The sequence below is a fragment of the Caballeronia sp. LZ001 genome (assembly GCF_031450875.1).
GTDB lineage: Bacteria > Pseudomonadota > Gammaproteobacteria > Burkholderiales > Burkholderiaceae > Caballeronia.
Genome location: NZ_JARTVX010000004.1, coordinates 2,271,531 through 2,328,459, shown reverse-complemented (window position 1 = coordinate 2,328,459; position 56,929 = coordinate 2,271,531). Strand labels below are relative to the sequence as shown.

Sequence of the window (56,929 nt, the reverse complement as noted above, 5' to 3'; positions counted from 1 at the left end):
CCGCAATCGACAGCTTGATGTATTGTGAAGCAGCATTGTAATTGTGCAGCGGTCGCGACCCTCGGCCCAAGCATCGGAAGCGAACGTATGCCGTCGGTGGAATCGCGGATACATGAGTTCAGCAATGACTGAATTGTGTGGGTATCTCATCCGGCAGGTTTCGAAGTAATTCCGCCGTTCCAATGGCGCGGAACCTGTCCGCATTTTTGTGTGCGAGGCGGTTAGCGGAGTCACCCGCGTGCGTTGGTAAAACGCTCTCCAAACAGGATGGCAAACTGGTTCATCGCGGACGACCAGTCGAACGCCGCGCGTACTGACTTTGCCAGCACGTTGCGCAATGCCAGCCACAGCAGCTTGATGGCGGCCTCGTCATTGGGGAAGTGGCCGCGTGTCTTGATGATCTTGCGTAGTTGCATGTTCAGACTCTCAATGGCGTTTGTGGTGTAGACGACACGGCGTATGTCCGGCGGAAACACGAAGAACGGTGTGACGTTCTCCCACGCCCGTCGCCACGACTGCACGATAGTCGGATACTTCGCACCCCACGGGCCTTCGGCAAAGGCCTCCAGGGCCTGCTGAGCGGCCTGTTCACTCGCGGCGGCATAGACCGGCCGCAGCGCTGCGGCCACGCTCTTGCGGTCCTTGTAGCTGGCGTACTCCAGACTGTTGCGGATCAGATGCACGATGCAGGTCTGCACGGCCGTACGCGGGTACGCCGTGCCAATCGCCTCAGCCAGTCCCTTCAGGCCGTCGACCACCGCGATCAGGATGTCCTGGCAGCCCCGGGTCTTCAGTTCGTTGAACACTTTCAGCCAGAACTTCGCACCTTCGGTCTGTTCGATCCACAGGCCGAGCACATCGCGCTGGCCGTCGGCCTGAATGCCCAGCGCCAGATACACCGCCTTGTTGCTCACCACGCCGTCGCCACGATCTTCACACGCAGCGCGTCGAAGAACACCACCGGGTACATCGGCTCAAGCGGACGGCTTTGCCAGGCGAGCGCTTCAGCCATGACTTCGTCGGTGACCGAGCTGATGAAATCGGGCGAAACCTCGGTGCCATAGGCTTCGGCCAGAAACGCCTGGATCTCGCGCACACTCATGCCGCGCGCGTACATGGCGATGATGCGCTCGTCGAAACCGGTAAAACGGCGCTCGTGTTTCGGAATCAGGATGGGTTCAAAAGTGCCGTCACGATCACGCGGCAGATCGACCCTGAGCGGGCCATAATCGGTGATGAGCGTCTTGCCGCTGGCGCCGTTACGTTCGTTGTCCTGGCCGTCGGGTTTCGGCTGCCCCGCCAGGTAGCCCAGATGCATCTTCATCTCGGCGCCCATCGCGCGCTCGATGAGTGCCTTGTTGAACGCCAGCATCAGGTCCTGGACCTCGGTGGGCGTCATCGGGCCTTTGACCAGGTCATCCAGCAGACCTTCCGGAAGGGCAGGCAGCGGCCCTCGGGCCGCTGCCTGAGAAGCGACGGTGCGTTTCTTCTTCATCGGCATATCCATGACTTTTACCTCTCATAATATGCCTCGCCCACAGAATTACGGATAGGTCCGTTGTGGCCGATCGCAGCCGTTCCCGCTAAATCATCCAGTCGATCCCGCCTAGTCAAACCGGGATTCAAATATGCGAGGTTCGCAAGAACACGGCCGTTTTCCTGAATTGCTTGTTCTGGATTCTAGTTTTCGATTGCCGATAAAGCCCACTCAAACCATCCGCGAAAACCGCTTCACTCTCGCCTGCCCGAGATAAGCATCAAACACAGAAGCCACGTTCCGCACCAGCATGCGTCCCGCAGGCAACACCCGAATCCCGTCGCGTCCAATCTCAACAAGCTCATCATCAACCATAGCCTCAAGCCGCGCGAGTTCATCGGCGAAAGTGCTCTCAAACGCAATGCCATGCACCCGCTCGATCTCATCGAACCACAGCCCACCACCGCACATCAACCGCATGATGACATCGCGCCGCAGAAGATCATCGGCCGACAACCGCACCCCACGCGCAATGGCAAGCCGTCCATCGTCGATAGCAGCCGCATACTCATCGACACCACGCGCATTCTGTGCGTAGACATCGCCGATCCTTCCAATCGCCGAAGCCCCGATCCCAATCAAATCACAATCCCCACGCGTGCTATATCCCTGAAAATTCCGCTGAAGCGTCCCGTCCGCGAGCGCGAGAGAAAGTTCATCACCGGGTAACGCAAAATGATCCATGCCGATATAAACATACCCCGCGTCGCTCATGCGCTCGATCACGCGCCTGAGAATCGCAAGCCGCACGGCAGGCGAGGGCAGCGCGGATTCATCCATCTGCCGCTGCATCTTGAACAGCGCCGGCATATGCGCATAACCAAACACCGAGACACGATCCGGCGCGAGCGCGATCATCGCATCGAGCGTGCGCGTAAAACTCTCGACGCTCTGATGAGGCAAGCCATAAATCAAATCGACGCTAATCGACTTGAAGCCATTTCGCCGCGCCGCCTGCATGACGCCTTCGGTCATCGCATAAGGCTGCACGCGGTTGATCGCCCGCTGCACACGTTCATCGAAATCCTGCACGCCCAGACTCAGCCGATTGAAGCCAAGCTCACGCAACACACCGATCGTTTCCGCCGATGCCTCGCGCGGATCGACTTCGATCGAATACTCGGCGCGATCGTCGGATACGAGGTTGAAGTGCTCGGCGGTCGCGGCCATCAACTCCGTCATCTCGGCGTGCGAGAGAAACGTGGGCGTGCCGCCGCCCCAATGCAGTTGCGTCACGGGACGGCGGGTATCGACAAGCGCGGCGTGCATCGCAAGTTCGCGCTTCATGCGGTCGAGATACGGCCGCGCGTGCGCGCGATTCTTCGTCGCGACCTTGTTGCAGCCGCAATAGAAGCAGACGGTGTCGCAAAACGGAATGTGGAAGTAGAGCGATAGATCGGCGGCCGGATCGGCTTTCATTGCCGCCTGGCAGTAATGCTTCGGGTCGAAGGAATCGATGAACTGGACGGCGGTCGGATAGGACGTGTAGCGCGGACCGTGCGCGTCGTAACGTTCGAGGAGATCGGGGCGGAAGAAGGTATTCGAGGATGTCATAACGGACCTTGGGCTTGCGCACGAGTGTAAAAGCGCGAGGCGCGCGGCAATTGCGAGATAAGGTCGCAGTACGGCTTCCGGGTTTGACGAAACGCAAACTTCAGGCGTGGGACAATGCGGTTTTACGCTTTTGAGCCAATGTCATGTCGACTGCTTCGAGCGCGCCGCATGCGTGCCGCGAAGGGTGCGGTGCGTGCTGCATCGCGCCTTCCATTACGAGTCCGATTCCGGGGATGCCAAACGGCAAGCCTGCCGGCGAACGCTGCGTGCAACTCGGCGATGATCTGCGTTGCGCGATTTTCGGCGATCCGCGCAGACCGGCTTGTTGCGGCGGGTTGCAGGCTTCGGCGGAGATGTGTGGGGAGACGCGGGAGTTTGCGCTCGCGTGGATCGCCAAACTTGAAGTCGCCACGCAACCGCATTGAAGTTCAGTGGTCCAATGACCGGTTTTTAGCCTCACCGCATTGCACAATTCAGCCCCCGGAGACTCCCGCATGTCCAACCCCGTCGCGCTAACCCGGCGCCGGTTCCTGCTTGCCACGCTCATTGCCTTGCCGGCGCTTGGCGCGTCATCGATGACGCAAGCAGCTTCGAATTCCATCTTCCCGTTCATTCCGGATCACTACACGTTCTCTCAGCAGCAAGTCCAGGAAGCCGTCGCGCGCAAGTTTCCCTTGCAACGCACGATCTCGCAGATCGTCGATGTCGTGTTGAGCAATCCCGTCATCGGCATGGCGCCTGATCGTAATCGCGTAACCGTGCATGTCGATGCGCGCTTCACCACGCCCTTCATGCCCAACCCCGTCAACGGCGCATTCACGCTCTCGACGCAACTCGGCTATGACGCGCAAAGCCGCTCGGTGATCCTCGTCTCGCCAAGCGTCGATGATTCGCAGTTCTCAGGGGACGCCGCGCAATACAACCAGCAGATCGCTGCCGCCGGTGCCATGCTCGCGGCGCAATTGCTCGAACGGTATCCCATCCACACCTTCAAGCCCGAAGAATTGCAGTTCGCCGGCGTTTCTTACGAACCCGGTACAATCATAGTCCTTACAAACGGCATACGTGTTCAGATCGTCGAAAAATAAGTCGAAATCTTGGCGCGGGGTGCTCCACACGAACGGCGATAACAGCGAAAAAGGGCTGACGGATGGACTGGATATTGATGGTGAAGGCGCTCGTTCTGGGCGTCGTGGAAGGGTTGACCGAATTTCTGCCGGTCTCGAGCACCGGACATCTGATCGTCGCAGGCAGTCTCCTGAATTTCACCGACGCGCAGGCTAAAACCTTCGATGTCGTCATTCAGTTCGGCGCGATTCTCGCCATCTGCTGGGAATATCGCAAAAAAATCGGCTCGGTAGTCACCGGTTTGCCGTCACGGCCGGACGCGCGGCGCTTCACGCTCAACGTGATCATCGCGACCATTCCGGCCATCGCGCTCGGTCTTTTGTTCGAGAAAAGCATCAAGGCGGTATTGTTCTCGCCGGTGCCGGTTTCGGTGGCGCTCATCGTGGGCGGCATCGTCATTTTGTGGGCGGAAGCGCGTCAGCGTGACCGCGCCGCCGCGCCGCGCGTGACTTCCATCGACGACCTCTCTTACTCCGACGCCCTCAAGGTCGGATTAGCGCAATGTTTCGCGCTGATTCCGGGCACGTCGCGCTCGGGAGCGACGATCATCGGCGGCATGCTGTTCGGACTCGAACGCCGCGTGGCCACGGAGTTCTCATTCTTTCTGGCGATTCCGATCATCTTCGGCGCAACGCTCTACGAAATGGCGAAGTACTGGCGCACGCTGAGCGTGAACGATCTCGGGCTCTTTGCAATCGGGCTCGTGGCGGCGTTCGTGAGCGCGTTTATCTGTATTCGATGGCTGCTGCGTTACGTCGCCTCGCACGATTTTTCGGCGTTCGCGTGGTATCGCATCGGCTTTGGCTTGTTGATTCTGATTGTCGGTTATAGCGGCGGTTTGAGTTGGGCTGACTGAAAGTCACGCACGCTTTCTGGCGGGAGTTGAACCCCACGTCTTTCTAGAGCGTGGGGTTTTGTTTTTTGGACGTGACTAAATGTCCGCGTCTCGATTCAAAGGCAGATCGATCGTCTTCAAACGCGGCGGAACAGCAAGTCCCAAACGCCATGACCGAGATTTAATCCGCGTTTCTCGAACTTGGTCACCGGACGATAATCCGGGCGCGGCGCATAACCATCGGCGGTATTTTGAAGCGCGGGTTCGGCGGACAGCACTTCGAGCATTTGTTCGGCATAGTTTTGCCAGTCGGTCGCGAGATGCACATAACCGCCCGGTTTCACGCGCGACACGAGCAAAGCCACGAACTTCGGTTGAATCAGCCGCCGCTTGTGATGCCGAGCCTTGTGCCACGGATCGGGGAAATAAATGTGTACGCCATCCAGACTAGCCGGCGCGATCATGTGTTCGAGCACTTCCACGGCGTCGTGCTGAAGAATTCGCAGGTTGCCGAGCCCTTGTTCGCCAATCAGCTTCAGCAAGGCGCCCACGCCCGGCTCGTGCACTTCCACGCCGATGAAGTCGTCGCCCGGACGCTTGGCCGCGATTTCCGCTGTTGTCCCGCCCATGCCGAAGCCGATTTCCAGCACGCGCGGCGCTTCGCGTCCGAACACGGCTGACCAGTCGGCGACTTGCGCGTCATACGGCACGATGTAACGTGGTCCGAGTTGATCGATGGCGCGCTGCTGGCCCGGCGAAACGCGACCCGCGCGCGTCACGAAGCTGCGGATACGGCGATGGCGCAGCGTGGAGGTTTCGTCGGCGGGAGCGCTAGACGACGTGGCGTCGTCCTGGGAATCGTGATTCATGGCGAGAGCAGAGTGCGTGACTAACGCGGCGCGGCTGGCGAATCCGCACGCGTGCAGAGCGTGGAAACTAAAAAGCCGCCCGGACAACGACAGGCGGCTTTCTCGGCGATGCTGGAGCGGGCGATGGGAATCGAACCCACGTCTGTAGCTTGGGAAGCTACGGTAATGGCCATTATACGACGCCCGCGTGAACCCGCTATTTTAAGCGGCGGCGCGGCACAGCGCAATTGCTGCCCCGGCGCCGGCCACCATGCGCGCTTCGTTCAGATGCCGAACAAGGTCATCGAAACGGCGAGACGCGTGACCACCATCAACAATACCTGCACGATGACGAACAGCAGGATCGGTGACAAATCGATGCCGCCCAAGCGCGGCAAAATGCGTCGCAGTGGATCGAGAAACGGCGCGGTGATCTGAAACAAAAGCGGCATGGCCGGCGATTGCGGATTGAGCCACGAAAGCAGCGCCATCAGAATCGTCATCCAGATGATGAGGTTCAGCGCCCACTTCACGACGGTGAGGAGGGCGACGAGAAGGATCATCGGCATCATAAGCGTCGGATCGACGTTGGCCAGCACGACCATCAACGTCACGTAGACGAGCGAGGCGATGAACGCGGCGAGAATGCTCGCCCAGTCGATCTTGCCGCCGGGCAGGATCTTGCGCAGCGGCAACACGATCCAGTTGGTTGCCTGCATCACGCCATTCGAGACCGGGTTATAGGGCGGCATGCGCACGACCTGCATCCATGCGCGCAGCAAAAGCGCCGCGCCGAACAGAGTGAAGACGGTATTAAGCAGAAAACGGGCGATCTCGCCGAACATCTCGGTTCCTCGATGAAGCCGCACAGGGTTCGAACCTGCGCTGGATAGGGTGAGCGAAGCTAAGGGAAGGCGACGGCCGGGCCACTCGCCGCGAAAAGATGCGCAGGTGCGTAATCGATAAGTCTTGCGCCGCGCGATAACCCGCCAACGAGCGAAGCGTCGATGCCGACCTTGATCGTCGTTCGTTCTCGACTGACTCGTCCTGCGGACACGGCGGCTTTTCTGCGCCTTGCTTCCCCGCCCACCGGATAAGCTCGGTGGGGCGCCGGACGTCACCTTAACATGGCTTGACGGCGGCTTGGGCGCGTTGTCGCACAAGGCGCGGCCGTTTGAGGCTCCGCAGCTTGAAAGGCGCATGCAAGGACCGTTCGCGAACCTGTAGGAAAGGGTTTCTCGCGACGGAAAACCCTAGTGTTGTCAATTCGAGACGATCGCAAAAGGCGCGTTCTACGTAAAACTGGCAGGATAGGGAAACGAAAAGCGAAACGGGTTACATAGAAAAGCCGGGGTTCTTCTGGCAACGAGGCGTAAAGCTGGCCGGAAAAGCACAAGCAGCCGAGGCCTTCGGAACCATTTCCCGCTTTTGTCTGAAAGCCCGCGAGTCTTAACGCCGAATGTGGTTCAACACACACCGATCGAAAGGCTTGGGTTCTATCCCGCACATTGATGCACGGACAGGGCGCGAATACTAAAGAAAAGATGGATCAACAGGGAAAACGGTGGCGCGAGAAAGCGCACCGTTTTCCGTGAGGTTTAATCGCTACGTTCGGAGGTCGCTGTGAGCATTTTCTCTTATCGAAAACATTTGCGATTCTTGAGCCAGGCCCAGCGGCGTCGCTGGTGGGATCAGAAAAAGCGTCTAACGCCTCGGGTGGTCATCAGCGGGGCATACGTGCCGCCGAATGTCTCGCGCGAATTCGCTTATGTGAAGGTGGGTTGAAGCGTCGTCGCTATTCGAACTTTGTGTTTGCAAAGCCCCGCCTGATCGATTGCCCGGCGGGGTTTTTCTTTGCATTTGTAAATGTCGTTACTTGCTGGGCGGCGAAAGTCCGGTCGCAGGACTTTTGCTGATCGAAAGGCACGCCGGACGGCCGACTCGCGTGGGCGCACGCGTTCTAGCCTTTCCAGAAGCGTAAGAAAACTTGCAATTTGCAACATATGGTTCCAGCGGCATTTGGCCTTTTTCGATAGATTGAAGCCATACCGTCGCTTGTCGTGCCGTACGGATCGGCAGCAGGCGGCGAGGAGAACGAAGGTGAAAAGGCTCGCTTATTGGATGGTTGCAGGGGCGCTGGGTGTCGGCATTGCCGGCGCTGCACAGGCGCATGTTTCGGTGGGTATCGGGATCGGGGTTCCCGCGTATCCGGTTTATCAGGCGCCGCCGCCGCCGGTTTATGTCGCGCCGCCCGCGCCGGTGTACGTAGCGCCGCAGCAGCCGGTGTATGTTGCGCCGCCGCCGCCCGTGGTCTATGCGCCGCCGCCTCCGGTCGTCGTCGGAAGCTATGGTTACGGCTACTACGGTCGCCCTTACTATCATCACGGCTACTTCCGGGGCGGTCCCGGCTACTATCGGGGCGGTCCGGGCTACTGGCGCCGCTAATCGACAATTCGGCTGTCGAATCTTCTGGCGATGCATGTTCCCAAGCGGACCTGCATCGCTTTTTTCATTGCGGCATCGCTTTTCAGAAGCGCGTCATAACTGGGACAATGACAGCTCTCCTCACCCCTCGTCCTCGTCCCATGTCCTCACTTCCCGCACCTACCTTCGAAGACGTCGCCGATGCCGCTCGCCGCATCGAAGGCGTCGCGCATCGCACGCCGGTTCTCACGTCCACCACGGCCGACGCCATGTCGGGCGCGTCGCTCTTCTTCAAATGCGAAAACTTCCAGCGCATGGGCGCGTTCAAGTTTCGCGGCGCCTATAACGCGTTGTCCCATTTCGACGATGCCCAGCGCAAAGCCGGCGTTATCACGTACTCGTCGGGCAATCATGCGCAGGCCATCGCGTTGTCGGCGAAGCTCGCGGGCATCCGCGCGACCATCGTCATGCCCGAAGACGCGCCTGCCGCGAAGATGGCCGCGACGCGCGGCTATGGCGGCGAAGTGATCACCTACGATCGCTATACGCAGAACCGCGAGGAAATCGGCCGCGCGCTCGCAGAGGAACGCGGCATGACCCTGATCCCGCCATACGATCATCCACATGTGATCGCGGGGCAGGGCACGGCGGCAAAGGAATTGATCGAAGAAACCGGACCGCTGGATTACCTGTTCGTCTGCCTCGGCGGCGGCGGGCTGATCGGCGGATGCGCTCTCGCCGCTGCCGCGCTCAGCCCGTCGTGCAAGGTGATCGGCGTTGAGCCGGAAGCGGGCAACGACGCGCAGCAGTCACTCGCGCGCGGCGAGATCGTGCATATCGAAGTGCCGCGCACGATCGCCGATGGCGCCGCTTCCACGCATGTCGGCGAATACAACTTCCCGATCATCCAGCGTCATGTGGACAGCATCGTCACCGTGAGCGACGCCCAGTTGATCGACACGCTGCGCTTTTTCGCGCAACGCATGAAGATGGTCGTCGAGCCGACCGGCTGTCTGGCCGCCGCGGCGGTGTTGCAAAAAGTGGTGCCGGTGGAAGGCAAGCGCGTGGGTGTGATCGTGAGCGGCGGCAACGTCGATCTGGCGCGTCTGGCGGAGTTCGTCGCCTGACGTGGGCTCGCTCATCGCGCGAAAGGCACGCGCCGCTCAAACCGGCGCGTGCACGATCAGATCGCGGTAACCATTGACGATCACGCTGTACGCGAAATAAGCGAATAGCACGGCCGAAAGCACGTGACACGCGCGCAGCAGGCTCGTGCCCGCGCGCTTGCGGCCGTGGCTCGCCAGCGTGCAGACGAAGAGTGTCCAGCCGAGCCCGCCGCAAAAGAAGCCGATCAGGAACACGGACGCGCTCATCGCGCTGGTCGCGCCGGCCTTGGCGATCAACGCGCCGCCCACGGCCGCGAACCAGAGAATCGCACTTGGCGACGACACCGCGAGCAAACAGCCACGCACGAAACTCTTCGCATGACTTTGGCGTGGCAGACGGTCGTCAGCTTCGCCTTCGACAGGCGGCGCGGATGCGGGATTCAGCGCCTCGCGCGCCATCTTCCACGTGAGGAACAGAAGCACGATCGCCCCGCCGATCCACACGACCCATCGCGCGGCCGCGAATTGCAGAAGCGCCGACATGCCGGCCAGCGCGAGCGCCGCGTAGAAGAGATCGCCGAAACATGTCCCGAGGCCGAGCACGAATCCTGGTTTGAAGCCGTGCGACAGCACGAGCGAAATGATCGCGACATTGGCAATGCCAATATCCAGACACAGCGACAACGACAAAAAGAAGCCGTCGGACAGCAGGGACCACGAGTGCATCGTCTTTTTTTTAGTGATCGCGTAGCGCGAAGTGGATGTCGAGGCGGCCGGTCGGTACGCCGACCGTGTTGCGCATTGGCGGGTGGCGAAAGCGTGCGAGCGCGCCAAGCTGCTCGTCCGTGCCTATGCCAAGCCGTTCGAGTACATGCACGACGACCGCGTTGAGCACGCCGGTGTTGCCGTCTTCCACCTTCACCGCGATGCCGAGTGTGCCTTCGGGGCGCCGCACGCCAATGGCGTAGCACGCGTCCGCGCCGGTCTTGCCGACGAGCGTGCCGCCGAAGGTTTGCATCAGCAGCGTACAGAAGCGGCCTTCGCCGGCGACGAGTTCGGGATGCGCCGTCATCGCCTCGTAGATACGCGCGAGCGGCGTACCGTCCGGCGCATCGGCGATCTTTGCGAAGAGCCGCGCGAGGCGATCGAGCGGGAAGGCGGGCGTTGGCAGATTGCAGCCGTCGATGGCCCATTGCACTTCGTCGTCGGCGAGATCAACGACGCGCGCCATCGTCCGCTTGACCCACGCCTGCAGCGGATGCGCGGGCAGATGATAACCGTCGAGCGGCGCATTCATGGCGCGCGCGCCGGCCAGCATGCCGGCGTGCTTGCCGGAACAATTGCTGCACACGGGCGTCGGCGTGAAATCGCGTTTGATCCAGTCGCGGAAGACGGCATCGGAAATGGGCGGATGGCCGCCGCAGCGAAGATCGGCTTCGTTTGCTTCGGCTTTCGCGAGCATCGCCCGCGCGCGCTCGATATGACGCGCTTCGCTGTTATGCGACGCGCACATCAGCGCCAGATCTTCTTCGCTGAAGCCGAAGCGTTCGAGCGCGCCGGTTTCGAGCACGGCCAGCGCCTGCGCGGGTTTCGCCGCCGAGCGCGGCAAAGTCACGCGATATGGATCGCCGAACCAATGCAGCACGCGCCCGGATGCATCGACCACCGCGACATGCGCCACATGCGTGTTCTCGATGACATCGCCACGAAAAACCGTCGCCCCGATCATGCTTTTCTCGCCGATGACGACGTGTCGAGGCCGAGTTCGCTCCACAACGTATCGACGCGGCGCTTGACGGCTTCGTCCATGACAATCGGGCGGCCCCATTCGCGCATGGTCTCGCCGGGCCATTTGTTGGTCGCGTCGAGTCCCATCTTCGAGCCGAGCCCCGCCACGGGCGACGCGAAGTCGAGATAGTCGATCGGCGTGTTGTCCACGAGCACGGTATCGCGCACGGGGTCCACTCGCGTCGTGATCGCCCAGATGACTTCCTTCCAGTCGCGCACGTTCACGTCTTCGTCGACCACGACGATGAACTTCGTGTACATGAACTGCCGCAGGAAACTCCATACGCCGAACATCACGCGCTTGGCGTGGCCGGGATAGCTCTTCTTCATCTGCACGATGGCCATGCGATAACTGCAGCCTTCTGGCGGCAGATAGAAGTCCGTGATCTCGGTGAACTGCTTCTGGAGGAGCGGCACGAAGACTTCGTTGAGCGCGACGCCGAGCACGGCCGGTTCGTCGGGCGGCTTGCCGGTATAGGTCGAATGGAAGAGGGCGTCGCGCCGCATGGTGATCTTTTCGACGGTGAAGACCGGGAACCACTCCTGTTCGTTGTAGTAGCCGGTGTGATCGCCGTACGGACCTTCGAGCGCGTGTTCGTATTTCGCGGATGCCCCCGCGGACGGACGCGGCGGCGCGCCCGCAGGGGCAGGCGGCGGCGCGCCGTCTTGCGGATGGATGAAGCCTTCGAGCACGATCTCCGCGCGCGCCGGCACTTGCAGCGTGTCGACGCCAGGCGTCAGGCACTTCGCCAGTTCAGTGCGCGAGCCGCGCAGCAGCCCCGCGAACTGATACTCGGACAACGAATCGGGCACCGGCGTGACGGCGCCGAGGATCGTCGCGGGATCGGCGCCGAGCACGACCGCCACGGGATACGGCTTGCCGGGATTGGCAAGCGCGAATTCGCGAAAGTCGAGCGCGCCGCCGCGATGAGCGAGCCATCGCATGATGAGTTTATTGCGTCCGATCAGCTGTTGCCGATAAATGCCGAGATTCTGCCGCGACTTGTTGGGGCCGCGCGTGACGGTGAGGCCCCAGGTGAGCAGCGGGCCGGCGTCGCCGGGCCAGCAGGTTTGGATCGGCAAGCGCGCGAGATCGACATCGTTGCCTTCCCAAACTATTTCCTGGCAAGGCGGCGAATTCACCGACTTCGGCGCCATGTCCCAAACGGCCTTGGCAAGCGACAACAGCTTGCCCGCGTCCTTCAAACCCTTGGGCGGCTCGGGCTCCTTGAGCGCCGAGAGTAGCCGGCCAACATCGCGCAGCGAGCCGAGCGCGGCGGTGTCGCTGCCGAGGGCCGTATCGTCGCCGCTCTGCGCTTGCGTTTCGATACCCATTCCGAGCGCCACCCGGCGCGTCGTGCCGAAGAGGTTCGCAAGCACGGGCATGGAATGTCCCGTTGGCGTTTCGAACAACAGGGCAGGGCCGCCCGCGCGCAATACGCGATCGGAAATTTCGGTGATTTCGAGAACGGGGGAAACGGGCTGCCGAACACGGCGCAGTTCACCTAGCGCTTCGAGGCGGGCGGTGAAGTCGCGCAGATCTTTGTATTTCATCGATGATCAGAAAGGGACTCGAGGACGGCCCAGAAGGGCGGGACGGCTGCGCGCCAGACGATTGTCGATTTTACATGCGCTCGCGTCGGTGCGTTCGGAGACATTCAGCAAATTCCGCTTCCAATGCCCCAACTGGCGCGGTTTTCGGCAACTGAACACTGTTCGTTATTACTTTAAGTAATTGAAACGGAAGTCTATAGCATTGACGGATGATTAAAGCCTGCTAGAATCCTTTGCCATCCTTTGCGGGTTTTGAAACTTTTTACCGCTGCCTCAGGTCTTTCAGACGCACATGCGTCGCCTGCGCCGAACATGCCCGGCGATTCATGGCTGTTGGTTGTCACGGCCGGCGTTACCAGCGCCGGTTTTTCGCGTGGAAAGCCTCTGCGCATTCATGGCATGCAGTTCGTGCCGCGCACTCCGGTCAACTTTTTAACCGGCGGCTTTCCAGACGGCTCCATGCCGTTTCCCCGATGCCGTTTGTGCTTGCCGAGAGCGAGCGGTGTCTGATTTACGCATTGAATTCGCGTTTTATTCGTATTCATCTGCGTTAAATCAAGCAACATTGGGAGCATAGATGAACGCTTCGGTTTTCTGGGGTTCCGACACCCGCGCAGCGCAGATCGTGCGCATTGCGCTGCGTCGCGGACGCCGTTTGAGTCAGCATCTCTTCAGCCTCGTCGGCGGCGCCGCCGTCATCACGGCTTTCGCACTTTGGCTCCTGCCTTCCTGGCGTACGACCTTCGCCGCACGAATCATGCCGTTCGTTTCGGCGGCCGTGCAGGCCGGTCCGGCTCGCTTGCTCGCGGGGCAGCCGCTGCCGCCGTTCGCGGCGGTGCATCGGCCGCCGGTCGAGTCGAATCTGGCTGTCAATCTCGTGTCGAAAGCACGGGCCGCGGATGCGCGCGAAGTGCCCGCAACCGCCGCTCCGTCGCTCGGCGCCGCGACCTACGACGACGCCAGCGCCCGCCAGCTTACGGGCGGCATCAGCCTCGCCGTATCGCCTAACGGGCTCGATCCGCGCACCATGCCCTCCGTCGGCATGCTCGCGAGTCTGATTCCCGCCCAACGCGTCGTCGCCGATGCCCGCGACGACCGCGTCCTCATCTCGACGCGTGAGCAGCAACTCGTCGCCAGCTTCATCGCGCGGCGATATCGCGTGGCGCAGGACCCGGTCAGCGAGCTCGTGCGCGCGGCCTTCGATACCGGCCGCGAAGTAGGCCTCGATCCGTTGCTGTTGCTTTCGGTAATGGCGATCGAGTCCGGCTTCAATCCGTATGCCGAAAGCGGCGTGGGTGCGCAGGGTCTGATGCAGGTGATGTCGAAGGTTCATTCCGACAAATTCCAGTACTTCGGCGGTTCGCACGCGGCGCTCGATCCGCTCGCGAATATCAAGGTCGGGGCGCTGGTGCTGAAGGACTGTATCGCGCGTGGTGGTTCGGTCGCGGGCGGTCTGCGTTATTACGTGGGTTCGTCGACGCAGGACGATGGCGGGTACGGCGCGAAGGTGCTGGCCGAGCGTTCGCGTCTGCGCGATGTCGCGCGTGGCCGCAATGTGCCGATCAACTCGCCCCAAGCGCCCGTGCAGGCGGCGCCGAAGCAGGTTCTCGCTTCTACGTCGGCCGCCACGGCGGATGGCAGCAAGCGCGTGCATGCGGCCATCGACAATCAGAAGAAAGCGGAATCGCAGGACGAAACCGATAGTGAAGCGAAGCATGTTGCTTCGGCCGAGTTCGGCGCCTGAGTTTTTTTCGTCGAGTCGTAAAAAAGGCACCCTCGGGTGCCCTTTTGCTTTTCTTCGCTGCAAATTTATCGGCTGAAAAGCGAGCCCAGGCGATGAACCGCTTCCTCCAGCTTTGCGTGCGCCGTCGCGTATGAAACCCGGATATAGCGCTCGGGCGCATGAAAGCCGAAATCGGCGCCTGGTACGAGCACGACGCCTGCATCGTGAAGCATCGATTGCGTGAGCGCGCCGCTGTGGCCGGCTGCGGGGTGCGCGACGCTCATCGTGTCCGCATAGACGTAGAAGGCGCCGTCGGGCGTGACCGGCACGCCAAAGCCCAGCGAACGCAACGCCGGCACGATGTAATCGCGCCGGCGCTTGAATTCGAGGCGGCGCGCTTCGTAGATCGCGATTGTCTCCGGCTCGAAGCAGGCGAGCGCCGCGTGCTGCGCCAGCGCCGATGCGCAGATGAAAAGGTTCTGCGAGAGCTTCTCGACTGCCGGAACCATTGCGTGCGGCACGACCAGCCAGCCGAGCCGCCAGCCGGTCATGCTGAAATATTTCGAAAAGCTGTTTACGGTAACGACATCGTCGCCGAAGGAGAGCGCCGAGATGGGCTTCGCGTCGTAGCTCAAGCCCTGATAGATCTCGTCGACGATCGTGAAGCCGCCGCGCGCACGCACCGCATTCGCGATGCGCTTCAGTTCATCCGGCGCGATGGACGTGCCCGTCGGGTTCGACGGCGACGCCAGCAATACGCCGCGCGTTTGCGGCCGCCAGTATTCCTCGACGTGAGCCGCCGTCAACTGAAAGCGCTCGGCCGGGCCGCTTGGGATCAGCACGGGCTTGCCGTCCGCCGCCGACACGAAATGCCGGTTGCACGGATAGCACGGGTCGGGCATCAGCACTTCGTCGCCGTGATCGACGAGCGTCATGCACGCGAGCAACAGCGCCGCCGATGCACCCGCCGTCACCACGATGCGCTGCGGGTCGACCGTGAGGCCGAACGCATCGCGATAGTGCTGAGAGATCGCCTCGCGCAACGCGGTCACGCCGAGCGCATTCGTGTATTGCGTGACGCCGCGCTGCAAGGCATCTGCGGCGGCGCGCGTGACCGGTTCGGGCGCCGTAAAATCCGGCTCGCCGATACCCATATGGATGATGTCGCGCCCCGCGCGTTCCAGCGCGTGCGCGTCCTTCATCAACTCCATCACGTAGAACGGCTCGATCGCGTCGACCCGTGACGCAAGCCGCACCAGCGGCTCGGTGGCGGTGTTCATCTGCGCGCCTGCGCCTCGGTCGGACGCAAGGCGACCGCGAGCTTGTCGAGCACGCCGTTCACGTACTTGTAGCCATCCGAACCGCCGAACGTCTTGGTCAGCTCGACCGCCTCGTTAATCACCACGCGATACGGAATGTCCAGGTGATGCTTGAATTCGAACGCGGCGACCAGCAGAACCGCGCGCTCCACCGGCGACAGTTGCTCGATAGGCCGGTCGAGACACGGCTGCAACTGCTCGGAGAGCACGTCGGCTTCCTTGATCACGCCGTGCAGAATGGCATCCAGATGCTCATGGTCGGCCTTGTCGAAGCCCTGCGCATTGCGCAACTGCGCGTCGATCTCGCCGCCGGGCGCACCCGACAGCAGCCATTGATAAAGCCCTTGCGTCGCGAGTTCACGCGAGCGGCGTCGAGCGCTCTTCATGCGCGGTCCTCGTCTTCGTCTTCTTCGTCGTCGCCGCCGAGCTGTTCCAGCGCGACGGAAAGATTCGCCATTTCAACTGCCACGCGTGCCGCATCGCGGCCTTTTTCCGTCATGCGCGCGACGGCTTGTTCGTCGTTTTCGGTCGTCAGCACGGCGTTCGCCACCGGCACGCCGAAGTCGAGCGCAATGCGCGAAATGCCCGAGCCGCTTTCGTTCGAAACCAGTTCGAAGTGATACGTCTCGCCGCGCACCACGGCGCCGAGCGCGATCAGCGCGTCGAACTGGCCGGATTCCGCGAGTTTTTGCAGCGCCAGCGGAATTTCGAGCGCGCCCGGCACGGTGACGAGCAGCACGTCTTCGCCGATCACGCCGAGGCGTTCCAGCTCTTCGATGCACGCATCGGCAAGGCCATTGCACACGGGTTCGTTGAAGCGCGACTGCACGATGCCGATGCGCAGACCGTCACCGTCGAGATTCGGCTGGTATTGTCCGATTTCCATGAATGAGTTCCGTTGGTTTGGAATGAGTTGATGCGTTCAGGCAGAGCGCAGATGCGAGACCGGCGTGTCCGCGGGCGCAGCGGTCGCGGGGCAGCCGGGCATGGCGATGAAGCCGGTCACTTCGAGCCCGTAGCCCGACATGCTGCCGAGCTTGCGCGGATTCGCGAGCACCTGCATCTTGCCGACGCCCAGGTCGCGCAAGATCTGCGCGCCGATGCCATAAGTCTTGAAGTCGATGGGACGGCGCTTCAGTTCGAGCGCCTTGTCCTTCTCGTCGAACGCGCGGAACACGTCCACGAGTTGTTCCTTGGTGTCGCCGCAATTGAGCATGACGATGGCGCCGAGATCGCGCGCGGCGATTTCCTTCATGGCCGCGTCGATGGTCCATGAATGCGTGGAGGAATCGATCTCGAGCAAGTCGAGCACCGAAAGCGGCTCGTGCACGCGCACCGGCGTTTCGCGGTCGGGCGAGGGCGTGCCGCGCACGAGCGCGATATGCGGCGAACGCGTCGGCTCGTCGCGATAGAGCACCGCGCGAAACGAACCGTGAGCGGTCTGCATGATGCGCTCGCCGACCTTTTCGATGATCGATTCCGTCCGGCTGCGATAGTGGATCAGGTCGGCGATGGTGCCGATCTTGAGCCCGTGCTGATCCGCGAATTCCATGAGGTCGGGCAGGCGCGCCATCTCGCCGTCGTCCTTGATGATTTCGCAGATGACGGATGCGGGCGTGAGGCCCGCGAGCGCGGTGAGATCGCAGCCGGCTTCCGTGTGGCCGGCACGCACGAGCACGCCGCCTGGCTGCGCCATGATTGGGAACACGTGGCCCGGCTGCACGATGTGCTCGGCGCGCGCGTCGTGCGCGACCGCCGCCGCGACCGTGCGCGCGCGGTCGGAAGCCGAAATGCCGGTGGTCACGCCTTCGGCCGCCTCGATGCTGACCGTGAACGCGGTGCCGTACTGCGTGCCGTTGCGGTGGGTCATGAGCGGCAGATTCAGTTGCTTGCAGCGCTCTTGCGTGAGCGTGAGGCAGATCAAGCCGCGACCGTGCTTCGCCATGAAATTGATCGCTTCCGGCGTGACGAAATCGGCTGCGACGAGGAGGTCGCCTTCGTTTTCGCGGTCTTCCTCGTCGACGAGGATCACCATCCGCCCGGCTTTCAGTTCAGCGATGATCTCTGGAGTGGTGGCGATCGGCATGATGGCGTCCCGAAGGGGTCCGGATTGGGAAAGGGCGTATTTTACGCCACCGATGATGGACAGTCGGTGAAATCGCGGCGTCGCCTGCACAGGCGATTTTTCCTATTCCTTCTGGACGACTGGCGCGGCCTCATGCGGCCTGAGATGATACGAATTCGTTATCCTTTGCGAGTGTGAATTCTGTACCATGTTGAGTACGTTAAATAGCACGGAGCCTAAAATGGCTTTTACCCCCAAAGACGTCATCTCCCTTTCGCAGGCGCGTGCGAATTTGTCGGAGCTCATCGACGAAGTGCAGAAGGGCACGGACAAGATCATCACGAAGAACGGCGAAGCTAGCGTCGCGTTGATCAGCACGGAGAAGCTGGAGCACTACTATCGCGCGGAGCGGGCGCGGATTCATTTGCTGTTGCTGGAAGACGCCAAGGAAGCGATCGCGGCGTGGAAGGCAGGGGAGCCGACGGAGGATGCGGGCGAGTATTTCGCACGCACTCGGGCGCGCTTGCGCGCGGAGCGCGAGGAACGCGAAAGAAAAGCGCAGCAAGGGAGCAATGCCGATGCCGAATGATGGACGCAGGCGTGCGACGGTCCGCATCTCGAGCAAATTCAAGACTCGAATCGCGGATATCGAACGCTACTGGATTCGTTTAGACCTGCCGGAGAGCTTCGAGCGAATGTTCGAAGCGCTGGAGACAAAGGCAAAGCCTCTGCTCGAGCGCTTTCCGGCAATTGGCCGAGTCTTCCTCAACACCGATCCCGATACCTATCAGGCAATACTGGCCTGCGAAGAGCTTATCGAAGAAACCGAGGAAGCCAAGAAGCGCGCCGAACTACGCGAACACGTGTTCGAAGACTACGTGCTTCTGTACCTTCTGATTGGCGACACGGTGCTGCTCACGTCCATTCGCCACACCAAGGAAGTCTCCTTCGACTTCGATCACATCTGGGGCCCCGAGCGCTGAGCCGCGCCGCGCCAAAGCGCCAAGACCGGAAAGCATCACGACGCGTTCATCATCCGCTCGACATAGCGCGCGATCAGGTCGATCTCCAGATTGACCTTCGCGCCCGGCTTGAGCGCCTTGAGCGTCGTGACTTCGACGGTATGCGGAATGAGGTTGATGGAGAATTCGCAGCCATCGGCGCGGTCGCTGACCGAGTTGACCGTGAGGCTCACGCCATTTACCGTCACCGAACCCTTGTAGGCCAGGTACTTGCCGATCTCCTTCGGCGCGACGACGCGCAATTCGTGCGATTCGCCCACGCGTTCGAAGCGCGACACTTCGCCAAGGCCATCCACATGGCCCGAAACCAAGTGACCGCCCAGCCGGTCATGCGCGCGCAACGCCTTTTCCAGATTGACTTCGTCGCCCGCGTGGCCGAGTCCGACCGTCTTGTTGAGGCTTTCGCGCGAGACATCGACATCGAAGGCATTCGCGGTCTTTTCAATGACCGTCATGCACGCGCCCTGAATGGCGATGCTGTCGCCCAGTTCGACATCCGCGAGATCGAGACCGCCTGCCGTGACCGTCAGGCGCACGCCCGCTTCCGGCTCCGCGCCAAGCGGCGTGACTTGGTCGATACGGCCTACCGCGCTGACAATTCCTGTGAACATCGACTGCTTCCTTTAACTTGACGAGCTGACTTGGCCGGACCCACGCGGATCAGCAGGCGTCGGTGGTGACATTTGCCTCGGCGAAACGCGCAAGAACGCGCAAGTCGTCGCCGAGCCGGTCTATACGATGAAACTTGAGATGCGCGCGCGCATCCAGCGTGGCGGGCGGCGCGAAGTCGAACATGCCGGGCGCGCTGCCGAGAAGGCTTGGCGCGAGATACACCAGCAGTTCATCGACACAGCCTTCGCGCAATAGCGAGCCATTGAGCTTGTGCCCGGCTTCGACGTGCAATTCGTTGATGCCGCGATCCGCGAGCGCGATGAGCACGGCAGGCAGATCGACCTTGCCCTGTTCGTTGGGCAGTTCGATCAGCTCCGCGCCCTTCGCACGCAACGCCGCGACGCGCGCGGGATCGGCGTTGGCCGAATGGAAGATCCACGCTGGCGGGCCTTCCAGCATGCGGGCATCGAGCGGCACGTCCAGGCGGCTGTCGATCAGAACGCGCTGCGGCTGGCGCGGCGTTTCGACCGCGCGCACGGTCAGTTGCGGGTTGTCCTCGCGCACCGTGCCTATGCCCGTGAGGATGGCGCAGGCGCGTGCGCGCCATGCGTGGCCGTCGGCACGCGCGTCCTCACCCGTGATCCACTGGCTTTCGCCCGAGGGCAAACCCGTGCGGCCATCGAGCGTCGCGGCCACTTTCATGCGCACCCACGGCCGCCGCCGCGTCATGCGCGACACGAAGCCGATGTTCATCTCGTGCGCCTCGTGCGCGAGCAGACCGCAGCGCACGTCGATGCCCGCATCGCGCAACATCACGAGACCGCGCCCGGAGACGGTCGGGTTCGGATCTTCCATCGCGGCGATCACTTTTTCCACGCGCGCGTCGATGAGCGCCTGCGCGCACGGCGGCGTGCGCCCGAAATGGCTGCACGGTTCGAGCGTGACGTAAGCGGTTGCGCCACGCGGGTCCTTGCCGCGCGATCGCGCGTCCTTGAGCGCGCGGACTTCGGCGTGATCCAGACCGGCCGGCTGCGTGAAGCCCGTGCCGATTACTTCGCCGTTCTTGACCAGCACGCAGCCGACGCGCGGATTGGGCGTCGTCGTGTACATGCCGCGCGAGGCGAGCGCGAGCGCGCGCTCCATGTGCGTGAAGTCGGTTTGCGAAAACATCGCGGTCGCCGCGCCCGAGGTTCAAGCCGCGAGCGACGCGAATGCGCCGCGCGCCGCTTCGAGGGTTGCGTCGATCACGGCGTCGTCGTGCGCGCTGGAGACGAAACCGGCTTCGAATGCCGATGGCGCGAAGTACACGCCGGCATCGAGCATGGCGTGAAAGAACGCGTTGAAGCGCCGCGTGTCGCCCTGCGTGACTTCGGCAAAGCTCACCGGCACCTGCTCGGCGAAGTAAAGGCCGAACATGCCGCCGATGGAGTCGGCCGAGAAGGGCACCTTGGCATCGCGCGCGGCGGCGCTCAGGCCATCGACGAGCTTGCGCGTCTGCTTCGCGAGGTCGTCGTAGAAGCCGGGGCGCTGGATCAGCTGCAAGGTCTTGAGCCCGGCCGCGACCGCGATGGGATTGCCGGACAGCGTGCCTGCCTGATACACACCGCCGAGCGGCGCGAGATGCGCCATGATGTCCCGGCGCCCGCCGAAGGCCGCGGCCGGCATGCCGCCGCCGATCACCTTGCCGAGGCAGGTCAGGTCGGGCTTGATGCCATAGACCTGCTGCGCGCCGCCGAGCGCGACGCGAAAGCCGCACATCACTTCGTCGAAAATCAGGACCGAGCCGTACTCGTCGCAACGCGCGCGCAGTGCGTTCAGGAACTCGGGCGTTGCGCGCACGAGATTCATGTTGCCCGCGACCGGCTCCACGATCACCGAGGCGATCTCCGCGCCGAACGCCGCGAAGGCTTCGTTCAGTTGCTCGACGTTGTTGTACTCGAGCACGGTGGTGTGCTTCGCGATATCCGCGGGCACGCCCGCCGAAGTCGGATTGCCGAACGTGAGCAGGCCCGAACCCGCCTTCACGAGCAAACTGTCCGCGTGACCGTGATAGCAACCCTCGAACTTGACGATGCGGCTGCGGTCCGTGAAGCCGCGCGCGAGACGCAGCGCGCTCATGGTCGCTTCGGTGCCGCTCGACACCATGCGCACCTGTTCGATCGACGGCACGAGCTTGCAGATTTCCTCGGCGATCTCGATTTCCGCCTCGGTCGGCGCGCCGAAGGAGAAGCCGTGGGCGAGCACGCGCTGCACGGCGTCGAGCACTTCGGGATGCACGTGGCCGAGAATCATCGGGCCCCACGAGCCGATGTAGTCGATATAGCGCTTGCCCTCGGCGTCCCAGAAGTACGGGCCTTCCGCGCGCTCGATGAAGCGCGGCGTGCCGCCGACCGAGCGGAACGCGCGCACCGGCGAATTTACGCCGCCGGGAATGGTTTGCTGAGCGCGTTCGAAGAGGGCTTGATTCTTGGACATGGATGAGGCCTGCACGGTTGTGGATGCGAAATACGCAAGGGACTCGACGCTCCGTTCAAAGTAGCAAAAGCGCGGCGCGCGGTTGATGCCGACGCGCGGTCCGGTGCGAAAAACATGCTTCAAATTGTACCGGAGTCGTCATATTCGAGCGGGTTCGGCCGCCCGCGTCGCCCGGTGCGCGCAGTCCACAGCTTTTCGAGCGCGCCTTCCGCCATCGGCTTGATGATCGTGCCGGAACTCTGCGCGTCCCACGTCTGCACGGAAAGCGGATGCGCGCGCAGTTCGTCGCGCGTGACGACGACTTGCTCGTTCGCATCGACGAGCCAGTCGTACACGAAATCGATGCACAGCCGGTATCCGCGCTTCGAGTGCGCATCCGGCACTTCGTAGGGCGCGCGCGTCACGTAGCCCGATGCGAACACGCCCTTCGGCTGCTGCGTCACGCGATGCACGAACACGCGGTCACCCGGCAAGAGGCCGCGCGCGGTGCCGCAGCCCCAGACGTCGGCGACGGCTTCGCCTGCGGCCACGCGTCGCGCACAGTCGGGCAGTTCGGGCCACGGCCATTTCTTCGGGCTCCAGATCAGGAGAAACGCGGTCATGGGTCTGACGAGAATAAGTGGATGGCTCAAAGCCGGAGCTTAGCGGATCGACGCGTACAATGGCCTCGCCCGGCGCCGATGTAGCACGCGCGCGGCATCCGCTCTGCACCTTCGTCTTTTCCGAGTCCAATGCCTGACACCACTGCCCGCCGGCCCGATGGCCGGCTGATTCTGTTGCTCGGCGCGCTCGCCGCCTGCGGTCCCTTGTCGATCGACATGTATCTGCCGAGTCTGCCGTCGCTCGCCGCCGCGTTCGGCACGACGCCTGCCGCCGCGCAAAGCACGCTCACGAGTTTCATGTTCGGCTTCTCGTTCGGCATGTTGCTCTATGGCCCGCTTTCCGACGCCTATGGCCGCCGGCCGGTGTTGCTCGGCGGCATTGCGCTGTACGCGCTTGCGAGCGTCGCGTGCGCGGTGGCGTGGTCCATCGACGCCCTCGTTTTCGTGCGCTTCCTGCAGGCGCTCGGTGCGGGCGCGGCTTCCGTGCTCGCGCGCGCCATCGCCCGCGATGCCCACGCGCCCGCCGATGCCGCCCGCGTGCTGTCGATGCTGTCCATCGTTACGTCCATTGGTCCGCTGCTCGCGCCGTTGATCGGCGGGCAATTGCTGCTGTTGGGCGGTTGGCGCGTGGTCTTTGCCGCGCTCACGCTCTTCGGCGTGGCGTGCTCCATCACCGCTTTTCTGCGCGTACCCGAAACCTGGCCGAAGGAAAAGCGCGCGGGCTCCGCGCTCGGCGCTTCGTTCGCGGCTTACGGGCACTTGTTGCGCGACCCCGTCACCTGGGGCCACATGATGTGCGGCGGCATGGCGTTCGCGTCGATGTTCGCGTACATCACGGCGACGCCCTTCGTCTACATCGATTATTTCCATGTGAAGCCGCAGTATTACGGGCTGCTGTTCGGGCTGAATATCGTCGGCATCATTGGCGGGAACGTGTTGAATACGAAGCTCGTCGGCCGCCTCGGCGCGATGAAGATGATCTCCGGCGCGGCCTTCGTCAGCGTGATCGCGGCGCTCGCCGTCGCGCTCGTTTCGCTGACGGGTTGGGGCGGGCTGTGGTCGATCGTCGTGTGTCTGTTCTTCGTGGTCGGCGTGGTTGGCCTGCTCGCGGCGAACTGCACGACGGAACTGATGCACCGCTATCCGCGCAACGCGGGCGCGGCCGCCGCTGTCTTCGGTGCGATGCAGCTTGCGCTCGGCGCGCTATCGAGTCTTGCGGTCGGGTTGTTCCACGATGTATCGCCGCATGGCATGGGCATCGTAATCGGGGTTTGCGGCGTGCTGACTTTTCTCGGGCGTACGTTGGTGCTTCGTTCGCATGCCGCGCCGGTCAAGGTTTGAGGCGCATTGCGCGATTAAAAAACCTCGCCGCCTGGCGAGGTTTTCGGACTTCGTTCTCGCGTCAACGGTTCGACCTGTCACCCGAGCGGCCCAAGCTTCATCGCCAGGAACGTAAATGCCGCCGCTTCCGCCTGCGCCACGGCTTCCGGCTCCACGCCCGCGCCGTGTCCGCCTTCGCCGGTTTCCTGATACCAGACGTTTTCGTGCCCTTGCGCCTGCATCTTCGCGGCCATCTTGCGCGCGTGACCGGGATGCACGCGGTCGTCCGCCGTCGATGACGTGAACAACGACGCCGGATAATCGACATCCGCCTTCACGTTTTGATACGGCGAATACGCCAGCAGATGACGCAGGTCGTCGGCATCGTCGGGGTCGCCGTATTCGTCGATCCACGATGCGCCTTGCAGCAGCAAATGAAAACGCGCCATGTCGAGCAGCGGCACTTCCGACAGCACCGCGCCGAAAAGCTCGGGCCGCTGCACCATGCACGCGCCGGTGAGCAAACCGCCGTTACTGCCGCCGCGAATGCCGAGCTGCCTGGCCGTGGTCACGCCGCTCGCGACCAGCGCTTTAGCCACCGCGATGAAGTCGTCGAACGAGACTTGCCGCTTTTCGCGCAGCGCCGCCTGATGCCATTGCGGCCCGAATTCGCCGCCGCCGCGAATGTTCGCGATGGCCAACAGCCCGCCGCGCGCGAGCCACGCAATGCCAGTGGTCGAATCGTAATGCGGATCGAGCGCGACTTCGAAGCCGCCATAGCCGTAGAGCAGGCAAGGCCGCGCATCGGTCGACACATCCGCGCCACGGCCGATCAGCCAGTACGGAATGCGCTCGCCATCTTTCGCGATCGCGTGATGACGCACCGCCGACATGCCGCTCGCGTCGAACTGCGCGGGCAAACGTGCGAGCAGTTGCCAGGGCGCATCGCTCGCAAGATCCGCGAAGTAGAGCGACGGCGGCATCAGAAAATGCTCGACGTGAATGAGCACCGTGTCGTCGCGTTCGCTGTCGATGGAATCGACGTAAGACTGGCTCGCTTCGGGCAGCGCGAAATCGCGCGCGTTCCACGCCGTCTTGTAATCGGCGGGCGGCGCGAGGAGCGTGACGCGCGGCGTGCCGTCGTCCATTTGGCTTGCGATCAGCCAATGCTTCGTGAAGTCGATGCCCGCGAGCACGCGCCTGTCCGACGGCTTGAACAGCACCGTGAAATCGCGCGCGCCTTCGAGAAACGCGTCACGGCGGATGACGAGCAAGGTCCCGCCTTCGTGACGCACGCCGCCCGTCTTCCACGCTTCGCGCGGCGTGACGAACAGCCAGCCGTTCCAGTGCTCGACTTCGACGTGCGTCGGCAGATCGTATTGACGCCACGCGTTGGCGGTTTCATCGAGCCAGAAGTGCAGTGTGTCGTAGAACGTCACCGCGCGCGAGGCGAGATGCAGCTTTTCGAGCGGATCGTAATCCGCGCCCGCCGAGACATCGCGACGCTGGCCCTCGAACACCACGGGTGCATCCGCGAGCGGCGTGCCGCGCTTCCAGCGACGCGCCTGGCGCGGAAAACCCGATGTCGTCAACGCGGGTTTCTTGTTGTGCTTGCTGTCGTCCCAGCCGACGTAGCAGGTATCGTGATCGATCCACGAAATGTCGTGCTTGCCGACATCCGGCAGCACGAAGCCATTTTCGATAAAGCTGCGTGCTTCGATATCGAACTCGCGGACCATGCACGCGTCCGAGCCGCCGGGCGACAAGCTGACGAGCGCGCGATTGTAAGTCGGGTAGAGCATGTCGAAGTCGGCGAGCGCCCAGCGCGTGTCGTCGGTTTCGTCGGTATTGAGATCGAGCGCATCGACGTCGAGGATGATCTGCCACTCGGGCGTGCCCGCGAGCCACGCGCTCCACGGCGTGCGCCGCACGATGCCAAGCGGATGCGCTTCGTCCTGCCACGTGTTGTAGCCCCACTCGCCATAGCGCGAGCATGTGACGATGCGGTCCTTCGAGGTGTACGACTTTTCGAGCTGCGAGGCGAGGGCGCGCGCCTCGGGCGTGTTGCCGAATGCGGCTTCGGTGCGGCGGTTCTGGGCATCGACCCAGATTTGCACCTTGGGATCGTCGAGCGATTCGAGACCGATGAACGGATCGGATTGCTGACCCGAAGGCCAGGCGAGAGCGGGTTGCGACGAAAGCAGACTCATGTACGGTGCAGAGAGGTTTTCATATGCCGATTGTGCCTGCTTCTGGCATCGCCCATGGAAATCGGGCTGAAAAATCAGCAAAAACAAAAAAGCCGCGCATGTCGCGCGGCTCTCCACGAACGAAGACGAAGCCTGAAACTCAGGCCAGCCGGTCTTCCGTCTGCGGGTCGAACAACACAGCCTTCGACACATCGAACAGCAAAGTCATGTTCGAAGCCGGTTGCGGGTTCGACGCCGGGTGCACGCGCGCCACGATACGCTTGCCGTTCACTTGCGCGAAGAGCAGCGTGTCCGGACCGGTCGGCTCGATCACGTCCACCAGCACGTCGATGGGCTGCATGCGCGCGTCGTCCGCGTTGTGGGCGTTACGCGCGTCGGTGATACGCTCCGGGCGCAGCCCAAGAATCACGTCCTGGCCGACCTTGCCGCGCAAACGGCTCGCTTCGAACGGCAGGTTCAGCACCTTCTTCGTCACGCCCGTGTCGATCTGCAGGCCGACGCCCGAACCCGCTTCCACCAGTTTGCCGGTGATGAAGTTCATCGGAGGAGCGCCGATAAAGCCCGCGACGAACAGGTTCGAGGGCGAGTCGTAGATTTCCTGCGGCGCGCCGAACTGCTGCACGATGCCGTCCTTCATCACCGCGATACGGTCGCCAAGCGTCATCGCTTCGATCTGATCGTGCGTGACGTAGACGATGGTCGTGCCCAGACGCTGATGCAGCAGCTTGATTTCCGAGCGCATCTCGATACGCAGCTTCGCGTCGAGGTTGGACAGCGGCTCGTCGAACAGGAACATGACGGGATCGCGTGCGAGCGCACGGCCCATTGCCACGCGCTGACGCTGACCGCCCGACAACTGACCGGGCTTGCGGTCGAGCAGATGACCGATCTGCAGCGTCTCCGACACGCGGTCGACGATCTTCTTCTGCTCGTCCTTCGGCACCTTGCGGATATTGAGGCCGAACGAGATGTTCTCGCGCACGCTCATGGAAGGGTAGAGCGCGTAGGACTGGAACACCATCGCGATGTCGCGGTCCTTCGGCGAGAGATTGTTGACCGTCTTGCCGTCGATCATGATGTCGCCGCGCGTCACGGTTTCGAGACCCGCGATCATGTTGAGCAAGGTCGATTTGCCGCAACCCGAGCCGCCGACGAGAATCAGGAACTGTCCGTCCTCGATGTCGATGTTGACGCCCTTGAGAACCGGCACCCCGTTCGGGTAGGTCTTATACACGTCACGGATGGAAAGGCTTGCCATGTGAATCCTCTATGTTTGTCTTGGCCGGAAAGGGACCGCGAAAATGGCGATCAACCCTTCACCGCGCCGGCTGTCAGGCCGCGCACGAAATAGCGTCCCGCGATCATGTAGACGAGAATCGTCGGCAAGGCCGCGATGATCGCGCCCGCCATGTCGACGTTGTATTCCTTCACGCCCGTGGATGTGTTCACGAGGTTGTTGAGCGCCACCGTGATCGGCATCGAATCGACGCCCGAAAACACGATGCCGAACAGGAAGTCGTTCCAGATCTGCGTGAATTGCCAGATCAGGCACACCATGAAAATGGGCAACGACACCGGCAGCAGGATCTTCGTGAAGATGGTGAAGAAACCCGCGCCGTCGATGCGCGCCGCCTTCACCAGTTCAGCCGGAATGCTGACGTAGAAGTTGCGGAAGAACATGGTCGTGAACGCAATGCCGTAGATCACGTGCACGAGCACGAGGCCCGAGGTCGTGTTCGAGAGGCCGAGCATGCCTTGCAGCCGCGCCATCGGCAGAAGAATGGCCTGGAACGGGATGAAGCAGCCCACGAGCAGCATGGTGAAGAACGCATCCGCGCCACGGAAACGCCAGTGCGTGAGCACGTAGCCGTTGAACGCGCCGATGATCGACGAGAGCAGCACGGCCGGAATCACCATGCGCACCGAGTTCATGAAGAACGGCTGCATGCCGTCACAACGCACGCCGGTACAAGCTTCCTGCCACGCCTTGACCCACGGCGCGAAGGTGAAGTGCGTGGGCGGCGTGAGCAGATTGCCGGTACGAAGCTGATCGAGGTCCTTGAAGGACGTCGAGAGCATGACGTAGATCGGGAACAGGAAGTAAAGCGCAAACAGAATCAGCACCGCATAAATGACGGTGCGGCTGATCGTCATCTTAGGCTGCATTGCGGGTGCTCCTCGATTCCAGATACATGAGCGGCACGAGCACGGCGACGACGGTGGCGAGCATCATCATCGACGAAGCGGCGCCTACGCCGAGTTGGCCGCGATTGAACGAGAACGTGTACATGAAGATGGCGGGCAGCGACGACGACGTGCCAGGACCACCCGCCGTCAACGCGACGACCAGGTCGAACGTCTTGATGGTGATGTGGCAGAGAATCAGCAGCACGGAGAAGAACACCGGGCGCATGCTCGGAATCACGATCTTGCGGTAGATGGTCGGCAAGCCCGCGCCGTCCATCTGCGCAGCCTTGAAGATTTCGCTGTCCACGCCGCGCAGGCCGGCGAGGAAAAGCGCCATCACGAAGCCGCTCGACTGCCACACCGCCGCGATCACGACGCAAAAGATCGCCTTGTCCGGATTGCCGAGCCAGTCGAACGAAAAGCTCGTCCAGCCCCAGTCGTGCAGCACTTTCTCGATGCCGAGGCTCGGGTTGAGAATCCACTGCCACGCCGTGCCCGTCACGATGAACGAGAGCGCCATCGGATAGAGAAAGATCGCGCGCAGCGCGCCTTCGTTGCGGATTCTCTGGTCGAGCAGGATGGCCAGAAAGAGACCGAGTCCGACGCAGATTGCGATGAACGGAATGCCGAACCAGCCGAGATTGGCGGCGGACGTCCACCAGACGTCGTTGTCGAAGAGTTGCCGGTATCGGTCGAGGCCGGAGAACTCGTAGCGCGGCATGAGCCGCGAATTCGTGAGCGACAGATAGCCCGTGATGAGGATGAACCCGTACACGAAGATCAGCGCGATCAAGATGCTGGGAGCAAGCACCAGCTTCGGAATCCATCGATCGGCAAGCGCCGCCGTCGCGGACGCGCGGCGAGGCTGATGCGGACGTTTTTCCGCGGTACCGCTTAGGGAGGCAGTCACAACTCGACTCCTGGTAATGCGCCGGCGTTTGGATACGCTTGTTTGTGCGCGTGAGCCAATGGCTTTGCTTCGTATGGCGTTTGAGCGCGTTCGAATGCTTGAAGCGGCCCGCGCGCAGGTGCGCCACGGGCCGCCGTTACGGCTTGCTTACTTCGTCTTCGCTGCGTTCGAAAGCGCTTGCACCGCGCTCTTCGAGTCTTGCGACGAGTTCATGAACTTCGTGACGACGTCGGTGATGGCGCCGGCGGTGGCATCGCCCTGAGCCATGCCGTGAGCCAGCGACGGCACGTAGCCGCCACCCTTGATCGCCGCTTGTTCATCCGAGTACGACTTCTTCGCGCAGTCGTCGAATTTGTCCATGTTCACGCCGAGACGAACCGGAATGGAACCCTTGTTCAGGCTGAACTGTTCCTGGAACTCCGGCGTCATGATGGTCTTCGCGAGCGCGAGCTGGCCCGGCGTCGCGGTCTTCTGGCCCTTCTGCTGGAAGAACACGAACGAGTCGACGTTGAAGGTGTAGGCCTTCTCCGTGCCCGGCACCGCGGCGCAGATGTAGTCCGTACCCGACTTCTTGTTGGCGCCGGCGAATTCGCCCTTCGCCCAGTCGCCCATGAACTGCATGCCCGCCTTGCCGTTGATGACCATGGCCGTGGCGAGGTTCCAGTCGCGGCCGGTGCGGCCGTTATCGAAGTAACCCTGAATCTTGCGCACGGTGTCGAACACCTGAACCATCTTGTCCGAGGTCAGCGTCTTCTGATCCAGATCGACGATGGCCTTCTTGTAGAAGTCCGAGCCTTGCGACAGCACGACGTCTTCCCACAAGGTCAGGTCTTGCCACGGCTGACCGCCCATGGCGATCGGCATGATGCCCGCGGCCTTCATCTTGTCGGCGACCTGGAAGAACTCGGCCCAGGTGGTCGGCACCTTGCCGCCCGCCTTGTCCAGCGCAGCCTTGTTGATGTAGAGCCAGTTCACGCGATGCACCGAGAAGGGCGCGGCGACATAGTGGCCGTCTGCGTGGATGATCTTGTCGATTTCAGGCGGCAGGTTCTTCTTCCAGTCGCCGGCAATGGAATCGATCGGCACGAGCACGCCTTGCTCCGACCATTCCTGGATCAACGGACCCTTGATCTGTGCCGCCGACGGCGCGTTGCCCGAGATCACCTGAGTCTTGAGCGCGGTCATCGCGGCAGCGCCCGCGCCACCTGCGACGGCGAAGTCCTTCCAGGTGTAACCCTGCTTCGTCATGTCGTCCTTGAGCACGCCGACTGCCTTGGATTCGCCGCCCGACGTCCACCAGTGCAGCACGGAAACCGCTTCGGCAGCTTGAACCGCCGACGCCGTCGCGCCGCACAGAAGACCTGCGGCGCACAGCGCGCCCATGAGCTTACGGACTTTCATTGTTTATCTCCTCCAGACACCTAACAAGAAACGATTGGCTCCTGATGTCGCCAGGAAGCGCGGTTGGAAAAACGGGCAAAACGTGGATGACCGGGGAATCGGCGGTGTCGCAGAAGAACGCGCGTGCAGCGGTGAACGAGGACGCGCGAAAGCCGGCGGTACCGATTGACGGCCGCACGGCTCTCAAGAGACGAGTGGGTTGAATCGCAACGACAGTCTCCTCTTTTGATTTTTGCTGACAGACAAAACGCGCTCGGGCCATTGAAAGCAGCGATGCGCGGAGTCCGTTAACATGCGCTCAGAGACGCCCTAGGGAAAACACTCATCTTCTGATTGACAAGCCATTTTTTCCCGGATGACATTTCCTCTTGATTTGAATTGTAGTTAAACTACAATTCAGTGTCAAAAAAAATTTTATCGGACTACGGGCGCCTTCGTGCGCTTCCTCACCGACGTCAGTGAACCGGCCTGGAGACTCATGCAAAGCGACTCGAATTTCACTTTCGTTCTCTTCGGCGGGACCGGCGACTTGTCGATGCGCAAGATTCTCCCCGCGCTCTTCGAGGCGCATCGCGCGAACATGCTTGCGCCCGCCGGCAGAATCGTCGCGGTGGCGCGCGGCGCGCAGGAACCGGGCGAATATCTCGCCTGGGTCGAAGAGCACGTGAAGCCGCATGTCTCGAAGAACGGTCTGGACGAAGCCGCGTGGCGCAGTTTTCTCGAGCGCATTCAATACGTGCAGCTTGACCTCGGGCGCGCGGAAGACTTCGTCGTATTGCGCGATGTCATGGCCCAGTACGAAGGCACGCGCGTGTTTTATCTGGCCACCGGACCGTCGCTGTTCGTGCCGATCTGCCGCGCGCTCGCGGACGTCGGCCTGAACCAGAACGCGCGCATCGTGCTCGAAAAGCCGCTTGGCTACGACCTCGAGTCGTCGAACGCAATCAACGACGCCGTCGGCGAAATCTTCCAGGAAGAGCAGATCTACCGGATCGACCATTACCTCGGCAAGGAACCGGTGCAGAATCTGCTCGCGCTGCGCTTCGGCAATGCGCTCTTCGAGCCGCTGTGGCGGCGCGAATGGGTCGAAAGCATTCAGATCACCATTGCGGAAGAACTGGGCGTGGAGGCGCGCGGCGACTTCTACGACAACACCGGCGCGCTGCGCGACATGGTGCAGAACCACTTGCTGCAACTGCTTTCCATCGTGACGATGGAACCGCCGCACTCGATGGATTCCGACTCCGTGCGCGACGAAAAGCTGCGTGTGCTGCGCGCACTCAAGCCCGTGGATGAACGCGACATCAGCCGCGTCGCGGTGCGCGGTCAGTATCACGCGGGCGTGATACGCGGTGCTGCCGTGCCGGCGTATGCAACGGAAAAGGGTGTGCGTCCGGACAGCACGACGGAGACCTTCGTCGCGCTGAAAGTTGAAATTGAGAACTGGCGCTGGGCAGGCGTGCCGTTCTTCCTGCGCACGGGCAAGCGGCTCGCGGACCGCGTCGCGGAGATCGTCGTCAACTTTCGCGCGGTGCCGCATTCGGCGCTCGGCGCGAACGCCTTGCGCGCGGGCGCGAACCGTCTCGTCATCCGCTTGCAGCCGAACGAAACCATCAGACTATATTGCCTTGCCAAGCAGCCCGGCGAAGGCATGAATCTCGCGAGCGTTCACCTCGACCTCGCGTTCGATCAGTTCTTCAAGGAAGGGCAGATGGAGGCGTATCAGCGTCTTTTGCTCGATGTGATCCACGGTCGCCTCGCGCTCTTCGTGCGGCGCGACGAGCAGGAAGCGGCGTGGCGCTGGGTCGAACCGATCCTGAACGCGTGGGCCCAGCCGATGAGCAAGCCAAAGCCTTACGCGGCTGGCACGTGGGGACCGGCGGCATCGAGCGCGATGCTGGCGCAACATGGCACGTGCTGGCTCGAAGAAGAGAATTGATGGCGTCGCGCGGTCGCCTGGCGGCAGCGCGAAACAACATAAGCAAGCTATAAGCAACCGCTCGGGGCATCGAAAAAGAGCGGGTCGACAAACCAGACAAGCAGGAGGAGCAGTGATCGAGCTTCGCACTTTCGACGATCCGCGCGCCCATTCGGACGCGCTGGCGAACGCCGTCAGCGACGCGCTGAAGGCAACGCTCGCGGCAACCGCGGCCACGCAAACCCCTCACGCAACGCTCGCCGTTTCCGGCGGTTCGAGCCCGCGCCCGTTTCTCGCGGCGCTTTCGCACGAGCCGCTCGACTGGGCGCATATCGACGTGACGCTCGTCGACGACCGCTGGGTGCCCGACACAGATCCCGACAGCAATTCGCGCTTCGCGCACGAAACGGTGCTGCAGAACGCGGCCGCGGCGGCGCATTTTCTGCCGCTCGTGGATGTCTCGAAGCCGCTCGAAGCGCATGTCGCCGAACTCAACGCCGACCCGCGCCGCCATCTGCCCGATGTCGTCGTGCTCGGCATGGGCGAGGACGGCCACACGGCATCCATCTTCGCCGACGCGCCCGAATGGGACTTCGCCATTTCGACGCAGGACCGCTTCGTCGCGGTGCATCCGGGCAAGGCGCCGCACGCGCGCGTGAGCCTGTCGATGTCCGCGCTCAAGCAGGTGAAGCAGTTGTATCTCTTCATCTCCGGCCAGAAAAAACTCGACGTCTTGAACGCGGCGCTTGCCGCGCCGCAAAAGAACGCCATCTCGACCCTGGCCAACGCAGAAGGAGTGAAGCTCGATGTCTACTGGTGTGCATAGCAAGGCCGCGCCCGCCGCGAACCAGCACGCCGACGGACCGAGATTGCTCGCCGACATCGGTGGCACCAACGCGCGCTTCGCGCTGGAGACGGGCCCCGGCGAGATCGGGCAGATTCGCGTGTATCCGGGCGCGGATTACCCGGGCATCGCGGAAGTGATGCAGCAGTATCTGAAGGACACGAAGGTCGCACGCGTGAATCACGCGGCGATTGCGATCGCCAATCCGGTCGACGGCGATCACGTGAAGATGACCAATCACGACTGGAGCTTTTCGATCGAAGCGACGCGCCGCGCGCTCGGTTTCGATACCTTGCTCGTCGTGAACGACTTCACCGCGCTGGCCATGGCGCTGCCCGGTCTCACCGATGCGCAGCGCGAACAGGTCGGCGGCGGTTCGCGCCGGCAAAACAGCGTGATCGGTCTGCTCGGGCCGGGCACGGGCTTGGGCGTGTCGGGCCTCATTCCCGCCGATGACCGCTGGATCGCGCTCGGCAGCGAAGGCGGTCACGCCACGTTTTCTCCGTTCGACGAGAACGAAGACCTCGTCATGCGCTATGCGCGCCGCAAGTTTGCGCATGTCTCGTTCGAGCGCGTGTCGGCGGGGCCGGGGCTGGAGCTGATTTACCGCGCGTTCGCGGAGCGCGATGAGATAGATGTCGCCGAGGATTTCACGAGCGCCGAAGTCACGAATCGCGCGCATGCCGGCGAAGCGCTCGCGCTCGAAGCGGTCAACTGCTTCTGCAGCATTCTCGGCACGTTCTCGGGCAATATCGCGGTGACGTTGGGCGCGCTCGGCGGCATCTATATTGGCGGCGGCGTGGTGCTCAAACTCGGCGAACTCTTTCACAAGTCGCCGTTTCGCGCGCGCTTCGAGTCGAAAGGACGTTTCTCGCAGTATCTGTCGAGCATTCCGACTTACATCATCACGGCGGAATATCCGGCGTTTCTCGGCGTCTCGGCTATTTTGTCCGAGCAGTTGTCGAACCGTGCGAATAGCGGTTCGTCGGCGGTGTTCGAGCGCATCCGCCAGATGCGTGACGCGCTCACGCCGGCCGAGCGGCGCGTGGCGGATCTCGCGCTGAACCATCCGCGTTCGATCATCAGCGATCCGATCATCGATATCGCGCGCAAGGCGGACGTGAGCCAGCCCACGGTGATTCGTTTTTGCCGCTCGCTCGGCTGCCAGGGGCTGTCGGATTTCAAGCTCAAGCTTGCGACCGGGCTGACTGGCACCATTCCGATGAGCCACAGCCAGGTGCATCTCGGCGACACCGCCACCGATTTCGGCGCGAAGGTGCTCGACAACACCGTGTCGGCCATTTTGCAGCTGCGCGAGCATCTGAACTTCGAGAACGTGGAGCGCGCAATCGAGATTCTGAACGGCGCGCGGCGTATCGAGTTCTACGGGCTCGGCAATTCGAATATCGTCGCGCAGGACGCGCACTACAAGTTTTTCCGTTTCGGCATCCCGACTATCGCTTATGGCGATCTGTACATGCAGGCGGCGTCGGCTGCATTGCTCGGCAAGGGCGATGTGATCGTGGCCGTGTCGAAATCGGGCCGCGCGCCCGAACTGCTGCGCGTGCTGGAAGTGGCGATGCAGCAAGGCGCGACGGTCATTGCGATCACGTCGAGCAACACGCCGCTCGCCAAGCGCGCGACGGTGGCGCTGGAGACGGATCACATCGAAATACGCGAGTCGCAACTCTCGATGATCTCGCGCATTCTGCACCTCGTGATCATCGATATTCTCGCTGTCGGCGTGGCTATTCGCCGTGCCGCGCCGCAACCGGGCGCGACGCTGAGCGAGACGGTGACGAAGGCGCGTGAATCGAGTGATGACGATGCGGCGGCCGTGCTGGATTGGTTGAGCCACGGGGCATCGGGCGCGGCGCGGGAGTAGGGTGCGTCTTGTTCGATTGAAAAAAGGCGCCGAAGAATGAACTGCACCCCAAAAGTTGGACATCGATCCAGCCTTTGGGGTGTTTTTCATGGAGGCGCTTTTTCGTATGCGGCTTTGTCGGCTTGACGCTGCGAACTCCGTTTTCAAAAGCGTCGCGAGACTAGCCGAAGCGCTCGGAGCCGTACGGCGCTCTTTATGAGAGTGCGCGCGGAGTCGCGTTCGTCACATACAAGACGAAGCAAGGCTAGCTCGCCTCTCCAGGACGATGCGATGCTTTTTTACGGCACCGCATCTCAGCTTTTCACTCAAAACGAGTGCTGAATCCCCGCATACACGCCAGTTTGACTGCGCCCGGGCAGCGGGTTGTCCGTTCCAGGCGACGACCCGAAGTCGTTGGCATTCAAGCCGTAGTTCGCTGTCTTACTGTTGCGCACGGTGGCCACTTGCAGATCGAGCAACGTGCGTTTGGACAAGCTATACGAGCCGCCCAGCGAATACATGGTCGCATTGCCCGCACCGTTGTTGCCGTTCACGTGATACACCGCCGCGATCAACGCCGCGGCTGGCGTGGCTTGCCACGTCACACCGCCCCATTCGTGATCGAGCGTGGTCGGCTGACCGGGCAACTGGCCCGTCATGCCCGACGAACGGATTGCCTGATACGCGCCCTGAATCTTGAACTGGCCGAGGAACACGTTGACCATCGCCGTGTACTCGCGCGAGTAGGAGTAGACGCCGTTGCTGTCCGCGTAACTTCCGCCAAGCGTGCCGTTAGCCGGATTGCGGATTTCATCGTACAGACCGCGAATCTGGAAGAGCGGGGCCGTATAGGTGATCGCGGCACCGGCCTCACGTCCCTGCTTCGTCGAACCGTTGCCGTTCCAGCTAGTGGCGTTCGACAGCGCGTACTGGCCGTAAAAGTCGAACCCCGCGATCTTCGGCGACTGATACGAAACGTTGTTGCTCGATTGCGGCCAGTTGCGACTGCGCACCAACGATGCCGACGACCAGTTCGACTGTCCGAACGGATCGAAGTCCCACACGCTGTTCGAGATGAACAGTTCGCGGCCGAGCAGGAAGGTGCCGTATCGATCGTTCTCGACGCCGATCGTCGCCCAGCGATTGAAGATGCCGGCGGTCGAACCCGACCCGTTCATGGTGTTGAAGCTGCCTTCCAGATGGAACACGGCGCGATTGCCGCCGCCGAGATCCTCTGCGCCCTTCATGCCCCACAGGCTCGTGCCCCAGTCGCCGCTTTCGGCCCTGAAGCGATTGGCCGATCCCGTTCCGGCGGCGTTTTGCACGCCGTTCATATATTCGAGGCCCGCGTCCAGACGGCCAAACAGCGTGACACTGCTCTGCGCGAAACTCGCGGCGCTAAACGACAACAAGGCGGCAGCCGCGATCAAAGACTTCTTTATCATCCCCCAACACTCCTTTTTGAATTCAAACTACAGAACCGAGCAACCGATCCTCACCTGTTGCATGAAGATCAATCGTCAGATGTTTGAATTTTGAAGGAGAACTACTTTTTTCGAATCCAGCTTTTTGTCGTTTTGTTTGTCAATCTGATACTTAATGTCGCGAAGGCGAGCGCATTCATCGCCCCAATAAAAAACGGTGCGATACCCTTTCGGGCACCGCACCGATACGCGCCTCTCGCAGCAGCGTGAAAACTCGATGAAGCTTTTTTCTTTGTTCAGCCTCGTTGCTTAGAACGAGTGCTGGATGCCTGCATACACGCCAGTCTGGCTGTGTCCCGGCAGCGGATTGTCCGTTGCCGTTCCCGTGCCGTAGTTGTTGGCATTCAGACCGTAGTTCGCGGCCTTGCTGTTTTGCGCCGTTGCCACCTGGATGTCCAGCAAGGTGCGCTTGGACAGGTTGTACGAGCCGCCGATCGTGTAGATGTTCGCGTTGCCGGCGCCGTTGTTGCCGTTCACGTGATACACCGCCGCGATAAGGGCTGCGGCCGGCGTGGCTTGCCACGTCACGCCACCCCATTCGTGGTCGAGCGTGGTCGGCTGGCCGGGCAACTGTCCCGTCATGCCGGACGAGCGGATAGCCTGGTAAGCGCCCTGGATCTTGAACTGACCGAGGAACACGTTGAACATCGCCGTGTACTCGCGCGAGTAAGCGTAGACGCCGTTGCCGTTGCTCTGATCCGCGTTTGCCGCGCCGCCGTTGACCGCGTTGTACGCGCCGCCCAGCAGACCGTTGCCCGGGTTGCGGATTTCATCGTACATACCGCGAATCTGGAACAGAGGCGTCGTGTAGGTGATGTAAGCACCACCTTCGCGGCCTTGCGGCGTCGTGCCGTTACCGTTGAAGTTCGTCGCGTTCGACAGCGCGTACTGACCGTAGAAGTCAAAGCCCGCGAACTTCGGCGACTGGTACGAAATGTTGTTGCTCGATTGCGGCCAGTTACGACCACGCACCAGCGATGCCGACGACCAGTTCGACTGGCCGAACGGATCGAAGTCCCACACGCCGTTCGCGATGAACAGTTCGCGGCCCAGCAAGAGCGTACCGAACTGGTTGTTGGCGACGCCGACGGTTGCCCAGCGATTGAAGATGCCGTTGTTGCCCGGGCCCTGACCCGTCATGGTGTTGAAGCTGCCTTCCAACTGGAACACGGCGCGATAGCCGCCACCCAGATCTTCGACGCCCTTCATACCCCACAAGCTCGTGCCCCAGTCGCCGCTTTCCGCGCGGAAACGGTGGGTGGAACCGGTGGCCTGGCCTCCGGGACCTGTGCCTGTCGGCACGCCGTTCATATATTCAAGCCCTGCGTCCAGGCGACCATACAGCGTCACGCTGCTTTGAGCCTGAGCCACCGCGCTGAACGTCAGCAGTGCTGCTGCCGCGAGCAAAGCTTTCTTCATCATCTCCTCCAACCCTGTCAATAAATGGAACCCAAGTGCTGCCGTGTGGTTCGATGCGAGCGCATCCAACCGGAAATCGTTTTTGGAGGAAGGACACGCAAGGGCGATGATCCTCGTGGGCGAGTCGCGCTTCGTGTGCGCGATGCCGACGCCGATCCGTCGATGGGCGTCTGCCTCCGTTTTCTTATCTTTTGAAGTAAAACTACTTTTTTTGCGGTTCGTTTTGTTACTTTGAGTAGCAATCTATCAAAATACGTCATGAGCGCCAAAGAAAATTGACGATCTGCAAAGGATTGTGTCAAAAACGCAATGCCAATGTGGTAGGTGTACTACCCATAGCTTGGGAAATCGCCCGCAAAGCCTTGTGGCATAAGGCTTCAGTTGCGGAGCGCGTCTGGAGTCGGGTTTCACGCCTATTGACGGACGTGCACGGCAGCGCTAGTGCGAGAAAAGCTTACCGATAAGGCATGACCCGCTTGGCGAGGGCGAAAAAAAAAGCGCCTCACGGGCGCTTTTAGAAAGGAAGGGAAGGGGAAAGGACTTACTTGAGACTGCCAGATAGAAACTGCTTGAGCCGCTCGCTCTTCGGGCTGCCGAACACGATATCCGGCTGGCCTTCCTCCTCGATGCGCCCTTGATGCAGAAACACCACGTGATTCGACACATTGCGCGCGAAAGCCATTTCGTGCGTTACGACGACCATCGTGCGGCCTTCCTCGGCAAGCGTCTGCATCACCTTCAACACTTCGCCTACGAGTTCCGGATCGAGCGCGGAAGTGGGTTCGTCGAAGAGCATGACATCGGGATGCATGGCAAGCGCCCGCGCAATTGCCACACGCTGCTGCTGGCCGCCCGACAAATGCGACGGATACTGCTTCTCCACGCGCGGCGCGAGGCCGACCTTCTCCAGATAGGTCCGCGCGCGATCCTCCGCTTCCTTCTTCGTGAGCCCGAGCACGTGCACCGGCGCTTCCATGACGTTCTCGAGCACGTTCATGTGCGACCACAGGTTGAAGTGCTGAAACACCATCGACAGCTTGGAGCGCATTTCGCGCAATTGATTCTGGTCGGCTACCTTCAGCGCGCCGTGCTTGTCCTTCAGCGTGCGCAGCTCGGCGCCATCGACGAAAATGCGCCCTTGGTTTGGCTGTTCAAGGAAGTTGATACAGCGCAGCATCGTGCTCTTGCCGGAACCCGACGAGCCGATGATGCTGATGACATCGCCCGCATTCGCCTTGAGGGAAACGCCTTTGAGCACTTCATTGCTGCCGTACTGCTTGTGGATGTCGTCGACGAAAAGCTTGTGCATCTTGGAATTCATGAACGGGTCCTTGCGGCTCAACAGCCCACTTATTTGCCTTGAGGCCGCAGGTACGCGAGCCAGCGATACTCGGCGCGGCGAAAGAGCCACACGAGCGCGAACGAAATGACGAGATAGAGCAGGGCCGCAATGCCGAACGCCTCGAACGACTGATACGTCGCCGAGTTCACATCGCGGGCAATCTTGAGAATGTCCGGCACGGTCGCCGTGAACGCGACGGTGGTCGCGTGCAGCATGAGGATCACCTCGTTGCTGTAGTACGGCAGCGCGCGGCGCAGCGCCGAAGGCAGAATCACTCGCCGATACAGCGTGAACGACGACATGCCATACGCGCGCGCGGCCTCGATCTCACCGTAGGGCGTCGCCTTGATCGCGCCGGCGAAGATTTCCGTGGTGTACGCGCAGGTATTGAGCGTGAAGGCGAGCAGCGTGCAGTTCATGCCGCTCTTGAAGAAGTCGGCGAGCAGCATGTGATCGCGCACGACCTGCAGGCTGTATAGGCCCGTGTAGCAGAGCAGCAACTGCACGTAGAGCGGCGTGCCGCGAAACACGTACGTATACAGCCACACCGAACGCGAGAGCAATTTGTTCTTCGAGACGCGCGCAACCGACAGCGGTATCGAAAGACAAAAGCCGAGGCCGATGGAGATGACCAGCAGCCACATCGTGATCGCGAGACCGGTGATGCGGTAGCCGTCTGTGAAGAGGTAGTTCTTCCAGTATTCCTGGATGATTTGGATCATGGATTCCGCCGTTCTTTTTTAACCGACAGGCTCTATCAGAGGTCAGCCTTGCGCACGCCGATGGAATAGCGCCGTTCGAGCCAGATCAGCACGAAATTGGAGATCGTGGTGATGGCCAAGTAGATCGCGCCGGCGAGCAGCGTGAAGAAGAAGAAACGCATCGTGCCCTTGCCGGCGTCCTGCGAGGCCTTGACGACATCCGCGAGACCGATGATCGACACGAGCGCCGTCGCCTTGACCATCACCTGCCAGTTATTGCCGATGCCGGGCAGGGCGAAGCGCATCATCTGCGGAAACATGATGCGCGTGAACGTCTGCCAGGGCGTCATGCCGTAAGCCGCACCCGCTTCGAGCTGGCCGCGCGGCACCGAGAGAAACGCGCCGCGAAACGTCTCCGTGAAATACGCGCCGTAGATGAACCCGAGCACGAGAATGCCGGCCAGGAATGGATCGATATCGATTTGATCCCAGCCGAGGGCATCCGTCAGCAGATTCAGCCAGATCTGGATGCTGTAGAAGAGCAGCAGCATGAGCACGAGATCGGGCACGCCACGAATCAAGGTCGTGTAGACGGTGCCGACGCCCGAGGCGATTCGATTCTTCGACAGCTTCGCCGCCGCGCCGATCAGCCCGATCACGAAGGCGAACGCGAGCGACAACACCGCCAGCTTGACGGTCTGCCAGGTGCCCGCGAGGATCAGCGGACCGTAGCCTTGCAACATGGTGGTTCCTTGTAAAGGTGCCCGACGTGCCGGAAACTGCGAACGTGACGCGCGCCGCGCGCGGGGTTCGGGCTCCGGGAGATGACGCCTTTGGTGCGCGTATTCTAGGTGGCCAAAATTGGCGGTCGCCGTTGGCGGACGCCGAAAGACGCGCCTTCACGGGCTTTCCCGACCGGCTCTGGCCACAGGGCCGCCTGAAAAGCGCGGTATTTTACCCGAAGCCGGAAGATGCGCGGGTGAGAAGCGGAGGCATCCGATTACCCTCATGCGCGAGACGGTGTAGTGCCCGCGTGCCCGTTGTTTGACGGGGTGGACACCCTTACATTCTGTCCATCGCATTTCAACGTATTCAACGGGAGCACACATCATGTTCGAGATTCGCCGCAGCAGTGAACGCGGTCACGCCAACCACGGCTGGCTTGACTCGTACCACAGCTTCTCCTTTGCCGACTACCACGATCCGGAGCACGTCCACTTCGGCGCGTTGCGCGTGATCAACGAAGATCGCGTCGCGGGCGGACAGGGTTTCGGGACGCACGGGCATCGTGATATGGAGATCGTGAGCTACGTGCTGGAAGGCGCGCTGGCGCACCGCGACAGCATGGGCAACGGTTCGACCATCCGCCCGGGCGACGTGCAACGCATGAGTGCGGGAACGGGCGTGCGGCATAGCGAGTACAACGGTTCGCCCAGCGAGACGGCCCACTTTCTGCAAATCTGGATCATTCCGGATGCACAAGGCAACGCACCGGGCTACGAAGAAAAGCGTTTCGGCGATGAGGAAAAGCGCGGCCGTCTGCGTGTGATCGCCTCGCCGCAAGGCGATGAAGGCTCGGTGAAAATCGGCGCCGACGCGCGCATCTTCGCGGGCCTTTTCGACGGCGCCGAGCGCGCGGACTTCGATGTTCCCGCTGGCCGGCGCGTGTACGTGCACGTGGCGCGCGGCGCGGTTTTGGTGAACGGCGAAGCGCTGAAAGCCGGCGATGCCGCGAAGATCGAGGATGTGTCGAAAGTCACGGTCGAAGGCGGTGAAGGCGCGGAAGTGCTGTTGTTCGATCTGGCTTGAGGTCGACGAAGGGTGATCGGGCGCTGCGGATGCTTCGCGCGGACGCTAAGTGCCGGAGAGCCGTGGAGCAGAAGATCCATGCAGCGCAAAACCGCGAAGCGCCCAAAGCGCTTCGCGGTTTTTTTTGACGCGCAACATCGCGTCTCAAGCTAAGAGCAGCATGATGCTGCCAGCTCGCGCGAACGCAGAGCTTGAACATAAACGCCCGCCGTCCGTATCACGACGGCGGGCATCGCTCCACGAAACTCAGGGCTTCGTCGTACCCGAAGCGCCAGCCGGCGCGCCGGCGCCCGGGCCGCCGTGCTGACCATCGCGCTTGCCCCAGCGTTCGTGCATCTTGTGCTCGTGCTCGCGCATCTTCGCAAAGTGCTTCTTGAGCGCCGTGCTCACAGTGGTCTTCTGCTGATCGTTGAGCGAGTTATAGAAGTTGAGCCATGCGGTCGTGGTGCCTTCGCGCAACTGCTGGTTCTGCTGCTCGATCTTCTGATGCGCCGCGTTCATGGCGTTCAGGTCGAGAATCGGCTGCTGCTCCAGCGACTTCATCTGCTCGTGCATCTGACGGTGGCTCTCGCGCATCGCCTGACGGTTCTGCTTCATGGTGTCCTGCGCGGTCTGCCAGAGCTTTTCCTGATCTGCGTTGAGCTTGAGCTGACTATGAAGCTGCTCCATCTGCTTCTTCATGCGCTCTTCCATGCGATGACCGCCAGGGCCGCCAGGACCACCGGGGCCACCCATCATGGCGGGACCGCCGGGCGGCGGCGCGGGAGGCGCGTCGCTGGTGGCGGCATAAGCCGTGGCGCCGAATGTCAGTGCAATTGCAGTGGCGGCGGCAGTAAGAATGCGATATTGCTTGCCCATTGTGAGACTCCCTGATTGATTGTCGATGCCGAAACGTCGAAGCCGCTTGCGACGGTATTTCCGAGAAGGTCGTCCAGGCTTTTGCGCTTGTCGGTGAGACACAGCGTAGAGGCTTGCGCCGCGTGGCGTGTTACGACACAGTCGCTGCTTATTACGCAGGTTTACGCGATGCTTTCGCGGTAACACCCCGTAACCCTTTACGGCATCCTTGCGGGCAAACGGTTACGTCTCACGCGCTAAACTTCAGCCCATGACTACGCAAATACTTGTCGTCGACGACGACGCCGAACTGCGCGACCTTCTGCGCGACTACCTGGTCCGGCAGGGCATCGAGGTTTCGGTGCTGCACGACGCCGGTTCGCTGGAACGCCGGCTGGAGCGCGAGCGCCCCGATCTGATCGTGCTCGACTTGATGATGCCGGGCGTCGACGGCCTGACCGCGCTCAGAAAGCTGCGCGCATCGGGCGACGACATCCCCGTCATCATGCTGACCGCGCGCGCGGACGACGTGGACCGCATCGTCGGTCTCGAACTCGGCGCGGACGATTACCTCGGCAAGCCGTTCAATCCGCGCGAATTGCTTGCCCGCGTGCAAGCCGTGCTGCGCCGCCGCCGCACCATTCCATCGGCCGCGCCGGAACAGCGCGAGCCGTATTCGTTCGGGCGCTTCAGGCTCGACTTCCAGTCGCGCACGCTGCAACAGGACGACAGGCCGATCACCTTGTCCGGCAGCGAATTCGCGCTTCTGAAGATTTTCGTCAACAACCCTATGCGCACACTGACGCGCGAGCGTCTGCTCGAACTGCTGCACGGGCCGGAATACGACGGCACCGACCGTGGTATCGACGTGCAGGTGTGGCGTCTGCGGCGCATTCTGGAAAGCGATCCATCCGCGCCGCGTTTCATTCAGACGGTGCGCGGGCGCGGCTACGTGTTCGTGCCGGACGGCGAGCAAAATGCGCCGGGCAATTGACACGCTGTTCGGGCGGCTGGTCGTCATCGTCATCGGCATGCTGGTGCTGTCGCATGTCGCTTGGTTCGCCATCATCCGCTTCGAGCGCGACAACGTGCAGACGCGTTTTGCCGTCGAGGAAACCGCATTTCTCGTCGATGCCGTGCGTCAGCACATGGCCAACACACCCGATCAACCCTTGCCGCCGCGCGTGCGCATCTTTCCGCTCAACAGCCCGGAAGTGCCCCGAACGCCCGACGAAGACACGCCGCCGCCGCTCGCTCATTTCATCGAAGACCTGAAAGACCGTCTGCCGGATGGCACCGATGTTCGCCTGAACGAACCCGGCGCGCCGCCCAGCGTGTGGGTGCATGGCGCGAAGGACGCCGGCTGGATCGTTGTGCCGGTGCAGCCGTTGCGGCCGCCGCGCTCGCGCGACCGCATGCTGCTGTGGCTCGCGCTTATTTTCTCGACCGCCGTGCTCGCCGCGCTCTTCGGCGCATGGCAGTTGCAATATCCGTTGCGCTCGCTGGCGCAAGCGGTCGGGCGTTTCGGTCGCGGTCAGCCGACGCCGCCCGTTCCCGAACGCGGCCCGCGTGAGTTGCGGCAACTGACGCACGGCTTCAATCAGATGGTGCGTGAAGTCTCGCAAACCGAGAACGATCGCGCGGTGATGCTCGCAGGCGTCGCGCACGATCTGAAGACACCGCTCGCGCGTTTGCGTCTACGCGCCGAGATGATGGACGACGCCAAGGTGCGTGATGGCGTAGTGCGCGATGTCGATTCCATGGCGCATATCGTCGATCAGTTCCTGGTATTCGCGCACGACCGGCCAGATGGCAGCGAGCCCGTTTCGGTCGATCAGCAGTGCGAGAAAATCGCGCGGACGTATCGCGCGGTGTCGCCGACCGCGGAACCGGTTCGGCTCGACCTGGAAGCCGGGCCGAATTTCGTGCTGCCCGCGGCAACGCTCGACCGGCTCTTGTCGAATCTCCTCGATAACGCGCATGCCTACGGCGCGGCGCCCATCGTCATTGCGACACGGCGCGCGGCAAAGGGCTGGGTGCTAACCGTCTCGGATCACGGCAAGGGTATCGCGCCGGACGATCTCATCAAGGCGAGCCGGCCGTTCGTGCGGCTCGATCCGGCGCGCGGCGGCAGCGGACATAGCGGCCTTGGACTGGCTATCGTCGAACGGCTCGCACGGCGCGCGGGTGGGGAATGCGAGGTCGGCAATCAGCCTGCGGGCGGGTTGCAGGTGGTCATGACCTTCCCGTTCGATGTCGCCACGCAGCCGACGAGCGAAAGGCGCGTGGGAGCGCAGCATGAGGAGCGTGCTTCTCTTTGAACCGCGCACGTCGGCTTTCGTCGCGCTGAAAACAAAACGCCTCCGCATCGAAACGGAGGCGTTTTGTTTTGCGCCAATGTCTATGGAACGATGTTTCAGTGTCGGGCCGTGTTCGTGTGTAGCTCGAAGTAGGCCAGACGATGCTCAACGTCCGAAGCGTTGAACCTGCATCGAGAAAGCAAAATCGCCTCCGAATCAAAGTCCGGAGGCGTCTTTACTAAACCCGCGTCAATGGAACAACGTTTCAAGGCCAGGCGGCATTAATCCATGCCCCACGTCAATCAAACAACGTTTCCAGCGCCGAGGCCGCTTCACTATCCACGGTGTTGTAAGTCACCGTCGAAGCCTCGAAGATGTAATGCGTGGTGTACTTGCCAAGCCGCGCGAGAATTTCCTCCTGAATGACTTCCGGCGCAAGCGCGATCTTCAGAAACCACGTGGTCGAAGAAAGGCGCGTCTGGAACGAGCCGTACTCGGCCAGCAATTGGTCGAACGTTTCAGCGTCCTGATCGCGGCACACGATGACCAGATTTCCCTTCATGCATTTCTCCCGTGACGGCGGCGTCATTCGATATCGAACGTCGATGATACCTGCACGCCGTCGAGCGCGACGAGATGCCTTCCCAAGCCATGCCGCGCTTACTTGCCCATCAGCGAGTTCTCGGGATAGCGCGCGGGCGGCGGCGGATCGGCCGGGCGCACTTCGCTGCGGTCGCGACCACGCGATTTCGCCTCGTAGAGCGCGAGATCGGCGCGAGAGAGAATCCATTCGAGCGCATCGTCGGCAGCGAGTTCGGTAATCCCGATGCTTACCGACAACACCGCCTCGTCGGGAAGATGCGCGCAATGCTCGTGATGAAAGCGCTTGCGCAGCCGCTCCAGCACGGCCTGCGCGTCCGCCAGCGCGGTCTGCGGCAGCAGGATGCCGAATTCCTCGCCGCCGAGCCGGCCGACTGCATCGCTCGGACGCAACTGCGCGCGGCACACTTCGGCGAAGTGTTCGAGCGCGCGGTCGCCGGACGCGTGTCCGTAACGGTCGTTGATCTGCTTGAAGTGGTCGAGGTCCGCGATGGCGAGCGACAACGGCGTGCCGACCGAGCGCGCGAGTTCCACTTCGTGGCGCAGCGTGTCGAGAAAGTAGCGGCGCGAGAGGGCGCCGGTGAGCGCGTCGTGGCGCGCTTCGGCCGACAAGAGCGTATTGGCCGATTGCAACTGCTCGGCGAGGTCGCGCGTCGCGCGATGCAGACGGCGCTCGCGTGAATACGAGACGGCGATCACGATAGCGAGTGTCACGACGCCGAGCATCGTCAGGAACACCAGCACGCGGTCGCGGCTGTGATTGCGGCTGATCTCAGGCCAGCTCGTGAGCGGATGGACGATGTGCGCCGACAGCCCCGAATTCAGCCCGGTGCGCTCGTCGTAGAGCGCGGGCACGCTGCTGCCGTTGGTCGCGTAGAAGGTTTCCGCGAGCGTCGGCGCGAGCCAGTGCTCGGCCGCGCGCATCTGATCGCCGACATGCGCGACGCGCAACGGCGGAAAGTCCTCGCGCCGGTAATGTTCGAGCCGCTCGCGCGGCGTCATCTGGGCGACGGGCGCATCGGGCATGGCCTGGTACTCGAGCGCGCCGTCGTGCGCCATCACCACGACGCCGTTTTCATCGGTGACGAAGGTGCCGGCCCGCGACACCCAATGCCGCAACCGGTCGATGCTCACCTTGGCGATCACCGCGCCCACGAGGATGCCGTCGTCGTAGATCGGCGCGGCGATGTAGATGCCCGGATCGCCCGAAAGCCGCCCGACGCCGTACATCTCGACGAAGCCGCCGAGCAGCGCCCGCGCGACATAGCCGCGCGCGCTCATCTTGTAGCCGATGAAACTGTTGTCGTCCGCCGAATTGCTCGATGCAATGCAGTAGCCCTGGTCGTTGATGAGCCAGATGGAATCGAGGCCGGAGAAGCCCTGCGCGTCATGGAGGAAGCGGTTGACCTTCGCGAGATTGGGACGCGCGGTCCATTCGGCGCGGCGTTCGCTTTCCGAGCCCGCGGGGTTCGAGGCATAATCCCGCGATTGCGCGAGCGCATGCTGCATGAGTTCGACCTGTGCGAGCGTGGCGGGAATGGCGCGCGACATCGCGAGATCGCTTGCGATGACCTGCGCCATGTTGTCGACGATGGATGCCGCCATTTGTCGTTCGGTGCGCACCGTGCCCGTCATTTCCTGCTGTACCATTCGGTCCGACAGCAAGCCGGCCGCGATCCAGCACGCAAGGCCGAGCAGCGCGAGTCCGAGGAGCGCGATCAGTCGGTGCAGGAGGGTCTTGTTCATCGCGTTCTCGGCTACGCTGGCTCACGCCGCGCGCGGATTCAAGCGAGAACAGCCGGGCAGACGGGCGTTCGGCTTCGGGGCGGCGTAGTGCATTGCATCGGCGCTCATTATTGTTAGTGATAGCCACGATTGGACGATGTTTTTCGCCGCCCAGCAAGCGCCTTGTCTCCACAGACGGCGTCTACCCAACACAGGGTAAGCACGGGCGGTTCGGTTCTTGCGTTATGTGTTGCCTTCGTCGCTGCTCAAACGCACTCCCGGCGTGGTTTTGGTCGGCCTGCTCGTCGGCTTGGGGCAGAGGTTAAGTCAAAAGAAAGCCAGACCATTCAAAATGCGGATGCGACGGCGGCCAAGCCTTTATTTTGCCTCCGTGGCGCCGAAGAGCAAATAGAAACATCACACGAATGACGTGCCTGAGCGCCGAAAGATTGTGACTGTCACGAAACTTGGTGTAGTGTCGCTCGGTTCCGCACAGCCGGTACGCACTGGTTAAAGAGTGACGGCTTCCTGACGTTATCCATTTGCTGGTTTTCTGTGTCGTCTGTCAGCTTTTGGACGGGCAGATACGTTGAGCATGCGGGTAGCGCGACGGATTCCACGAGAGTCGACGATCAGGCAGTCATCGATCACGAAGGCGTCTTGCCCGCGCGACGGCTTGCCGTCATGAGCACTATCCCGCGCCTTGCGCGGTTGGAACAAAGCCTTACGGGGAGGGCGTTGCATGGAATTTGGTTTCAATCTGAACCGCACGGCGAACGCGTCGGTATGGCGGATCTTGCCCAATCGCTGGGACTTCGTCGCGTTCCCGATGATCATCTGCATCATCGCGCTTGCCGCTGTCGGTTTCCACGAGACGCTCGCGCCTATTTCCACCCTGCAGACGCAGGCGATCTCGCTCGACCCCGGCAATCTCCCCGAATACGCGCTGCGCACGACCTTGCGCATGCTGCTCGCCATGGTCGCCTCGCTCATCTTCACGCTGGTTTATGGCACGCTCGCGGCGAAGAGCGGCGCGCGTCGGTCGTGCTGGTGCCGGTGCTCGACATCCTGCAATCGGTGCCGGTGCTCGGCTACATCTCGTTTACCGTCACGTTCTTTCTCGCGCTTTTTCCCGGGCGCGTGATCGGCGCGGAGTGTGCCGCGATTTTCGCCATCTTCACGAGCCAGGCGTGGAACATGACCTTCAGCTTCTACCAGTCGCTGCGCACGGTGCCGCGCGATCTGGATGAAGTCTCGCGCGGCTTTCACCTCACCAACTGGCAGCGCTTCTGGAAGCTCGAAGTGCCGTTCTCCATGCCCGGCCTCATCTGGAACATGATGATGTCGATGTCGGGCGGCTGGTTCTTCGTCGTCGCCTCCGAGGCCATCACGGTGGGCAACCGGAGCATCGTGCTGCCGGGCATCGGCGCATATTTGGCCGCGGCGATCGGCGAGCGCAATCTCTCCGCGATCGGTTGGGTGATTCTGGCGATGACCGTCGTTATCCTTGCCTACGATCAACTGATGTTCCGTCCGCTTGTCGCGTGGGCAGACAAATTCCGCATGGAGAACACGAGCTCGGGCAACGCGCCGGAATCGTGGCTGCTCGATCTGATTCGCCGCACGCGGCTGATCCACCGGTTGCTGGTGCCGGCCGGATGGCTGTTCGCGAAGGCCGCGCGCTTCCCGATTCGTCTGCCGTCGCTGCAAGGCGTAAAGCTGCCGTTGCGCGCCACCGTGCCGTCCACGCGCACCGGCGATATCGCCTGGGGCGCGGCCGTGCTGCTCGTCACGGCGTTCGTCACGTGGAAGGTGGTCTCGTTCGTGTCGACGGGCGTCGGCTGGAGCGATGTCGGTCACGTGTTCGTGCTCGGCTTCATCACGCTGATTCGCGTGGTCGTGCTGATCGGCATTGCGTCGGTGGTGTGGGTGCCGGTCGGCGTGCTGATCGGGTTGCGCCCCGCGCTCGCCGAGAAGATGCAGCCCGTCGCGCAGTTTCTCGCGGCGTTTCCGGCGAACCTGCTGTTTCCGGTGTTCGTCGTCGCCATCGTGCGCTGGCATCTGAACCCGGATATCTGGCTTTCGCCGTTGATCGTGCTCGGAACGCAGTGGTATATCCTCTTCAACGTGATTGCCGGGGCATCGGCGTATCCGAACGATTACCGCGAGGCCGCGGCCAACTTTCAGATTCGCGGTTGGCAATGGTGGAAAAAGGCCATGCTGCCGGGCATCTTCCCGTACTACATCACCGGCGCGATCACGGCATCGGGCGGCGCGTGGAACGCGAGCATCGTCGCGGAGGCGGTGTCGTGGGGCAAGACGAGCGTCGTCGCGCACGGGCTCGGCGCGTATATCGCGCAGACCACTGCGGATGGCGACTATCCGAAGATCATCCTGGGCATTGCCGTGATGTCGCTTTTCGTCACGCTGTTCAACCGATTGTTGTGGCGCCCGCTGTACGCCTACGCCGAAGCAAGACTTCGACTGGATTGAGGACGAGTTCCGATGCAGAACACCAAGAACACGCAAAACCCCAACACGCCGGGCGCATCGCGCACGACGGGCACGCCAGCGCCCAGCGTGCCCGGCACGCCGCCGCGCCTGGGCGCGGAAATCCTGCGCGTGCAGAACGTGAGCCGCGGATTCAACAAGACCCAGGGCGAACTGCTCGTGCTCGACGACGCCAACCTCTCGCTGCGCGAAGGCGAGATCGTCGGTCTGCTCGGACGTTCGGGCTCGGGTAAATCGACGCTGTTGCGAATCATCGCCGGACTGATCGAGCCGACTGCCGGCGACGTCACTTATCTGAACGAGCCCTTGCGCGGACCGGCGAAGGGCGTCGCGATGGTGTTCCAGACGTTCGCGCTGTTCCCGTGGCTGACCGTCATGCAAAACGTGGAAGCGGGTCTGGAAGCGCAGGGCGTGGCGGCGCGCGAGCGGCGCGAACGGGCGTTGGCGGCCATCGACCTGATCGGGCTGGACGGTTTCGAGAATGCCTATCCGCGCGAATTGTCGGGCGGCATGCGGCAGCGCGTGGGTTTTGCGCGCGCGCTCGTCGTCGATCCGACCTTGCTGCTCATGGACGAGCCATTTTCCGCGCTCGACGTGCTGACCGCCGAGAACTTGCGTACCGACTTGCTCGACTTGTGGACGCAAGGGCGCATGCCGATCAAGTCGGTGCTGATCGTCACGCACAACATCGAAGAAGCGGTGTTCATGTGCGACCGCATTCTGGTGCTGTCGTCGAATCCGGGCCGCGTGATGGCCGAGATCAAGGTGCCGTTCAAGCATCCGCGCAATCGCCTGGACCCGGCGTTCCGGCGTCTCGTCGACGACATTTACGCGAAGATGACCGCGCGGCAGCTGGATGAATCGAAGAAGAAGGGACTCGAGCTCGGAAGCTGGCTGCCGTCGGTGTCGACCAATCTGATGGCGGGTCTCATCGAAACGCTCGCGGCGGAGCCGTATCACGGTCGCGCGGACATGCCGGAAATCGCGCGCACGCTGCATCTGGAGGTCGATGAACTCTTTCCGGTGGCCGAAGTGCTGCAGCATCTCGGTTTCGCCGACGTGCGCGAAGGCGATATTTTCCTGACGCCGCAGGCGCGCGTGTTTGCCGAATTCGGCACGCAGGAGCGCAAGATGATGTTCGCCGAGCATCTGCTGCGGCACGTGCCGCTGGCGGCGCGGATCAAGAAGGTGCTGAACGAGCGGCCGGGGCATCGCGCGCCGCGCGTGCGCTTCGAGCAGGAACTGGAAGACTTCCTCTCCGACAAGGCCGCGCAGGAAACGCTGGATGCGGTCATCGACTGGGGTCGTTATGGCGAGATCTTCTCTTACAACGATCAAACGGAGATGCTGAGTCTGGAAGACGTGGAGGCTTGAGGCGGTGGTTTTTGCGGGAAAGGCGCGGTGACCGGTCAGGACGCCGCGTTTTTCTTTGGGGCTTTGATCATGACGTCGTGCTGGAGGCAAGTGAGAACGCTGAAGGTCGAGGCAAGGAGAAGCGAGTACTCGTCACGCCGTTTTCGAAAGTAGCAGGCGCACGGCAACGGTCAACGAACGGCGCGGCAGGCTCGCACTGCACTGGCCCGCCAACATCAAGCCATCGCCAGAATGGAAGCCAACAAAAAAGCGCGGACTCGCCGCGCTTCTTGTTCGAAGCCTCTAAGCAAAAAAGCGGTTCGGCTGTCTCCCGCCTACTGTAGATTTCCCCACCGCTCGACCGCCGGTTCCGCCGAAGCCCACTTCCATCCCTCGGTTTGCTGACACGCCGTCGCGATGAACCAGTCTTCATGCGAACTCGGATCGTCGCCATCCGCCACGGAGAACGCGAATTCCTTGCAGCTCGCAAGCGCGCTCTTGACCTCGCGCAGCACTCGCACCTGGCCGTGGCCATTTTCCACCGGCAAGGTGTGCTTGACCTTCCAGGGTCGCGTCTCGCCGATGTCCGACATGCCCGCCGTCACCGCAATGGCAACCTGTTGATCCTGATGCAGAGACTTCGTCACGCGCTTCACGACTTCGTCGGTCGCGGCCTGCACCGCAATGCCGACGCCCAGGCCGATAGCCGGATTGGTCGTCACCGCGCCCGTCGCCACGCCCGCGAGCGCACCGCTTGCCGCGCCAATCGACGCGCAGCCGCTCATCGCGACGCACGCCGCCGCGAAAGCCGCGATGCAGCCAAGGCGCAGCGCCATGGATACCGCCACGCGCTCCGTCATTGCAGCGAGCCCCAACGCGGCGTCGCCGGTTCGGCCGATGCCCACTTCCACTTGTCGCCGTCGCGGCACACGGATGCCACGTAGAACGCGCTGTCGGCGGCACGGTCTTTGGTCGCGTCGCGATCGACGGAAAAGACGATTTCCTTGCAGTCGAGCGTACCGCTGCTGATCTGGCGGCTCACTGTCACGCGGCCTTTCTCGTCGTCTTCGATAGGCACCGAATGCACCGAGATCCACGGCGCCACCGAGCCGACGTCGAGCGGGCCGGCGACCGACGCGATCTTGTCCTGCGTGTCCGTATGCACGATGCGCTGCGAGTACTGCACGCCCGCGCGCGCCGCCGCCACCGCGCCAAGACCGATACCCGTGGCGACCGCCGCGTTGCTCGTCACCTTGCCCGCGATAGCCGCACCGGCGATACCGGCACCAGCCGTCGCGCCTTCGCTATAGAGGGAATTGCAGCCGCTGAGACTCACGCAGGCGATAGCGCCCGACACGATCGCGGCAAGCGCGGCGGCGCGCTTGCCGCGCCATTCAACCCTGATCTGCATGTTGCTGGTTTCCTTCGTCTGCCCAGGCGCCGTGAGCCAGGCTGCGAATCTCCTTGAGGAATCGCCGCCAAAGCCCCGCCACGTAAGAATGCGCGACACGTGCATGTCGCGAGCTTCGCGCATTTTGAAGCATGCTTCTAATTACCGGTTCGAGAAAATTGCAAGAAATTGCAAGCAGCGGGAACGCGTAGCTCAACGCTCCATAAAAAAGGCGAGAACGCTTTCACGCACTCGCCTTTTGTTCGTCCGTGAAGGACGGATGCTCAACTTTCGTTGCTGCCGCCGGAAGGGGCTTCGCCTGATTCGGTGTCCTCGTTTTCATAGGCGCCAAGGCGGTTGTAGAGCGTCTTGAGACTCACGCCCAGCGCTTTCGCGGCACGACGCTTGTCGCCGCCGCAATGCTTGAGCGTGCCGAGGATGATCTGCTTCTGCGCATCCGCGAGCGGTGTGCCGACCCAGACGTTCATCGCATCGCCCTGAGTGACGGGCTTCTTCACGCGCGATGCCAGATGCGGATGCGCGATCTCCACCGTCTTCTCCGCGAGAATGAACGCGCGATACACCGTGTTCTTGAGTTCGCGCACGTTGCCCGGCCACGAGTAGGTGCGCAGCACGTCGAGCGCGCGCTTGCTGAAGGCCTTGCTCGTGCCCTCCTGCGCGTTCATTTCGGACAGAAAATGCTGGGCGAGCAGTTCGCGGTCCGAATCGCGTTCGCGCAAAGGCGGCGCGCGCAGCGGAAACACGGCGAGCCGGTACATCAAGTCCTCGCGCAAGCCGTTTTCCTTCACGGCGGCAATCGGATCGCGGTTGGTCGCGGCGATCACTCGAACGTCGGAGCTAATGAGATCGTTGCCGCCGACCCGAAAGAACGTGCCGGTTTCGAGCGCGCGCAAGAGCTTCACCTGCCGCACGGGCGACATCTCCGTCACTTCGTCGAGAAAAAGCGTGCCGCCATTCGCGTGTTCGAAGTAGCCGATACGTCCCGATACCGCGCCCGTGAAACTGCCTTTTTCGTGACCGAAGAGTTCCGCTTCGATGAGGTTGTCGGGAATCGCGCCGCAATTCACGGCAATGAACGGTGCGTCCTTGCGCGCGCTTTTATCGTGGATGGTGCGCGCGACGAGCTCCTTGCCGGTGCCCGACTCGCCGATGATGAGCGCGGTCGCATCGGTGCCGGCGACGCGTTCGATCTGCGTGTACAACTCCTGCATCACGGGTGATGAGCCGTACAGCAGTCCGTACGATCTCAAGCCCGGCACTTCCCCCGCATTGCGCTTTTTCTGCGCGGCTGTATCGCCGACGGCGATGGGCGGGTCCAGATCGGTTGTCGCCATGTGTGCTGATATGTCCTGAGTTCTGCCAATATGGTTGAGCGGATGGCGGCCAGGCATCGGTCAAGCGTGGTGGCGCATGTCGATGCGCGAGAGCGGCGCCAAGCATGCGAACCGGCCGCGTTAGCTGAGTTTCGGCTTGATGCCGCCAGTTTCGGGCGTTTCCTGGCAGCAACACGTCGCATGGTTTGACGGCAAGCAAGCTCGCGATCCATTCGTACGATCGCTCGTCAGGCGGCTCGATGTTTTCCGTAGACGGACAAGTCCATCTCATAAACGCTATTTAACCATTCGCAACGACTTTGCGGCAACGTGCGGCGTTCGGCATCGCCCAATTTGTCTGATTGGCACATGTGCGTCGCGTAACTTCCGGCAAGGTTCTCGCTTCGCTCAGGAAATTTACACGTCCACAGCGTAATACTTACCCGGTTTCGTGATGGCTTGCGCGGACCGCTTCGGGCAGAACATTTCCTGAACGCCGTCACAGACGGCTGGCATGAAAGCTGCAAGGATGGAGTCATCCTTATTCGAACAAGCTTGCAACAAGCGGTCGGTGTGCATCGCAACTGCGAGCGGACGGCAGCGAGAGAGGTAACACGCATCATGGACGATACGCTCGACTTCGACACCGCCACGCGCGACGGCAATATGGTCGGCAACTTCGGTGGCAACGCCAGCAAGCCCGTGCGGCCGACGCGCGGCGGACAGGAACTCGCGGTGCGCGAGCCGATCGACATTTACCATTGGGCTCTGGTCGCGCTGGTGACCGCGCTCATGTGTGCCGTGCTCGGTTACGCGGCGGGCACGCCTGCGCTTTCGCGTGCGGCGAACGTCACGAGCGCCGTGTTCGGCGTGCTTGGCGTCGCGTTGATGGCCGGCGGCGTCCTGCGCAATCTGCGCATGCGTTTCACGATGCACGGTGTGGCCAAGGCGCTCGCGGGCGCTGAAACGCATTGAGATACGCAAAGCTTCAGACTTTACCCCCACATTTCTAAGGCAAGGACCTGATTTCATGACTGAGACGACTGTCCAGCTTGCGTTGGGCAAGCAGAAAATTATCGAAGACATCAAGGTGCTGCTCAACGACTCGGAAGAGTTGTTGCGGCTCTCGGCGTCGCTGCCGGGCGAGGGCGTCGATGCCTTGCGCACGCGCCTTCGCGATCACGTCGATTCGGCGCGCTCCGCGCTCGAAGACGCGCAAGCAAGCGCGCAGACGCGTTACAAGACCAGCGTCGAGTGCACCGAAAACTATGTGCGCGAAAATCCGTGGCAATCGCTGGGTATCGCGGCGGGCGCGGGCTTTCTCATCGGGCTTCTGGTTGTCCGCTGATCGAAGCGCGCTGGGTAGTCAAGAGCGCGCATCGGCGAAATCAAGGCACAAACAGCGATTTAGATAACCAAGGGAGAAAACGAGATGGCACGTCCTTCAATCGGAATTTTCGGGGCGCTGTTCGCGGTGGGCAGCGTGCTTGCATGGAAATGGGCGCAATCGCGCGATGCCGCCACACGTCGCACGGCCCGCGATCTGCACCGTTGGGAAGACGAGGGCGGCAAGGTGCTGACGCCGTCGAGTCGCTTGCCCGCGCCGCATGAGGTGAATGGTCACGGCGTAGGCGGCACGGCAGACGCCTGGAATTTCCCGCGAAGCTGACGCGCAGTAGTTCACGACCGTCGTTCAATTGCGAGCGACGGAGTGCTGCCGGAAGGCGTTTTCATCACCGCCGCGTTTGAACGAACTCCACGCACGCCCGACCGGCGTGCGTTTTTATGTCGATAAACCTTTATAATCAACGAATATCCGCCATAAGTTGCCTAAATGGAAAAACTTACGGCTGAGAGACCCAAGCGTACAGCGCATCGGAAATTATTCTATTTCTCGCGCTTTTTGCGTCATGCACTTCAAGCTCGAGCCACAACGGGCGCATGACCGAAAGCCGCACCGGCCCGGGCAGTCCACCGTGTGATCGCCCGGAGAAGACCACGCCGCACTTGGCGTGTGACCCTGAAAACGCTTTGGAAATATCGAGACGCAATGCCACATGTATTGATTGTCGATGACGATCCCAGTACCCGCGAGGCGCTAGCCGCGATCATCGGCGAAGACGGACTGACGACAGCCACGGCAGGCGACTTGCGCGAGGCGCGCATCCAGCTCGTGCGGCAGACGCCGGACGTCGTGTTTACCGACCTCAAGCTGCCCGACGGCACCGGCGTCGATCTGTTCGAGGATCTGGACCCGCGCTCGGGCGTCGAGTTCATCGTCATTACCGGCCATGCGACCGTCGAGTCCGCGGTCAGCGCACTCAAGATGGGTGCGGCGGATTATCTGGTCAAACCCATCAACATGCAGCGCGTGAAGGCGATCCTTTCGCGCCTGCCGCGCGCCGGCGACCTGAAAGCGGAAATCGGCACCTTGCGTGGCGAGTTGCGCCGCATGGGCCGCTTCGGGCTGATGCTCGGCAATTCGCCGGCCATGCAGACGGTCTACGATCAGATCGGCCGCGTGGCACCGACGGCAGCGTCCGTGCTGCTGATCGGCGAGTCCGGCACCGGCAAGGAAGTCGCCGCGCAGACGCTGCACGAGCTGAGCCTGCGACGCAAGCACGCGTTCATCGCGGTGAATTGCGGCGCCATTTCGCCGAACCTGATCGAATCCGAAATGTTCGGCCATGAACGCGGCTCGTTCACTGGCGCGGACCGGCAGCACAAGGGTTATTTCGAGCGCGCGAACGGCGGCACGCTGTTCCTCGACGAAATCACCGAGATGCCTATCGAGCTTCAGGTGAAGCTGTTGCGCGTGCTCGAAACCGGCATGTTCATGCGCGTCGGGACCACGAAGGAACTCGAAACGGACGTGCGC

At 62.2% G+C, this 56,929-nt stretch carries 51 protein-coding genes, 1 tRNA gene and 2 pseudogenes (2 of these 54 only partly in view); 22 read left to right on the top strand and 32 right to left on the bottom strand.

The annotated features are described in order from the left end of the window. A protein-coding gene (locus tag P9292_RS21810) for a hypothetical protein (RefSeq protein WP_309961195.1) crosses the window boundary here: on the top strand, positions 1-18 show its 3' portion. Its footprint begins 1,014 nt before the window's first position; the window shows 18 of its 1,032 coding nt (coding positions 1,015-1,032); its start codon lies beyond the left edge, outside the window; its stop codon occupies positions 16-18. A gap of 212 nt (positions 19-230) precedes the next feature. On the opposite strand, the pseudogene P9292_RS21805 reads toward P9292_RS21810, so the two are convergent. Both P9292_RS21805 and hemN read right to left on the bottom strand, forming a co-directional pair. Beyond that, positions 231-1,501, bottom strand: a pseudogene (locus P9292_RS21805) (IS256 family transposase). 207 nt (positions 1,502-1,708) lie between these two features. Further along, on the bottom strand, positions 1,709-3,091 hold the full coding sequence (gene hemN / locus P9292_RS21800) for an oxygen-independent coproporphyrinogen III oxidase (protein WP_309961191.1): 1,383 nt from the start codon (positions 3,089-3,091) through the stop codon (positions 1,709-1,711). Positions 3,092-3,234: 143 nt separating this feature from the next. Between hemN and P9292_RS21795 the strand changes: the two genes are divergently transcribed. The 3 genes from P9292_RS21795 (at position 3,235) to P9292_RS21785 (ending at position 5,075) form a co-directional block, all read left to right on the top strand. After that, on the top strand, positions 3,235-3,516 hold the full coding sequence (locus tag P9292_RS21795) for a YkgJ family cysteine cluster protein (protein WP_250492023.1): 282 nt from the start codon (positions 3,235-3,237) through the stop codon (positions 3,514-3,516). A gap of 69 nt (positions 3,517-3,585) precedes the next feature. Further along, positions 3,586-4,179: a DUF1439 domain-containing protein gene (locus P9292_RS21790; RefSeq protein ID WP_309961189.1), complete on the top strand. Its 594-nt coding sequence runs from the start codon at positions 3,586-3,588 to the stop codon at positions 4,177-4,179. A 62-nt stretch (positions 4,180-4,241) separates the two neighbouring features. Further along, positions 4,242-5,075: an undecaprenyl-diphosphate phosphatase gene (locus tag P9292_RS21785; RefSeq protein WP_309841994.1), complete on the top strand. Its 834-nt coding sequence runs from the start codon at positions 4,242-4,244 to the stop codon at positions 5,073-5,075. Between the two features lie 116 nt (positions 5,076-5,191). On the opposite strand, the gene trmB is transcribed toward P9292_RS21785, so the two are convergent. The 3 genes from trmB to P9292_RS21770 all read right to left on the bottom strand — a co-directional run bounded on the left by trmB (position 5,192) and on the right by P9292_RS21770 (position 6,747). Then, a complete protein-coding gene (gene trmB, locus P9292_RS21780) occupies positions 5,192-5,923 on the bottom strand; it encodes a tRNA (guanosine(46)-N7)-methyltransferase TrmB (protein WP_244827410.1) in 732 nt (243 codons plus the stop codon). Between the two features lie 112 nt (positions 5,924-6,035). After that, positions 6,036-6,110, bottom strand: a tRNA-Gly gene (locus tag P9292_RS21775). Positions 6,111-6,186: 76 nt separating this feature from the next. Next, a complete protein-coding gene (locus P9292_RS21770) occupies positions 6,187-6,747 on the bottom strand; it encodes a YggT family protein (protein WP_244827411.1) in 561 nt (186 codons plus the stop codon). A gap of 1,276 nt (positions 6,748-8,023) precedes the next feature. On the opposite strand from P9292_RS21770, the gene P9292_RS21765 reads away from it, so the two are divergent. Both P9292_RS21765 and P9292_RS21760 read left to right on the top strand, forming a co-directional pair. Next, positions 8,024-8,347, top strand: a complete 324-nt coding sequence (locus tag P9292_RS21765) for a hypothetical protein (protein WP_409015402.1) — start codon at positions 8,024-8,026, stop codon at positions 8,345-8,347. 140 nt (positions 8,348-8,487) lie between these two features. After that, a complete protein-coding gene (locus tag P9292_RS21760; protein ID WP_250463940.1) occupies positions 8,488-9,453 on the top strand; it encodes a threo-3-hydroxy-L-aspartate ammonia-lyase in 966 nt (321 codons plus the stop codon). A gap of 36 nt (positions 9,454-9,489) precedes the next feature. Here P9292_RS21760 and P9292_RS21755 read toward each other — a convergent pair whose 3' ends face one another. From P9292_RS21755 to P9292_RS21745, 3 genes are read right to left on the bottom strand one after another with little or no spacing between them, the layout of a single operon-like run. Then, entirely contained in the window at positions 9,490-10,158 is a 669-nt protein-coding gene (locus P9292_RS21755; RefSeq protein WP_309961185.1) for a LysE family transporter, read from the bottom strand. Between the two features lie 10 nt (positions 10,159-10,168). Further along, positions 10,169-11,161, bottom strand: a complete 993-nt coding sequence (locus P9292_RS21750; RefSeq protein WP_309961183.1) for an asparaginase — start codon at positions 11,159-11,161, stop codon at positions 10,169-10,171. After that, a complete protein-coding gene (locus tag P9292_RS21745) occupies positions 11,158-12,774 on the bottom strand; it encodes a UbiD family decarboxylase (protein ID WP_309961180.1) in 1,617 nt (538 codons plus the stop codon). Before P9292_RS21745 ends, P9292_RS21750 begins: the two co-directional genes overlap by 4 nt. Before the next feature lie 577 nt (positions 12,775-13,351). Here P9292_RS21745 and P9292_RS21740 point away from each other — a divergent pair. Beyond that, positions 13,352-14,518 carry a lytic transglycosylase domain-containing protein gene (locus tag P9292_RS21740; RefSeq protein ID WP_309961177.1) on the top strand — a complete coding sequence of 389 codons (1,167 nt, stop codon included), beginning with the start codon at positions 13,352-13,354 and terminating at the stop codon, positions 14,516-14,518. Positions 14,519-14,583: 65 nt separating this feature from the next. Here the strand turns inward: P9292_RS21740 and P9292_RS21735 are convergent, their stop codons facing one another. The 4 genes from P9292_RS21735 to ribBA are packed head-to-tail and all read right to left on the bottom strand — an operon-like array spanning position 14,584 to position 17,902. Then, positions 14,584-15,777, bottom strand: coding sequence for a pyridoxal phosphate-dependent aminotransferase (locus P9292_RS21735; RefSeq protein ID WP_309961175.1), 1,194 nt, complete (start codon positions 15,775-15,777; stop codon positions 14,584-14,586). Continuing rightward, entirely contained in the window at positions 15,774-16,202 is a 429-nt protein-coding gene (gene nusB, locus P9292_RS21730) for a transcription antitermination factor NusB (protein WP_244827419.1), read from the bottom strand. Before nusB ends, P9292_RS21735 begins: the two co-directional genes overlap by 4 nt. Beyond that, entirely contained in the window at positions 16,199-16,702 is a 504-nt protein-coding gene (ribH, locus tag P9292_RS21725; RefSeq protein ID WP_244827420.1) for a 6,7-dimethyl-8-ribityllumazine synthase, read from the bottom strand. The genes nusB and ribH overlap by 4 nt, the downstream gene beginning before the upstream one ends. Before the next feature lie 36 nt (positions 16,703-16,738). After that, the gene (gene ribBA, locus P9292_RS21720) at positions 16,739-17,902 is read right to left on the bottom strand and encodes a bifunctional 3,4-dihydroxy-2-butanone-4-phosphate synthase/GTP cyclohydrolase II (RefSeq protein ID WP_244827421.1); all 1,164 of its coding nucleotides are present in this window, start codon (positions 17,900-17,902) and stop codon (positions 16,739-16,741) included. 220 nt (positions 17,903-18,122) lie between these two features. Here ribBA and P9292_RS21715 point away from each other — a divergent pair, with 220 nt between their 5' ends. Together P9292_RS21715 and P9292_RS21710 are read left to right on the top strand one after the other, a co-directional pair. Next, entirely contained in the window at positions 18,123-18,470 is a 348-nt protein-coding gene (locus P9292_RS21715) for a type II toxin-antitoxin system Phd/YefM family antitoxin (RefSeq protein ID WP_250492031.1), read from the top strand. Then, positions 18,460-18,864, top strand: a complete 405-nt coding sequence (locus P9292_RS21710) for a hypothetical protein (RefSeq protein ID WP_250492032.1) — start codon at positions 18,460-18,462, stop codon at positions 18,862-18,864. Before P9292_RS21715 ends, P9292_RS21710 begins: the two co-directional genes overlap by 11 nt. A gap of 35 nt (positions 18,865-18,899) precedes the next feature. Here the strand turns inward: P9292_RS21710 and P9292_RS21705 are convergent, their stop codons facing one another. From P9292_RS21705 to P9292_RS21690, 4 genes are all read right to left on the bottom strand, one after another. After that, the gene (locus P9292_RS21705; RefSeq protein WP_250463953.1) at positions 18,900-19,514 is read right to left on the bottom strand and encodes a riboflavin synthase; all 615 of its coding nucleotides are present in this window, start codon (positions 19,512-19,514) and stop codon (positions 18,900-18,902) included. A gap of 49 nt (positions 19,515-19,563) precedes the next feature. Further along, the gene (gene ribD / locus P9292_RS21700; protein ID WP_309961171.1) at positions 19,564-20,685 is read right to left on the bottom strand and encodes a bifunctional diaminohydroxyphosphoribosylaminopyrimidine deaminase/5-amino-6-(5-phosphoribosylamino)uracil reductase RibD; all 1,122 of its coding nucleotides are present in this window, start codon (positions 20,683-20,685) and stop codon (positions 19,564-19,566) included. 21 nt (positions 20,686-20,706) lie between these two features. Continuing rightward, positions 20,707-21,990, bottom strand: coding sequence for a glutamate-1-semialdehyde 2,1-aminomutase (gene hemL, locus P9292_RS21695; RefSeq protein WP_250492033.1), 1,284 nt, complete (start codon positions 21,988-21,990; stop codon positions 20,707-20,709). 119 nt (positions 21,991-22,109) lie between these two features. Continuing rightward, a complete protein-coding gene (locus tag P9292_RS21690; RefSeq protein ID WP_244827427.1) occupies positions 22,110-22,592 on the bottom strand; it encodes a hypothetical protein in 483 nt (160 codons plus the stop codon). A gap of 129 nt (positions 22,593-22,721) precedes the next feature. Between P9292_RS21690 and P9292_RS21685 the strand changes: the two genes are divergently transcribed. Further along, positions 22,722-23,933 (top strand): Bcr/CflA family multidrug efflux MFS transporter, encoded by a 1,212-nt coding sequence (locus tag P9292_RS21685; protein WP_250463959.1) that lies wholly within the window; start codon positions 22,722-22,724, stop codon positions 23,931-23,933. A gap of 77 nt (positions 23,934-24,010) precedes the next feature. On the opposite strand, the gene P9292_RS21680 is transcribed toward P9292_RS21685, so the two are convergent. From P9292_RS21680 to P9292_RS21660, 5 genes are all read right to left on the bottom strand, one after another. After that, positions 24,011-26,122: a prolyl oligopeptidase family serine peptidase gene (locus tag P9292_RS21680; protein WP_309961168.1), complete on the bottom strand. Its 2,112-nt coding sequence runs from the start codon at positions 26,120-26,122 to the stop codon at positions 24,011-24,013. A 139-nt stretch (positions 26,123-26,261) separates the two neighbouring features. Then, positions 26,262-27,380: an ABC transporter ATP-binding protein gene (locus P9292_RS21675; protein WP_244827430.1), complete on the bottom strand. Its 1,119-nt coding sequence runs from the start codon at positions 27,378-27,380 to the stop codon at positions 26,262-26,264. 50 nt (positions 27,381-27,430) lie between these two features. Then, positions 27,431-28,288 (bottom strand): carbohydrate ABC transporter permease, encoded by an 858-nt coding sequence (locus P9292_RS21670; protein ID WP_244827431.1) that lies wholly within the window; start codon positions 28,286-28,288, stop codon positions 27,431-27,433. Further along, positions 28,278-29,219 (bottom strand): carbohydrate ABC transporter permease, encoded by a 942-nt coding sequence (locus P9292_RS21665; RefSeq protein ID WP_370652092.1) that lies wholly within the window; start codon positions 29,217-29,219, stop codon positions 28,278-28,280. Before P9292_RS21665 ends, P9292_RS21670 begins: the two co-directional genes overlap by 11 nt. Positions 29,220-29,366: 147 nt before the next feature. Next, positions 29,367-30,620 carry an ABC transporter substrate-binding protein gene (locus P9292_RS21660; protein ID WP_250463964.1) on the bottom strand — a complete coding sequence of 418 codons (1,254 nt, stop codon included), beginning with the start codon at positions 30,618-30,620 and terminating at the stop codon, positions 29,367-29,369. A 478-nt stretch (positions 30,621-31,098) separates the two neighbouring features. On the opposite strand from P9292_RS21660, the gene zwf reads away from it, so the two are divergent. The 3 genes from zwf (at position 31,099) to P9292_RS21645 (ending at position 35,267) form a co-directional block, all read left to right on the top strand. Continuing rightward, complete coding sequence (gene zwf, locus P9292_RS21655) at positions 31,099-32,559, top strand: glucose-6-phosphate dehydrogenase (RefSeq protein WP_250508763.1); 1,461 nt, start codon at positions 31,099-31,101, stop codon at positions 32,557-32,559. A gap of 112 nt (positions 32,560-32,671) precedes the next feature. Further along, a complete protein-coding gene (gene pgl, locus P9292_RS21650; protein WP_250508764.1) occupies positions 32,672-33,364 on the top strand; it encodes a 6-phosphogluconolactonase in 693 nt (230 codons plus the stop codon). Beyond that, positions 33,345-35,267, top strand: a complete 1,923-nt coding sequence (locus P9292_RS21645) for a bifunctional transcriptional regulator/glucokinase (protein WP_309961165.1) — start codon at positions 33,345-33,347, stop codon at positions 35,265-35,267. Before pgl ends, P9292_RS21645 begins: the two co-directional genes overlap by 20 nt. 305 nt (positions 35,268-35,572) lie before the next feature. Here the strand turns inward: P9292_RS21645 and P9292_RS21640 are convergent, their stop codons facing one another. The 5 genes from P9292_RS21640 to P9292_RS21620 all read right to left on the bottom strand — a co-directional run bounded on the left by P9292_RS21640 (position 35,573) and on the right by P9292_RS21620 (position 40,935). After that, complete coding sequence (locus P9292_RS21640) at positions 35,573-36,691, bottom strand: porin (RefSeq protein WP_409015183.1); 1,119 nt, start codon at positions 36,689-36,691, stop codon at positions 35,573-35,575. A 288-nt stretch (positions 36,692-36,979) separates the two neighbouring features. Beyond that, the gene (locus P9292_RS21635) at positions 36,980-38,149 is read right to left on the bottom strand and encodes a porin (protein ID WP_244827992.1); all 1,170 of its coding nucleotides are present in this window, start codon (positions 38,147-38,149) and stop codon (positions 36,980-36,982) included. 541 nt (positions 38,150-38,690) lie between these two features. Further along, positions 38,691-39,470: an ABC transporter ATP-binding protein gene (locus P9292_RS21630; protein ID WP_284503036.1), complete on the bottom strand. Its 780-nt coding sequence runs from the start codon at positions 39,468-39,470 to the stop codon at positions 38,691-38,693. A 29-nt stretch (positions 39,471-39,499) separates the two neighbouring features. Further along, positions 39,500-40,213, bottom strand: a complete 714-nt coding sequence (locus tag P9292_RS21625) for an ABC transporter permease (RefSeq protein WP_244827436.1) — start codon at positions 40,211-40,213, stop codon at positions 39,500-39,502. A gap of 35 nt (positions 40,214-40,248) precedes the next feature. Then, positions 40,249-40,935 carry an ABC transporter permease gene (locus P9292_RS21620; RefSeq protein WP_244827437.1) on the bottom strand — a complete coding sequence of 229 codons (687 nt, stop codon included), beginning with the start codon at positions 40,933-40,935 and terminating at the stop codon, positions 40,249-40,251. Positions 40,936-41,302: 367 nt separating this feature from the next. Between P9292_RS21620 and P9292_RS21615 the strand changes: the two genes are divergently transcribed. Then, entirely contained in the window at positions 41,303-42,001 is a 699-nt protein-coding gene (locus P9292_RS21615; RefSeq protein ID WP_250463968.1) for a pirin family protein, read from the top strand. Between the two features lie 246 nt (positions 42,002-42,247). Here the strand turns inward: P9292_RS21615 and P9292_RS21610 are convergent, their stop codons facing one another. Beyond that, positions 42,248-42,859, bottom strand: coding sequence for a periplasmic heavy metal sensor (locus P9292_RS21610; protein WP_244827439.1), 612 nt, complete (start codon positions 42,857-42,859; stop codon positions 42,248-42,250). Positions 42,860-43,109: 250 nt separating this feature from the next. On the opposite strand from P9292_RS21610, the gene P9292_RS21605 reads away from it, so the two are divergent. Further along, a complete protein-coding gene (locus P9292_RS21605) occupies positions 43,110-43,832 on the top strand; it encodes a response regulator (protein WP_244827440.1) in 723 nt (240 codons plus the stop codon). Next, positions 43,816-45,159, top strand: coding sequence for an ATP-binding protein (locus tag P9292_RS21600; RefSeq protein ID WP_309961163.1), 1,344 nt, complete (start codon positions 43,816-43,818; stop codon positions 45,157-45,159). Before P9292_RS21605 ends, P9292_RS21600 begins: the two co-directional genes overlap by 17 nt. A 277-nt stretch (positions 45,160-45,436) precedes the next feature. On the opposite strand, the gene P9292_RS21595 is transcribed toward P9292_RS21600, so the two are convergent. After that, a complete protein-coding gene (locus P9292_RS21595; protein WP_244827442.1) occupies positions 45,437-45,700 on the bottom strand; it encodes a hypothetical protein in 264 nt (87 codons plus the stop codon). 98 nt (positions 45,701-45,798) lie between these two features. After that, positions 45,799-47,484, bottom strand: coding sequence for a diguanylate cyclase (locus P9292_RS21590; RefSeq protein WP_309961161.1), 1,686 nt, complete (start codon positions 47,482-47,484; stop codon positions 45,799-45,801). Between the two features lie 721 nt (positions 47,485-48,205). Between P9292_RS21590 and P9292_RS21585 the strand changes: the two are divergent. Continuing rightward, positions 48,206-49,956, top strand: a pseudogene (locus P9292_RS21585) (ABC transporter permease). 12 nt (positions 49,957-49,968) lie between these two features. After that, on the top strand, positions 49,969-51,348 hold the full coding sequence (locus P9292_RS21580; RefSeq protein WP_244827445.1) for an AAA-associated domain-containing protein: 1,380 nt from the start codon (positions 49,969-49,971) through the stop codon (positions 51,346-51,348). Positions 51,349-51,662: 314 nt separating this feature from the next. Here P9292_RS21580 and P9292_RS21575 read toward each other — a convergent pair whose 3' ends face one another. The 3 genes from P9292_RS21575 to P9292_RS21565 all read right to left on the bottom strand — a co-directional run bounded on the left by P9292_RS21575 (position 51,663) and on the right by P9292_RS21565 (position 54,072). Next, positions 51,663-52,187 (bottom strand): hypothetical protein, encoded by a 525-nt coding sequence (locus P9292_RS21575; protein ID WP_250463975.1) that lies wholly within the window; start codon positions 52,185-52,187, stop codon positions 51,663-51,665. After that, on the bottom strand, positions 52,184-52,738 hold the full coding sequence (locus tag P9292_RS21570; protein WP_244827447.1) for a hypothetical protein: 555 nt from the start codon (positions 52,736-52,738) through the stop codon (positions 52,184-52,186). The genes P9292_RS21575 and P9292_RS21570 overlap by 4 nt, the downstream gene beginning before the upstream one ends. Before the next feature lie 263 nt (positions 52,739-53,001). Then, a complete protein-coding gene (locus tag P9292_RS21565; RefSeq protein WP_244827448.1) occupies positions 53,002-54,072 on the bottom strand; it encodes a sigma-54-dependent Fis family transcriptional regulator in 1,071 nt (356 codons plus the stop codon). A 600-nt stretch (positions 54,073-54,672) separates the two neighbouring features. On the opposite strand from P9292_RS21565, the gene P9292_RS21560 reads away from it, so the two are divergent. The 4 genes from P9292_RS21560 to P9292_RS21545 all read left to right on the top strand — a co-directional run. Then, positions 54,673-55,026, top strand: coding sequence for a hypothetical protein (locus tag P9292_RS21560; protein ID WP_250463982.1), 354 nt, complete (start codon positions 54,673-54,675; stop codon positions 55,024-55,026). Between the two features lie 55 nt (positions 55,027-55,081). Beyond that, the gene (locus tag P9292_RS21555; protein ID WP_250463984.1) at positions 55,082-55,399 is read left to right on the top strand and encodes a YqjD family protein; all 318 of its coding nucleotides are present in this window, start codon (positions 55,082-55,084) and stop codon (positions 55,397-55,399) included. Positions 55,400-55,483: 84 nt separating this feature from the next. Further along, a complete protein-coding gene (locus P9292_RS21550; RefSeq protein ID WP_244827451.1) occupies positions 55,484-55,720 on the top strand; it encodes a hypothetical protein in 237 nt (78 codons plus the stop codon). Between the two features lie 381 nt (positions 55,721-56,101). Further along, positions 56,102-56,929, top strand: partial view of a sigma-54 dependent transcriptional regulator gene (locus P9292_RS21545; protein WP_244827452.1) — the 5' portion only. The gene runs 579 nt beyond the window's last position; only the first 828 of its 1,407 coding nucleotides appear in the window; the start codon lies at positions 56,102-56,104; the stop codon falls past the right edge of the window.

Bases quoted from the DNA above. Each gene is read 5' to 3' on its own strand.
- hemN (WP_309961191.1), bottom strand. From the start codon at position 3,091: ATGACATCCTCGAATACCTTCTTCCGCCCCGATCTCCTCGAACGTTAC.
- P9292_RS21795 (WP_250492023.1), top strand. From the start codon at position 3,235: ATGTCGACTGCTTCGAGCGCGCCGCATGCGTGCCGCGAAGGGTGCGGT.
- P9292_RS21790 (WP_309961189.1), top strand. From the start codon at position 3,586: ATGTCCAACCCCGTCGCGCTAACCCGGCGCCGGTTCCTGCTTGCCACG.
- P9292_RS21785 (WP_309841994.1), top strand. From the start codon at position 4,242: ATGGACTGGATATTGATGGTGAAGGCGCTCGTTCTGGGCGTCGTGGAA.
- trmB (WP_244827410.1), bottom strand. From the start codon at position 5,923: ATGAATCACGATTCCCAGGACGACGCCACGTCGTCTAGCGCTCCCGCC.
- P9292_RS21770 (WP_244827411.1), bottom strand. From the start codon at position 6,747: ATGTTCGGCGAGATCGCCCGTTTTCTGCTTAATACCGTCTTCACTCTG.
- P9292_RS21765 (WP_409015402.1), top strand. From the start codon at position 8,024: ATGGTTGCAGGGGCGCTGGGTGTCGGCATTGCCGGCGCTGCACAGGCG.
- P9292_RS21760 (WP_250463940.1), top strand. From the start codon at position 8,488: ATGTCCTCACTTCCCGCACCTACCTTCGAAGACGTCGCCGATGCCGCT.
- P9292_RS21755 (WP_309961185.1), bottom strand. From the start codon at position 10,158: ATGCACTCGTGGTCCCTGCTGTCCGACGGCTTCTTTTTGTCGTTGTCG.
- P9292_RS21750 (WP_309961183.1), bottom strand. From the start codon at position 11,161: ATGATCGGGGCGACGGTTTTTCGTGGCGATGTCATCGAGAACACGCAT.
- P9292_RS21745 (WP_309961180.1), bottom strand. From the start codon at position 12,774: ATGAAATACAAAGATCTGCGCGACTTCACCGCCCGCCTCGAAGCGCTA.
- P9292_RS21740 (WP_309961177.1), top strand. From the start codon at position 13,352: ATGAACGCTTCGGTTTTCTGGGGTTCCGACACCCGCGCAGCGCAGATC.
- P9292_RS21735 (WP_309961175.1), bottom strand. From the start codon at position 15,777: ATGAACACCGCCACCGAGCCGCTGGTGCGGCTTGCGTCACGGGTCGAC.
- nusB (WP_244827419.1), bottom strand. From the start codon at position 16,202: ATGAAGAGCGCTCGACGCCGCTCGCGTGAACTCGCGACGCAAGGGCTT.
- ribH (WP_244827420.1), bottom strand. From the start codon at position 16,702: ATGGAAATCGGACAATACCAGCCGAATCTCGACGGTGACGGTCTGCGC.
- ribBA (WP_244827421.1), bottom strand. From the start codon at position 17,902: ATGCCGATCGCCACCACTCCAGAGATCATCGCTGAACTGAAAGCCGGG.
- P9292_RS21715 (WP_250492031.1), top strand. From the start codon at position 18,123: ATGGCTTTTACCCCCAAAGACGTCATCTCCCTTTCGCAGGCGCGTGCG.
- P9292_RS21710 (WP_250492032.1), top strand. From the start codon at position 18,460: ATGCCGAATGATGGACGCAGGCGTGCGACGGTCCGCATCTCGAGCAAA.
- P9292_RS21705 (WP_250463953.1), bottom strand. From the start codon at position 19,514: ATGTTCACAGGAATTGTCAGCGCGGTAGGCCGTATCGACCAAGTCACG.
- ribD (WP_309961171.1), bottom strand. From the start codon at position 20,685: ATGTTTTCGCAAACCGACTTCACGCACATGGAGCGCGCGCTCGCGCTC.
- hemL (WP_250492033.1), bottom strand. From the start codon at position 21,990: ATGTCCAAGAATCAAGCCCTCTTCGAACGCGCTCAGCAAACCATTCCC.
- P9292_RS21690 (WP_244827427.1), bottom strand. From the start codon at position 22,592: ATGACCGCGTTTCTCCTGATCTGGAGCCCGAAGAAATGGCCGTGGCCC.
- P9292_RS21685 (WP_250463959.1), top strand. From the start codon at position 22,722: ATGCCTGACACCACTGCCCGCCGGCCCGATGGCCGGCTGATTCTGTTG.
- P9292_RS21680 (WP_309961168.1), bottom strand. From the start codon at position 26,122: ATGAGTCTGCTTTCGTCGCAACCCGCTCTCGCCTGGCCTTCGGGTCAG.
- P9292_RS21675 (WP_244827430.1), bottom strand. From the start codon at position 27,380: ATGGCAAGCCTTTCCATCCGTGACGTGTATAAGACCTACCCGAACGGG.
- P9292_RS21670 (WP_244827431.1), bottom strand. From the start codon at position 28,288: ATGCAGCCTAAGATGACGATCAGCCGCACCGTCATTTATGCGGTGCTG.
- P9292_RS21660 (WP_250463964.1), bottom strand. From the start codon at position 30,620: ATGAAAGTCCGTAAGCTCATGGGCGCGCTGTGCGCCGCAGGTCTTCTG.
- zwf (WP_250508763.1), top strand. From the start codon at position 31,099: ATGCAAAGCGACTCGAATTTCACTTTCGTTCTCTTCGGCGGGACCGGC.
- P9292_RS21645 (WP_309961165.1), top strand. From the start codon at position 33,345: ATGTCTACTGGTGTGCATAGCAAGGCCGCGCCCGCCGCGAACCAGCAC.
- P9292_RS21640 (WP_409015183.1), bottom strand. From the start codon at position 36,691: ATGATAAAGAAGTCTTTGATCGCGGCTGCCGCCTTGTTGTCGTTTAGC.
- P9292_RS21635 (WP_244827992.1), bottom strand. From the start codon at position 38,149: ATGAAGAAAGCTTTGCTCGCGGCAGCAGCACTGCTGACGTTCAGCGCG.
- P9292_RS21630 (WP_284503036.1), bottom strand. From the start codon at position 39,470: ATGAATTCCAAGATGCACAAGCTTTTCGTCGACGACATCCACAAGCAG.
- P9292_RS21625 (WP_244827436.1), bottom strand. From the start codon at position 40,213: ATGATCCAAATCATCCAGGAATACTGGAAGAACTACCTCTTCACAGAC.
- P9292_RS21620 (WP_244827437.1), bottom strand. From the start codon at position 40,935: ATGTTGCAAGGCTACGGTCCGCTGATCCTCGCGGGCACCTGGCAGACC.
- P9292_RS21615 (WP_250463968.1), top strand. From the start codon at position 41,303: ATGTTCGAGATTCGCCGCAGCAGTGAACGCGGTCACGCCAACCACGGC.
- P9292_RS21610 (WP_244827439.1), bottom strand. From the start codon at position 42,859: ATGGGCAAGCAATATCGCATTCTTACTGCCGCCGCCACTGCAATTGCA.
- P9292_RS21605 (WP_244827440.1), top strand. From the start codon at position 43,110: ATGACTACGCAAATACTTGTCGTCGACGACGACGCCGAACTGCGCGAC.
- P9292_RS21600 (WP_309961163.1), top strand. From the start codon at position 43,816: ATGCGCCGGGCAATTGACACGCTGTTCGGGCGGCTGGTCGTCATCGTC.
- P9292_RS21595 (WP_244827442.1), bottom strand. From the start codon at position 45,700: ATGAAGGGAAATCTGGTCATCGTGTGCCGCGATCAGGACGCTGAAACG.
- P9292_RS21590 (WP_309961161.1), bottom strand. From the start codon at position 47,484: ATGAACAAGACCCTCCTGCACCGACTGATCGCGCTCCTCGGACTCGCG.
- P9292_RS21580 (WP_244827445.1), top strand. From the start codon at position 49,969: ATGCAGAACACCAAGAACACGCAAAACCCCAACACGCCGGGCGCATCG.
- P9292_RS21575 (WP_250463975.1), bottom strand. From the start codon at position 52,187: ATGACGGAGCGCGTGGCGGTATCCATGGCGCTGCGCCTTGGCTGCATC.
- P9292_RS21570 (WP_244827447.1), bottom strand. From the start codon at position 52,738: ATGCAGATCAGGGTTGAATGGCGCGGCAAGCGCGCCGCCGCGCTTGCC.
- P9292_RS21565 (WP_244827448.1), bottom strand. From the start codon at position 54,072: ATGGCGACAACCGATCTGGACCCGCCCATCGCCGTCGGCGATACAGCC.
- P9292_RS21560 (WP_250463982.1), top strand. From the start codon at position 54,673: ATGGACGATACGCTCGACTTCGACACCGCCACGCGCGACGGCAATATG.
- P9292_RS21555 (WP_250463984.1), top strand. From the start codon at position 55,082: ATGACTGAGACGACTGTCCAGCTTGCGTTGGGCAAGCAGAAAATTATC.
- P9292_RS21550 (WP_244827451.1), top strand. From the start codon at position 55,484: ATGGCACGTCCTTCAATCGGAATTTTCGGGGCGCTGTTCGCGGTGGGC.